Source organism: Streptomyces sp. NPDC043680 (assembly GCF_056436685.1).
In genome coordinates this window covers 1-47,935 of record NZ_JBWKCE010000030.1, presented here as the reverse complement: position 1 = coordinate 47,935, position 47,935 = coordinate 1, and the positions used below count along the sequence as shown (strand labels likewise).

Here is a 47,935-nt window from a genome sequence, read left to right as displayed (position 1 = left end):
CCCTTCGGGCCGGAGTCCTTCGCTTCGCTCCGGACTAGTTCGAGGTTCCGCTTCGCTTCACCCCGAAGGGCCTGCTCCGCAGGCCTGGGTGATCCTGTTTCACGGGGTCCGGTCCTGCGGACCGTTGGGCGGGTCCGCTCCGCTCCCCCACCCGGGTCCTTCCGGCTCCGCCTCCAGGACCAGCCCGCTCCGCGGGCAGCTAGCAGCAACAGCTGGCCGGCCGGGCCGTAACCACCCCCCGAAGTAGACCGGAAGGACTGCCGCGTGGCCAGCCGCGTTGCTCGGCTGGTCCTCCTCCTACGATGGGCACCTCGACAAAGGAGCGCAGTGGATCTCGGAGCACCAGTACCCCCGCGGAGGCTTGGGCCGTATGCGTTGACAGATAAAGGGATCGCGGCGCTGCTGGCACGCTACGAGTTCCATGATTCCGGCGTCCGCCGGGTGATCATTGACCAGCACTTCGGACGCAGACCGCGGGAACGGGCCGTAAGACTGGTCATCGATGCCCGGGTGGTGGACGAAGCCATGCGATGGGAGCCTGTATGCCTGGACCTGTTCGACGTGAAGCGATTTCGGATCGACGAGATCCAAGGGCCCGCCGGAGTGCTCTTCGATCCCCCGCAATTCACCCGGTTCGACGGGCTGATACAGGTCGACCTGTGCGCTGAGCGGTTCGGCAGCCTTCGTCCCAGCAACCGGCAAGAGGTCTTCGAGGGCTCGGAATGGGTCTTCGAAGCGGCCGAGGGCACGTGGAGCATCCTTGAACCATGGAACGTGTGACATCACACTCGCCTTCATCGAGGCGCCCAGCACCCCGGGCACCGCATTCACCACCTCCCAGCTTCGGCGCCTGCCTCCCGACCCGAAAGCCATGTGCTTCATTCTGATATGCGGATTGCTTCCGGAACCCAGACGCTGCCCCATTCGGGTGATGTCGATGGTGTGATGTCGGCGATCGGTGAAACTGCGCACTGCTCAACCAACCTGCGCAAACAGGCACCGCGTTCAAGACTCCGCAGGTCAGACGGTCGGCATACCCGGACACTGCGCACATTCAGTGAGCCAACACAGCCATCAGGCCGCTCAGTCAACCTGCACAACCCCAGGTCAGCCCATGGCCATTGCGCAGATTCACTGATCGCCGACAGCGTCGATCGGTGAAACCACGCAGCACCCAAACCGCACCTGACTGTCCCTCATACCCCTGGTGAGCTGCATTTTTACAGTTGAGGGTCACTGACAACCAGATGACGCCGACTGGTGAAGACACGTGACCGATTCCCCCTCACGCTGTCATGTTCCTTTAACACCCTCGCGGCCCGTCCCACGCCCGGCACCCTCGCGGCTCAGCGCGCAAGCCGGCCGGCTCCTCCGTCACCGACAGCAGGGCTGAATCACGGCACGCCGCCCAGACCCAGACCTGGCCACCGTCCCGCGCGAGCGTTCGGCCGGGGCCGGTGTGGCAGCCGCAACCGGGGCACGTCCTCAAGGCTGAGGACCGCGGGGTCCTGGCGGTCACCCGCCGGGCGAGCTCCTCGGCCGCTCCGCCCCCAGGCGGCGGCCGCGCCGCCATCCGGGCGGTGAGCGGCAAGAAGGCCGCACGGGCGCGCATGGCGCAGTACCTCACGCGGGAGGGCCGGCTGCCGGGGCGCGGCGTCGGCGAGGTGGGCGGAGCCGAGATGGCGGCCGGCCGGGTCACGACCTCGATCTCGTGGTCGTGGTGGGGCATGTGCCGGATCCGGACGTGGCGGCCTGCCTGGCCGGCCATCCACGCGCCGAGGTAGCCCCGGCCGCGCCAGCGCACCCCCGTGACTGCTCAGCTTCCGGCACCCGGCCGTCGTCCTCCAGCATCAGCCCCCACAAGGCAGCCTCGGGGACGTCCGAGAGGGGCGTGGGGGGTCGGCCTGCCAGGCCTCGAAGGGGGGTCCGGCCGGTCAGGCCGGCGGGGCGGTGCTCGGTGTTCCACCACCGCGCCCAGTCCAGGGCCTCGGCGGTGAACTGCGTGAAGGTCAGCGGCACAGGCTCGTCAAAGGCGGACTTCTTCTTGGCACGCCTTGGCGCAGGAGTGAGGGTGTAGCCAGCCAGGACCGTGAAGAGCATGCGGTCGGCACACCGGTTGAGGTTCTCCACCGTCCCCTTCAGATGCGGGCTGTAGGCAGGCAGATCCTCGCACTTGGTATCCAGGTCGGTGAAGGCGCCCAGGACCGTCTTCGACGGGAAGTCCCGGCCTCGGTCGACGCGCACATGCTCAGGGATGCCGCCCGCCGGCCCGTACGGGCCGTGCGCAGCACCGCGGCACGCAGGGCCGCCAGGATCGAGGCACGGGACGGATGCCCGGGGGTGACCGGTGATGTCTTCGTCGCGACGTCGATGAACCACGTCACCCACGGGCGCACCAGCTCTCCGTCCGCGTCGACCACAAGCGGCGCCTGGACGTGGTCGGCCTCCCAGGTGTGGTTGCGCCACTGGGCCGGGCGGCGTCCGAACACGTCGTGGCCCGGGCCGCCTCCGGTCCCCGGGCCAGACCCGCACGCAGGCCCGCGGTCAGGTCACGGCGTACCGCACGCAGGAACGCGGGCTACCAACTGCCGGTGGGCCGCCAACGCGTTGCCCCGCCTGTACGCGAGCAGTACCCGTACGTCCGGCGTCACCTCGAACCGGCCCACCGGACGGTCCGCCATGCGGGGCTCGGCCTCGGGCCGGGCGAGCCACCGCCACACCGTCCGCTCCGACACCCCCAAACACTCCCCCGCAAGACGCACACGCCCCCGCGACAGTCGCGCCTGGCCGCGTAGCCGCAGCAGCCGCTCAACAGCGGGACCGCACAACGCAGCCAAAGCCGGACCACGGAGCATCCGCGCTGGTGCGTCAAGTGATGGAGGCACTTCCGCCCGGGGGGAATTGATCACGAAGCCGGCTCCCTGCCGCCTGGTCTTGGTCACCCTTTGCGTTCACCCACTGCTGGCCGTCACGGGTAGGCGCCCAGCCGGGCGCAGGCCTGCTCGATCAGCCGACGATCGACGCGAACGTCCCGCCCGCGCTTGGACAGGGCTTAGACGTGAGAGGTGATCTTCGCCCAGGTGCGGTAGTTGCCCTGCGCCACCGTCGCATCCGCCCACACCACGTCCGCCGGATCCACGCCCTCCCACACGTCATGGAACAACGCCAGCGTCTCCGCCAGCCGCTCCTGCCCCAGGCCGGGTATCGACAAACGGCAGCCCCGTAGTCACCCCAGGACAGCCACCACGAACTACTACCGCGCTGGTCAAGCCTGATTCCCCCCGTCATACACCAATACACCCAAACCCCACCACTACACCCCAAACTCACATGGAGGCGGCTCCACCGCGGGGATCGGTGGAGCCGCCTTGTTGCTGCCGGACGCGCCGCGTCCCTAGCGCCAGCGTTTCCCGGTCCGCCGGGGATCCCGACGATCCGGCACGCTTCCGTGTTGCTTACGCCGTGCTGCATGAGCCGGAAGTATGCCGCCCACTCAGCGGTGAGCCTCTACGCGCGGCGGTCGTGCGTGGGCGCTCGGTGCGGCCTGAGCACACCTACTTCAGAGAGGTGAATTCGTGCTTCTCCTCGCTCGTCTCCCGCCACAGAACGGTGGCCCCGTCGATCGTGCCGGTCCAGAGCGATCCGAAGCATCCGGGGCCGAACTTCAGCTGGATGGTCGTCGCCCCCTGCCCCCCGTCGAATGACCTCCAGCTACCGGCCCCCGGGTCCGGGACCCCCGCGCTGCAGTCGACCTTGCCGAAGTCAACACCCTTGGATTCGAAGGAACCGTCCTCCTTCAGGGTGACTTCGGCCCCATTGCCGCTCCACGTGCGGGCCAGTGAACCCTGGTCCACCAGAACTCCCTTCGGGTACCCCATCCCACCGGCCTCAAGGGTCGCGCACGAGGCGACGGCAGGCACGGAGAGGGCCAGGAACAGTGCGGCCAGTCGGATCCGTTTGGTCATGGTCATTATTTCGCCGACGCTCCGTAGTTGTAGTTCCGTGGGACGACGACCCTGAAGACGATCTTCTGCGCCTGTCCCTGCCCAAAGCCCAACACTCCTCCACGGTCGAGATTCCTCTCCACCCAATGCTGGGACGGAGTCTCGTAGCCCGTCGCGTAGTGCGAGAAGGACGAGATGGTCATGGGGTTGGTGATGGTGATGCGCGCCTGGACACCGTTCAAGCCTTCACGGAGTATCTCGTACTTGGTGGTGTAGGAACCGAGGACGGCCGTGGCCAGTTTGGCGTCGTCTTGCGTGGAGATCGCGGCGAGATCGTCCCGGAGCTGACTCGCCTGACCCGACCCGTCCTTGTCTCCGATGTAGTTCTTCTGCAATTCACCGGACCGCTGCCCCGCTCCGTAGAACCGGTTCCCGATCTGGTACCGGTGCGCAGCGGTGAGGTCGGACTTCAGCACGTCCTGGACCACCGGGCTGTTTTCCCCGTAGGTCATTTCGGGCGACAGCATTCCCAGGGCCCAGCGGGCCGCCACGCCGAGGATCGGTCCCTGGTCCTCACCTCCGAGCACGGCGTCCTCGGGATTGCACGCCAGGATCGGGTCGAACTGGCAGGAACGCTCCTTCGAGTACTCGGGGGCGGCGATGGTGGGAGGGATGTAGGGGAGTGGCGTGATGACGCTGACGAAGGGTCCGGGCTTGCCGGAACCGCCGTTGCCCCCCTTGCCGCCACCGCCACCACCGCCGCCTCCGCCACCGCCGCCGCCGCCACCGCCACCGCCACCGCCGCCGTCGTCCACGTCCTCGATGTAATCGCCGTTGGTCCAGCCGCCGCCACCGCAGTAGCCGTAGCCGCCGCAGCTCTCGAGGCCCGTCGGGTCGCTGAAAGTGAGCGGGCTGTTGTTCGCGTAGCTGTAGCCGTTGAGGGATTGGTGCTGGTCGAGGCTCAGTGCGGGGTCGACGCTGATGAACTGGCCGAGGGCCGCGTCGTACTCGCGTGCGCCGACGTGGGTCAGGTTCGTGCCGGTGTCCTCCGGCTTGTCGAGGAACCGCTTGTCGTCCGGCCAGTTGGCGGCCGCCGGTCCGCGCGCCGAGCCGAACGGGGTGGTGTAGCGCTTGGACACCGCCTGGGTGTCGTCGGCGGAGATGGTCAGGGACGAGGTGCCGTGGGCGTCGGCCGCGACGAAGGACAGTTTGGCGGTGCCGGATTCGTTGGTCAGTACCCCGACCTTAACGGCCGCGATGCTGTAGGAGCGGACTGCCCACTTCTTGGCACCCTTGAGGTGCACCTCGTTGGATCCCGCGTAGAGGACGGTCTCGCCCACCGGGTCGCGGCGGATAAGGAGCTCGCCCTCGGCGTCGTAGACGTAGTCGGTGGCGGTGGCGCCCTCCGTGGTCTTGGTGAGCTTGCCCTCCGGACCCCAGTTCAGTGTCTGGGAGGTGGCGCTGCCCGGCGTCTCGGCACGCTTGGTGGTGTTGCCGGTCGCGTCGTAGGTGTACTGGGGGGTGATGCCGGTGCAGGTGGCGCCGGTGGTGGTGGCCGCCACCGCGTGCGGGCGGGCCGGGTCGTAGCAGTAGGTGCGGGTCTGCGGGGCGCCGGTGTTGGTCTTCTCCGTGGCCCGCTGGCCCGACGCCGTGTAGGTGTAGCTGTTCCAGTACGGGGCGGCGCCGTCGAGGTTGGCGGCGGTACGGCCCGAGACGGCGCAGTCCGCGGTCTTCGGGGTCCAGGCCTCGGTCAGACGGCGCTGGGCGTCATAGGTGAAGCACTGGTTGTCGGCCTTGGTGAAGCCGCTGAGCGGGGCCGAGTCGAAGATCGACAGGACGTTGCCGGCCTGGTCGTAGTTATAGGTCAGCTCCTGCAGCATGCCGTTGTGGGTCTGGTCGTTGACCGTGGACTTCAGCAGACGGCGGGTGCCGTCCTCGTAGGTGTTGCCGATGAACGTCTTGCGTACCCCGGCGGCCGCGGAACGGGCCAGCGTCAGCTGCTCGATCTCACCGACCGGGGAGTACGCCACGTCCTGCACGTAGTCCGTGGTGCCGGAAAGCCCCTTCGGCAGGCCGAAGTTGTTGTAGTTGACCTGAAGGGTCTCGGCGGGCAGACCTGCGACCGCCGGCGCTGCCACCGTGTTCGCAGTCCCGTCGAGCCGGTAGGTCATCGTGTGGTCGGTGGTAGCGGCGATGGCGCCCGATGTGACGAGCGGGTCGTCGGAGGGCAAGGTCAGCCGGGTCGTCGTCGGACGGCCCAGGGTGTCGTAGGCGGTGACGGACTTGGTGTACGCCTTGCCCGTCAGGCCGCCCTCGTAACGGGTGGAGGCCGTGGGAGCCCCCTTGCGGACGCTGTCGTAGGTCCATGCCGCGAGCTGGCTGGCGTCGGACTTCGGCGACTTCCACAGACCGGTCTTGCGACCGACCTCGTCGTAGGCGTACTCAAGGACCGTGTTGCGCGAGTCCTTCGTGGTCGCGATCTGGTCGAGCGCGGTGTAGGTGGTGGTACCGGTGCCCTTGTCGGGGTCCGTAGCGGTGGTGGCCCTGCCGAAGAGGTCGTAGCCGTACGTCCACTTGGCGTTGTCCGGGCCGGTGGTCGTGGCCTGCTTGCCGTCGACCGTGTACGTCTGCTTCACGCTGGTGTACGGGGTACCGGGCGCGGTGCCGCCATAGGCGAGGTCGTTCGGCGTCGTCCCCGAGTAGGTCCGGGTCTCGACGGTCCGTCCCAGTGCGTCGGTGATCGTACGGGTCGCGGTGCCGCCCTGGACGGCCGTGGTGGCGGTCGAGTCACCGGTGTAGCTGGTGGTGGTGGACTGCTTCTGCACTCCGTAGACGAGGAGCGAGGAAGTGACCGGTCGGCCGAGGCCGTCGAACACGGTCGCCGTCTGCGACGGCGTGCTGCCGTACTCGGCGCGGGCGTAGACGCCCTCCGGCCCCTTGTCCTTGTCCCAGATGTCGGCGTACGACTCGTAGGCCAAGCCGCGGGAGTCGTAGCGGGTGTCCGTCAGGATCCGGCCGCCGTTCGGCGACGGGGTCTGCGTCTGCAGCGGGCGGAGCAGTGCGTCGGCGATCGTGTAGACCGTCTTGTAGGTCGTACCGTCGGCCGTCAGCGTGCTGACCGAGGTCCACGGCTGCTTGCCGCGTTCCAAGAGGTAGTCGTACGTGGCGTTCGGGGACTGCGACTGGCCGCGGTTGGGCAGCCACGTGGCGGTCACGCGGCCGAGGCCGTCGTAGGTGTTGAAGGTCGAGGCCATGTTGGCGTCGATGGATCGCACGGTCGAGCCGCGCAGGTCCGTGTAGCTGTAGCTCTTGTGCTGCTGCCCGTTCGAGGCGAGCTTCGGCTCCGTGACCACCGTGACTTGCAGCGGGCCCGCGGCTGCGGGTGTGTAGCTGGTCGTCGTCGTGTTCCCGGCCGCGTCACTGACGCTCAGCGGACGGCCGAGCTTTGCGGCGGCCGTGTCGTAGGTGGTCTTGGTGACGGTCTGCCAGCCGACGCCGCCGGCCGGGTTGCGGTCGGCGGTTCCGGCTGCCGCCGGGTAGGCCTGGGCGCGGCCGGTCCAGGTGGGCAGGCCCAGGGTCGGGGTCTGGTTCGCCGTCCAGCCGGTTGCGGCGTTGTCGTCGTACACGGTGGCCAGGTCCGACAGGACGTCGCCACGGGTCGCCGAGTTGGCGGGCAGGCCCAGCTTGTCGTCCGTGACCGAGCACTCCGCACCGACAGTGCGGTTGCGGGAAGGCAGGCCGGAGATGCCCTTGGCATCGTTGCGGGCGTACCAGGTACGGGTGCAGGTCTCGTCGCCGGTCTTGGCGGTGTCACCGGCCGACGAGATCGACGTCGGCAGGCCGTAGGCGTCGTAGGCGGTATCGGTACGGGTGGTCCGCCAGGTGTTGGAGCCCGTCAGGAAAGTGTGCTTGTACGCGGTCTGCGAGCGGACGAAGAAGGCCTTGATGTTGGCGTACGACTTCTGCTGGCTCGCGGTCTCCTTGCTCCACGGGTCCGTGACGGACACCGAGAGCGGCGTGTTCCCGTCATACGTGATCTGCTGGCGCTGGAAGCCCGCGTACTGGTCGTCGTCGTTGACGTCGGGGATGGTCAGGCCCGGCACGGGTACGGCCGCGACCGTGGTGGTGCGGGTGGCCGTCGTGCCCTTCCGGGTGTCGCCGCGCATGCCCTGCATGAAGACCTTGACCGTCTTCGAGCGGGTCTTGCCGACGGCTCCGGTGTAGGCGGTGACCTTGCCGTAGCCCCGCCAGTCGGACCAGGTGCGCTCGTCCTCGGGAGTCAGCGGGTCGTCGTTGTGGTGCCAGCCCGGGTTCGCGTACTCGTAGGCGTTCTCGACGAGGTCGTTCTGGCCGGCCGGGTCGGCGATGGTGACTGCCGTGACGTTGTACTTGTGGAACCAGTCGAGCTTGGGGTCACCGCCGTTGATCGGCCAGTACACCGGGTAGCAGGACAGCGAGTTGTCGTCCTCCGCCACCGGCATCCTGGAGCCGCGCACGCACTCCGGGTTGGAGAGGGTGACCGTGGTGATGGCGCCCGTCTCGGAAGTGATCGTGTTGATGCGGGGGCGGTTGAGCGGGACGATGTTGTCCCCATCGATGTCCACCCGGTTCGGCTTCATGTGGTAGGTGAAGTCCACCGGCGGGACCTCGACCGTACCGCCGTTCTTGCCCGTGCGCTTGATGGACTTCAAAACCAGGGACTGGTCGCTGGTGTCACCGAGGTCGCCCGGGTCCAGGTACTCCTGTGCCAGGTCGAAGGTGTCCACCGGGGCGTAGTTGTCCGGCTCCAGGGCCGTGGACCACGCGAAGGTGTTGATCGCCGTCATCCGCTTGCGGGTGAAGAAGGCCGGCCCGGACGCCCGGCAGTCGGTTTCGCTTGCCGAGCAGATCGAGTCGAAGGGGACGTCGGGCCAGTTGTCCGAAGTGTCCTTCGTCAGGTCGGTGCAGCTCGCCGCGAAGCACCGCTCCTTGTAGTCGAAAGTGACCTTGTGGGAGGGCGTGCCGGTGAAGAGCGAGTCCGCGCGCTGGCCGTAGCGGATCTCGGAGAGAGCGCCGCCGCGCGTGTAGGGCAGCAGCTTGGTCTTGTCGCCGTTCTTCGCGTAGTTGTTCGTCTCCGCGGCGTACCAGTAGGTGGCGGCGTTGCCGTGAACGTCCTGCACCATGTCCACGTTCCAGCGCCAGGCCTGGGTCTCGTAGCGGCTGGCGAAGGCCGAGCCCTTGCTGTAGCCGGGCTCGCCGGAATCGTCACCGAAGACCGGGACGCTCCAAGTGGAGTTCGTGCGCTCGGAGCCCGCACCTGGGAGCTTGTTCAGGCCGAAGGTGTAGGTCGTACCGTCACCGGTGACCACCTTCCAGTACTCGCCGTCGTTGTCGCCGTTGTCCGCGCCCGTCCCCCAGGTCACCTGGGAGGCGTCGTCGTCCTTCAGGCGCCACTTGCCCGTCGCATCGTCCTTGACCAGCTCGCTGGACTTGCCGTTCAGGACGAGCGAGGCATTCTCGTACTTCCAGCACAGGTCGAACTTGTCGTCCTGTCCGTCATCGTCGCACGAGCCGTACTTGCGCTCAATGTAGGAGGAGGTCAGGTCAAAGCCCTCGCCCACCTGCGAGCCCTGGTTGTTGGAGTTCGCGGTCCGGCCGTCGACGTTCCCGGAACTGTACGAGAGCGAGAGCGAAGGTGTAGGACCCGCCACGGCGCCCGGAACCGTCAGCGGATAGGACCAGGCGAACGCCCCGGCCGCGGCTCCCGACTCCCAGCTGGAGGAGGCCGCGAGCGGGGTCGCCGCGAAGTCGCCCGCGCCCTGGGGCGAGGCCGTTTCCGTCGCCATCACGGCGAAAACCGCCGGAGCCTCGGCCGCCGGGGCCTTGGCCTTGGTGGTGGTCGTGGTTCCGGCGGGGAGCGAGGTGACGTCGGCCGTCACCGTGCGGTTCTTGATGTCGTTGGCCGAGGGCAGCGGGGTGGTCTTTCGGCACTCCGCCTTCTCGGGCGTCGTCAGCGCACAGGCGGGCAGGCTGACCAGCCCCAAGCGGGTGGACCAGTTGCCACCGACCGCCGAGGCGAAGGAGCCGTAATCGACGGTCAGCTGCGCCGGCCCGTTGGTGGGACCGGTGGCCGAGAAGAGCACGCCGGTGATCCCGGCCTTCTCGGCCGCCTTCTGGTCGAGGACCTTGACGGTCGACTTCCCGACCGCTCCCTCCGGAGCCGCGGCGGGCGCCGCCGGCCCCTTGGGCACGGACGGATTGAGCAGCGGGCTCTTGACCCGAGCCGTGGACCGTACGTCGACCAGCAGGCGCGAGCCCGACCGTACGGCCGAACCCTCCAGCGTGGCCGCCTTCGGCCAGTCGGCCTTGGCCTCGGCGCGGGCCCGGTCCGCCTGGACCTTGTTCTCGGCCTGGTTCCTGGCCACCAACTCCCGGGCTTCCTTGGCGCCCTGCGCGTTGACGGCCCGGACCTTGGCGTCCTTGTGCTTCGCGATCTTCGGGGCACCCGGCAGGTCCGCGGCCTCCGCTATCGGGGTGATGACGCCCGGCACCGCGAGGGCCAGGGCCAGTGCGGCCGCCAGCGGCAGCCGGCGGCGGATTGTTCCGCCTGGTGGTCGGATGGACACGAATGCTCCATGTGGATAGGGGTTGTGGGTACGGGTGAGGCCGTGGCCGCCCCTGTGCGGGGCGGCCACGGCAAATCGGTGGTGGAGTCGGAGGGTCAGCTACCGGAGCCGAAGACGGTGTCCGTGACCTGCTGGGCGTCCTTCATTGCGCCGGACCACAGGCGCATGTTTTTGATCTGGCCGGGCAGGAAGTTGCCCCAGGCGCTGTTGGTGAAGCCCTTGCCCACGGCGAGCTCGCCGCTGCCGATGCTGGCCGTGTAGGCCTTGGGCTGGGCCTGGCCGGCCGCGCCCACGTAGAGGGTGATGGTGCCGTCCTGAGCGTTGTGGACACCGGTCACCTGGACGCCCGCGTTGAGCGCGGCCGGGCTGTCGCTGGCCACCGAGGTCCCAGTGCCGTCGGCCGTCAGGCGGCCGAAGTGCCAGCTGCCCTCGACGAAGTCCAGCATCTTGGTCGGGTCCCGCTCGTCCGGCTCCTGGCGGATGCCGGTCTTCTCGAACCACAGGCTCCAGGAGGAACCGGTGGCCGTACGCTGGCCGATGACCTGGGCCTTGTAGCCGTTCGGCTTGGCGAGGAGGGCGGTGTTGTCGAGCTTCGCCTCGGCCGTCACCGTGAACGAACCCGTGTCGTCGACGACCGGACCCGCGACGGTGGCCGCCTGGGTGGAGCCGTTCAGGACCAGGGCGCCGCCCGTGACGGGCGTACCGGTGGTCGCGGTCAGGGCGCGGCCATTACCGGACGTGTCGGCGAAGGCGGGGCCGGCCGTGGTGAGGTCCCAGGCTCCGGCCAGGTCGACGGCGGGCTTGCCGGTCGCCGGGTCGAAGAGCGAGGAGTCCTGCTTTACCTCGTCGGCGCTCTTCTCGTCCTGCCAGACCTTGACCTCGTCGATCCGACCCGGGAGGTGCTCCGTCCAAGCGGCGGACTGCTTGGCGGCGCCGATTCCCATGACTCCGGTGGAGGCGATGGGGTTGGTGACGGTCATCTGGCCCTGGAGCTGCCCGTTGACGTACAGCTTCGCGAGGTCGGTGGACTCGTTGTATGTGGCGGCGATGTGTGTCCACACCCCGGCCTGCGCCGGGTTCGGACCGCTCAGCCTCTTGATCGCGCCGGTACCGCCCGCCGTGTCGTCCGTGGCCATCTGCATCGACCACGGCTGGCCGGCGGCGGCGGTGATGGCGACACCGCTGAAGTTCTTGCCGCCCTGGGCCAGCATGGAGAAGGTGCCGTCCGTGCGGTCCAGGCGGACCCAGCCGGCCACGGTGAAGGAGCTACGGGTGTCGAACACCGGCTTGTCGCTGTTCGCGTACTGGCCGTTCGTCAGCTGGAGCGCGCGGTCCTCGTGCGGGGTGGGCGTCTGCACCCAGCCCCGTCGGCCGGTTGCGGGGCGCTGGGCTCCGGCGGCGAGGTACATGTTGTTCCTGAGCGCCGGGTCGGTGGTCGAGGTGTCGATGGCCTGTCCGGAGGCCTCGTCGAAGGTCCAGTAGCCGATCGGGTTGGGGCCCTCCTTGACGACAAAGTCGACGATCTTCGTCGCGCCCCAGCGGCCCACGGAGTCCTTGGCCTTCAAGCTCAGCTTCATCGTCCCCGACAGCGGCGGAGTGATCGAGACGGTCGGGTTCGAGCCGGCGATCTCGGTCCACGTGGTGTCCGTGGACAGCTTGTACTGGAATGCCGTGACGGTGTCGCCGGTCGCCGGAGCGAAGGTGAACTGACCCGCCTGGCCGGGCTTGCCAGCTGCCGTGCACGAGGTGCTGGTGCACGGGCTGTACGGAGCTCCGAAGGTGACCGTCGGGGCCTTGGGGGCACTGGAGTCGACCTTGAAGTAGCAGTCCGTACTGGGAGCGCTGGTTCGTTCGTTGCCGTCCGCGTACGACCGGGTCCAGGTCCGGAAGCGGTACTGGGCGCCGTCCGTCAGCGTGGCGGGCGGGTCACTGGTGACCTTGACGTTGTCCCCCACAAATCCCGAGGATGGCCGACTGACGTAGTCGGCGTCGGCCGCGTTGGCCTTGACCGGGGTCCAAGTGCCGTTGGTCTCCTTCTTCTCGGTCTGCATCAGGATCCGCAGCTGGGCGCCCGCTTCGCCGCCCCACACGGTCTCGGTGATCGCGGTCATGGCTGGCGTCGGGTCGGAGACGATCGACGGCTTGGCCGGGTCGTTCGAGCAGATCTCCCCGGTGCCCGTGACCAGGCCGACGTAGATCGGGGTGTTGGGTTTGCCGATGTAGTCGACGGACAGGACCGCGTCGTTGCGGAAGCGCTTCCACGCGGCCGTGTCCGACTCGTCCTCCGCGCGCAGCTCCAGGTTCAGGCGGTTGTAGCGGCCGTTGGCGAAGTCGCGGACGGTGGGGGTGAGGTTCTCGTCCGGCTCGTCAGGAAGGTTGTCGGAAAATTCGACCGGCGCCGCCGGCGAATTTGGGTCGCAGGCCGATCCGCGGCCGGCCGACAGCCAGCGGTCTCCCATGAGGTCGGCGTAGTTGGGTTTGTTGCCCCAGTTCGTCGACGGGCCGATCTCCCCGTCCATCCGGACCAGCCACACGTTGCGCAGGTCGCACTGGAAGGCCCACGGCTCGGTGACGCGGAAGCGGGCGTTCAGGACTTCCTTGCCGACGAGCTTGCTCGGCGAGAACTCGAAGTACAGGCGCTGTACGTAGCCCGGGCCGCAGTAGTAACCACTCCAGGAGCCGCACTTGCCCATGCCCTTGCCCAGGCCGTCGTCGCCGTTGTCCCAGTTCCAGAAGGACACTCCGTCGTTGCGGAGCGCGGTGTGCTCGGTCCCGTCGTCGAGGGCGACGGAGGGGTCGATGTAGAGCGGGAAGGCCGCGGGATCGCTCTGCTTGAGGATGGCCGTGTCCGGTACGACGGCCAGCGAGTCGGCATCGACGTGGATGGCCATTTTCGCGACCTGCGAGCCAAGAGCCGGCCCGTCCGCGGGGTCTCCTGACGGCTCGGCGCCCGCGGGCGCCTGCGGCAGGGTGCCGCCTTCAGCCTTGGCAGCGGCGACCTTCTCCTTCGGGGACAGCGCGAGTGGGGCGGGCACGCCCTTGGAGTCCCACATCAGGGCCGGGGGTGCTTTGAAGACTCGGTTTCCGTTGGCGTCGGTGGCGGCAAGGCCGCCGTCGTTGCCGGTGTTGAGCTGGACGTCCTTCGCCTGGAGGTCGAACTCGACGCGCTGGAGCTTCGGGTTCTTCGCAGCCTCAGGTGTCTTCACCACGAGCACCTCGCGGAAGCCCTTGAGCGTGGCCGTCATCCTCAAATCCACGCCAGGCAGGACTTCCGGGTACACGGCGCTGTCCCCGTCCAGAACCGGATTGGGCAGGGCCCCGCCCTGCCAGCCCCACGACATCGAGCGCCCACCGCGTTCGATGGTGACAAGACTGCTCTGCCCACCCCCGCCGGAAAATTTGATGTCGGCGACAGCGGCCTTCGGCCCCACCGATCCATCGGCGCGGACCTCGAGCGTCGCGTCCGGGGTGACCCAGCCCGACCCGTTCTTGGCCTTGACGCGGACAGGAACGGCTGAGGTATCCAGGCGGAAGGACTTCCCGTCAGGGTTCGCGAAGGTGGTCGATGAATCAGTTCGCTCGCCCACCACCTCGACGGGCTTGCCCGATGCGACTGCCGCTTTGAGCGCCTTCTCGCCCTCATTCACCGGCAGCGCATCTGCAACGGCGGCTACCGGCGCGTACACCGAAGCGACACTCATCACCATGGCCAAGCCGAGCGTGGTCGCCACGGCATGGCAAAGCCGCCGACCAAGGGTTGCAGACATCTTCTCCCATTTCATATGGCGCGGAGATCTCCCCGGGCGCCGGGCCATGCCCTCACCAGCTATGGCGGTTGAACGTGAAAACGCATGGTGCTCGATCCGAACCTGGCCGCTTGATTTCGACAGGCGATCGACCGGGGTTTTCCTGACGGAATACCGGAGTGCTCAGCGAATGCCGGGCCCGTCGCCAGCAGCGCCGTCCGACAGACGCCAGGCGATGAGCTCGGGTGCGCGATCAAGGGCGCGCAGACACGCTGCACGAGCAGTGAGCATGGCCTCGGCTTCCGAGTTGGCGAGGGAGAAGAGAACCAGATCGATGCGATCGTCCCCCGCAGCCCCCGTTGCGGTCACGTGCTCGATGCCGTCCGCAGGAGCAAAGTGGGCCGTAAGAAGGTCCCTGACATCGTTCGGGGCTGTGACTGATCCACAGGATCCGATCAACTTGAATGTGATCATATACATGGCGACTTCCGGCGGGTTTGCCTTTCTCGCTCTGCATCGAAAAGCGAAGCTACGGGTGGGCGATACCGTCTCGCGGCGCGCTCCATCCGTAGCCATCGCCGGCCAGCACTTGGTGCGTGCTGCTCCACCCGAAATCATCGCCCGCAGTCGTGTGCCGCGTTTCCGAGAGGCCGAGAACGAATACACCAGATCCGATGGCGGCGAAGAGTGCGGCGGGCACGAGCAGGCGTGCGGTGACGTAGGACATGAAGAACTCAACCCCAATAGGCGTGCCGGTCGACGGACTCATCTCATCTCCCCCATTCAGGGAGGTGCCGTGTGCGATGGAGCAAGCTTGTCCGCGCCGTGAGCCGGTGTCACTAGCATGCGAGTGGCGGCAAGGCGCCTGGCGCCATGACGCCACCTGGGTCCCAGTCTGCAAGCAGAACCACGCCAGGCTCGAGCGTCAGGAGCGGAAGCAGTCGCTGGACGAAGCGGCAGGCGGCGGGGAGATACGTAGGCGGGTCAAGCAGTTCGCGGTACGGCGTCGGTGCGGCAGCACGCAGCCACCCGTACTCATACGCCCCGCTCCCCCCAACAGCGGGTATCTATCGCAAATCGGTAGATCCGCCATCCCGTGATTTTCTCCACCCACACCGCCTCAGCCCGCAACACTCCACCTTTTTAGGAAAAACTGCCTCCGGAAATTGCCTGCAACATCCTTTAGGATCAAGTCTTCGTATCCGGGGGGGATCTCATGTTGCAGTGGCTGGGCTTGTCTGCCCACGCAGAAGCTGTTTATCGGGCGATGCTCGAGCGACCTGACCACGGGGTGGCCGCCCTCGTCACGGACACCGGACTGGACGAGCAGGCGACACGGAGCGCCCTCGACGAACTCGCCCGCCTCGCCCTACTCAAACCGTCGGGCCAGACGGCGGCCGGCCTCCGCCCGGTCAGCCCCGAAGTCGGACTCGCCACCCTGCTGGCCTCCGCCGAGGCGGAGATCGCTGAACGCCAGGCCCAGGTGGAAAGCGCCCGAGCGGAGATAGCAGCCATCGCCGCCGCCCACCTCGGCACGAGACTGTCCGACAGCTCCACCCGGCTCGAAGGCCTCGACGCGATCCGCACAAGACTGGAACAACTCCAGCGGACCACCCACTTCGAATGCCTGTCACTGAACCCCGGCGGTGCCCACCGCCCGGACGCCCGCAGCGCCGCCACTCCGCTCAACGAAGAGGCCCTGCGCCGCGGAGTCGTCATCCGAGCCGTGTGCCGCGACAGCTTCCGCAACGACCCCGACACCCTCGCGTACGCCCGATGGCTGACGGAGCGCGGTGGTCAGATGCGCACCATACCCACCGTGCCCATACAAATGATCATCATTGACCGCCGTGTCTCCATCATCCCCGTCGATCCCGAGAACCCCCGCGCGGGCGCACTCGAAATCCTCAGCCCGGGCATCGTCACCGCCCTCCGTGCGCTGTTCGAGCAGTGCTGGTCCGCAGGTACACCCTTTGGGGCGGCTCCTCGCCCCGACTCCAACGGCTGCACCCCCACAGAACGAGCGCTCCTGGCCCTCGCCGCCGCGGGCGACACGGACGAAGCCGCGGCCCGCACGCTCTCCGTCTCCCCCCGCACCGTCAGCCGCATGATGTCCAACCTGATGGAGAGACTCGGGGCGGTCAGCAGATTCCAGGCAGGGGTGAACGCCACAAGGCGCGGATGGCTGTAGCGCCGATACAAGGCTGATAGCACGGCGCGGCGGCAGGGGCGGTCGATGACCTGGCGTTGGCGGGGCACCTCGAAGAGTTCGTCGGAGCCGGGCATCAGGTTGGCCGGATGCAAGTCATGCGGCGGCGAGTTCGAGCAGGACGCGGACGGGCAGGTCGGGGAGTTCTTCGAGGTCCATCATCACGACCGGGCCCGCCTCTCCCGCATCACCGGCACCGTCGCCTCATCCACTCGCAGCACCGCCGCACGGGCGTCGGCCTGGACCCCCTCCAGCCCCACCGCGGTCGTGCCGTTGGCATCGAGAGCGTCGAGGCGGACCGCGATCTCCCGCAAACTGGCACGCGCCCGCAGTAGCTCGCGCAGGACGTCCCCGCGGTCCGCGGAGACCGTCGCCAGGACGTGCTGCGCGACCGCCATCACCGACGCAACTGTGCCACAGCACGTACCGGTGATCTCACTCGGCAGCGTGGCCATGGAACGGGGCACCAGAAACTCCGTATGCCGGCGGGGCTGCTGCTCCTAAGGGCTGTCGCGGAATCCGTACCGGGCTGGTTGGCCCTACCCCGAGGGTGGGAGGTGTCGGCTACTGGCCTCGGCGCTTGCGTTCGACGCCCGCACCGGGAAGGGTTCCGTCCTGCGGACGCCGTTCGGGGCGAGGGCGTGGGAGCGGGGGCATGGAGATGTGTGTGATGGATGCGGCGGTCAAGGAGGCTGCCGTCGCGCGGTTCCTCCGCGAACATCCGCAGATGGAGCAAGCTGTACGCGACCACCCCGCGCTGTTGGGCTGCGCCGATGTCAACTGGTCACAGATTCCTGGGTGCCCTGCCGGGATCCCGGTCCTGTTCCATGGTCTCCTGGACGAGGTAGCCGGCCCCGAGGCCTTGCGGGTGCTGGGCAATGTGTTGATGAACAGCGTCTTCCACGTGAGCGCCGCGATGTCGGCTGCCCTGCCGTTCCTGATCCGCCTGGCAGCCGTCCCTGAAATTGCGGTGCGGCCCGGCCTGATTGACCTCTTGGTCGTTGCCGCAGAGCTGTCTCCGCCCGTCGACGCCGACGATGAACGTCAGGTGCTGCTGTTCGGGGAGGACTGGGATCACCCGGAACGCGAGTGGTGCAGGGCCGCCTTCGCCGCACACGCTTCCGCCCTGCGCGCGTTGTTGGAGGACGAGACTCTTCCGGATGGACTGATCAGCGCAGACGACCGTGAGTGCCTGCTCAAGGCTGTGGAACCGCAGCGATTCCCCTCCTGACCACCCGCAGGCCAGCACTGCGGCCCGTGAAAAGATCTTGTGGTGTCTGGTGTGATTACGGCGTCGGAGCCGTCATGGATAGCCCCGTTCGCCGGGCTGAGCCGGCGACAGTTCGGGAAGCTGGTGACGGTTCTGCGGCGCGAGGGTGCGGATGCGGGCCGCAGGGGCCGACCGTGGAGCCTGCCGCTGGAGGACCGGGCACTGTTGGTAGCGGCCTACTGGCGCACGAACCTCACCATGCGCCAGCTGGCCCCACTGTTCGGAGTTTCCAAGTCGGCGGCGGACCGGATCATCGATCACCTCGGGCCGATGCTCGCTCTCCAGCCCCGCAAGCGGTTCGCGAAGGACACCGTGCTGATCGTGGACGGCACCCTGGTGCCCACCCGCGATCACACTGTCGCCGCGCAGTCGAAAAACTACCGCTACTCCACCAACCACCAGGTCGTCATTGATGCCGAGACCCGCCTTGTCGTGGTGGTCGGCCGGCCCCTACCCGGCAACCGCAACGACTGCAAGGCGTGGGAGGAGTCAGGCGCGAAGGCCGTGGTCGGCACGACCATGACGATCGCCGACGGCGGCTATCCGGGCACCGGGCTCGTGATGCCCCACCGGCGCCGCAAGGGCGAGGAACTGCCCGGCTGGAAGCAGGCCCACAACAAGTCCCACAAGCAGGTCCGCGCCCGCATCGAGCACGCCTTCGCCCGCATGAAGACCTGGAAGATCCTCCGCGACTGCCGCCTCAAAGGCGACGGTGTCCACCACGCCATGCTCGGCATCGCACGGATGCACAACCTCGCCCTCGCCGGATAGCCAGCCAGCCGTACAGCACCCCACCAAGCCCGAGGCCACCCAGAGATCATTTACGGGACAGCCCTTAACGGCGCCGTGAAGAGACAAGTCTCGAAAACGTCAGGCTAACGCGCTCGCGGCCCGCCCTGGTGAGCATCAAACGCAACTTCCCTCAGCGGTATGCGCGCGCTCAGGTCGGGGCGCGGCACAGGTGGCGCTTCGCCTGCCCCTGCCGCCGGCAGGGGCACCTCGTGCGGTCAGGTGATCGCCAGAGCGCCTGGGGCACCTGCCCTCGTCCGCACACTCCTGTCGGCACGGCGTGATCTTGAGCGTAGCGGCCAGGCCGTGCGCCAACGGGCTCAATGCGGGAATCGTCCCGACTCCCAGCGCGTACCACCCCAATCCTGGGAGCGTGGCCCCATGGACAGCATTCACAGCAGCCGCGCGTCCGCGGTCCCGCCCTCACCGGCCCGCCCATGGTGAGCGCCGGGCGGTCTCGGGTCTGGCTACGCGTCGGCGAGATGCGTATCCGCAGCGACCGGATCACCGCGATCACGTCCGGACGCGAGCATCTGCTCCTGCGGGTCACCGGTGACCGCGAACTCCTGGCCCTGGCTCTGCCCAGCACAGGGCAGGCCGTCCCCGGCCATGCCGGCATCAGCTGGGCAGACGAACTCCTCGCCGTCATCGAAAAGGCCGCCAACCAGCCCGTGGGAAGCCTGATCAGCTTCCAGCCCGCCACCAACGCCTACGTCGCGGGCTTCACCGCACGATCCCTCACCGACGACAGGCCTCTCGTCCAACCCCGGCTCCAACCCCTCCCCGACAACTTCATCCCCCACCGGCCCGCCCCCGCCACCTGGGCAGCCCCGCCAGCCCCACCAGCCGCTGACACACAGCCCCCAAGGCCACAACCCAGCGGGCGTGGCGCCGCAGCTGATATGAGGTCCAGAAAGGCCCACCGGCTACCGGCTCTGCCTCCCAGAGTCGTCGTGGCCGCTCAACCTGCGGGCGGCCGGGCCCCCGCCGAACCGGGGCACCTCGTCGACGGTCGCGTCCAGGCGCAGGCGCACGTACCGGATCGGGTGCCGGTAGACGCCGCCGCGATCGATGGAGGTGTCAGCGCTGGCTTTGTACGCGTCGAAGGGTTCTGGCTCAACTTCTGTGGACACGCACGCTGCGCGACAGATGACTGTCGTCCGGCCCCACCCGAAACTGGTTGGCTAGCTGCTGCCGGACTGCGATGATGCCTCTGTTTCCCAGGCGGAGGGCATTTGTTCGTTTTCGTGTGTGCGGGGTGCGGTGCTGAGCTCACCACCCCGCTGTCCCAGGTCGCCCTGCCGGTCCACGCCCACCAGAAGTACGGGAATGGGGCCCAGCTCCCGGTGCTCATGGAGTCGGGCACGTTCGCCGTGGACTCGGAGCCCTGGGGACCACCGTGGCGCAAGTGGGAGGAGATCCATCCGGACGAAGCAGCCGCCCGCGGTGTCTACGCGCCGGTCTACGCCCTGTCCGACGGAGCGCCTGGCGCGACCGTCATCGCACCCGGCGACGCCCACGGCACCGTACTGATCCCGGAAAATCGCGGAGACGGCTACTGCTGTGGGCTGGACGGCGCTGCTGGCCCCAACGTGGCCTGTGCGGCGTGTGGTCTGCCCGTGGCGAGCCGGATCGACGACTGCTCGCTCTGGCAGGCCATGTGGCTCGCCCCCAACGCCGTACGTCGCCGCTCCGTCGACGGCGCCGACGCCGCACCGCTTTCCTGGGCGGATCTGATTGCGGAGGGCAAGGGCACACCCCCGTTCGAGCCGATCTCCAGGTGGGGGTCGCGGCTGGGAGCGGGCCACTGGTCGAATCACTGGTGGTCGTGGAGCCCGCAGTGGGAGGCGGCGGCTGGCCAAGCACTCGCCCACCTGCTGGCCGCCTCGGAGGGGCGGCCCGTGATGGTCCCGGACGGCTTGGCCACGGAGGTGTTCCGGCGCGCGCTCGACGCCATGCTGCCCGCAGGTCCGCCGCCGCGGCGCGCCGTCCTGGCCGGACCGGGACGACCTGCTCCCGACGGCGAGGCCGACGTCCTCCTCGTGCCGACCCATCCGCAGACGGGGGAGGTCTGGGCGCCGGCCGACCCAGCGGCGTACCCGGTGCCGCTGCCGTTCGGGGTGTGGCTGTGGCTGGCTTTCCCTGAACCGGACCCGCCCGTCCCTACGTCGGGCGTCCTCCCCGAAGGCGTCCTCCGCGACGACTTCGACCCACCCGCGCCGCGCCCCCGCCACCTGTTTCGAGCAGACCCGGAAACCTTCCGGCACGCCCTGGTCCGGCTGCCGAACATCCGCAGCAGCCCGTGGCTGCGTGAGATCCTCGACAACCTCACGCAGCACATGCGCGCCGGCTACTTCTAGACCGCGCCCCGGCCACGTGGTCGGTCGAGTGGCCGGGTAACCGGTGCCCGCAATCACAGACCACAGAAGTTGAGTCAGAACCCGAGAACGAGCAGCAGATGTTCACCACTTCGGGAGGCACTCGGCTGCCGTGGAAATCGAACGATTTGCACGTCGGAACGGAGGGGCCGTCTCGAACCCTGTTGTCTTGCGGCTGGCCGAAGCTCTCCAGAGCCTCGGCCAGTGCAGCAGACAGGTCACGCAGCAGGGTCAGTCGATCAGCCGATCAGCTTCGTGTAGGCGGCAGCGTCGAGCAGGTTGTCGTCGCCGGTGCCGTTCGCCAGCGTGATCTTGAGCAGCCAGACGCCATAGGCGTCGCTGTTCACTTCCTCGGGCGAGTCGGCGGCCTCCTCGTTGATTGCGACGACCTCGCCGGAGACCGGGCTGTAGATGTCGGATGCGGCCTTCACCGACTCAACGACGCCGATGGCATCCCCGACCTTGACCTGTTTTCCCACCGGGGGCAGATCAAAGAACACGATGTTCCCAAGCGCGTGCTGGGCGTGGTCGGTGATGCCGACCGTCAGCGTTCCGTCAGCTTCGGTGCGCACCCACTCGTGATTATCCGTGTACTTGAGGTCAGCAGGGACATTCGACATGACAAGGCTCCTCTGAAGCGTGATCGACAGATGACCCAGTGTCACATCATCGGCAACCTTCGTGATGGCTTCCGGAGAGAGGTGTTGACGACGTGCGGTGCCAGCCGACCCGGCGACATGGTCAGCGAATACACCTCGGGGCTCTCAAGCCGGCAAGAGAAATCGAACAGCTACCAGCCTCACTGCCTCCCGAAGTGGTGAACATCTGCTGCTCGTTCTCGGGTTCTGGCTCAACTTCTGTGCACTAGTCACGGAGCGTCACTAGACTGCCAAGTGACGCCCCTTCGGCTGCACACCCGAGCCGCCGACATCGCTGCTGACGCCCCCCAACAGCTGACAAGCGGTTCCCTCCGCAGCCGGTAGGAAACAGGGCTCCCCATAGGGCCCGGCCGCAGCAACAACGGCCGCATCCAGCTTCAACCCCCGCCACGCCGACCCACGAAGCCGTCGATCGGGGCGAATCCAGTCATCGCCTTAGAGCTTGTCCAGCACCGCTGTTGGTCCTTCTCCGGTTGCTCCACCGGTAGCGCGTTCCGTACGCCATAGTGGGAGCAACGGAGCTGGATGGGGGGATCTTTCATGATCGAGCAGGCGTACCTTCAGCAAGCGGACGTGACCAACCCGGCGGTCGCGTCGTTGCGGACCCGGATCGGGGCCGCGATCGACAACAATCCCGCGCCGAGCACGGGAACCGTCCTCGACCGCGTCACCTTCTGGTTGCAGCTGCCGACCACCACGATGTTCACCGGCATGCGGGACAAGCTCTGCGAGGGCCGCGGCAAGCGCGTAGGGACCGCCCTCAGCTCGCCCGGAGCAGGGGGGCTGTACGACCCCGCGGACCTGTCAGCGGCCGGGGACATCACGGCCAAGTGGACCGCGATCAGCGAGCGCCTGCACGCCGGCCGCGCCGTGACCGTCAAGGGCCCGACCGACCACGTCGGCGGACCCAAGAGCCTGTTCATCCAATCCAACGGGGCCGGATTTCACGTGATCGCGCTCCTCGCCACCGGCAACGACGGCGGCCCCGGCGGACGCCCCTTCTTCCTGGCCTTCGACCCCGACGTCAGTGCCGCGACAGAGGCCCGACAGACGTGGACGACCAAGAAAACCATCGGCGACACCGCCACGAAGGTATCCGCGCTCACTCACACGGACGCCATCGCGCAAATCAAGCTCATGCTCCTCGGCAACGACCCGAACAGCTTCGGCCCGCTGATCCGCAAGTACTACGTCGACACGGCCGTGGACTTCCCCGCGATCTCCCGCGCCGGGACCGGTCAGTAGCCATTGCGGCGAGATCGCGCAACCCGTAGTCCTGAATCGCCTAGAGCTTCGCGCCGTCGCCGGCACGGGCCGCGCCAAGTACCACCCTGTGAAGGCTGGGCAGCTCCGTGGGCAGGCGCAGGTCGTGGGTCACGACCGTTCCTGATCGCGGGGCTGGTTACCCTCCGTGGCTCTGGCACCAAAAGTGATCCAGAACCCGAGTTTTGACGGCATCGACTGTCGCTGACGTGGGATGCCCAGCCGGCACGCGTCAGCGCGGTATGGATGCGCGCCGGAGGCCCACTGGGAGAGGTGGCCGCACGTGAGACGGGAGGCTACGACCAGAACGCGTCGAACGCCCTCTGGTCGGCCCACAGCTCCCAGCCCTCGGTGATCCTTCCGTCGCTGATGTGGAAAACGATGACGTAGTCCATGTCGAGCTCCCTTCCGTCACGGGACGCCGTGGCGTGCAGCAGGGCGACGGTGTGCGCGTCATTGGCGAGCACGTCGTGCAGTTCCGGGTGGTAGGTGCCGCCCGACAGTCGGAAGTCGAGCTCGAATGTGGCGAAGGTGGCCTCACGACCCTGGAAGTCGCCAGCCAGCGGGGAGTGGCCGGGGACGTGCCACCGCACGTCGGGGTGGAACACCTCGGCCAGGGCGTCCATGTCGCCTGCCGAGAAAGCGTTCATGGCGCGTCTGAACACGGCGATGTTCGGATGGTCTGTCATGGAGGCCTCCTTGAGCCCAGAGGATGCACGGGGAAGCGGGGCGGAGTGCAACGACCACGCCACGTCGCCCTTCCCTGCCACCTGCTTGGGCGCGGTCATCTGGCTGAGTGCGGACGGCCGCTGCCGCCCGCTGTCCCTGATCGTCACACCGGGACAGCGGGCGGACTGCACGCAGTTCGAGCCGGTGTTGGAGAAGATCCGTGTCCCGAGGATCGGGCCGGGCAGGCCGCGGAAGAAGCCTGACAGCCTCGCGGCGGACAGGGCCTACAGCAACGGGCCGTGCCGTGAGTACCTGCGGCGCCGGGGCATCCGGCACACCATCCCGGAGAAGATCGACAGCCAGGCCGCCCGCCTGCGCAAAGGCTCACGCGGCGGACGGCCACCGGGCTTCGACGAGGAGCGGTACAAGAAGCGCAACACCGTCGAACGGGCCATCAACAAGCTCAAGCACGCCCGAGCTGTGGCCACCCGCTACGACAAGCGCGGCTACATCTTCCTCGGGACCGCTACTGCCGCAGCCCTCGTCATCTGGCTCCGCGCATGATCGGCCGGACAAAACCTAGTCGGCCAGATCCGCCGCCAGTTCGTCTCGCCAGTGCACAGATACGCGCAGGCTCAGGACTGTCTCTACCGCTGCGGGCAGGGGCAGGAGAAGGAACCGGCGCAGGGCCTCTGTTGCCGCGTCCCGTCCGTGCCACGTCGCGAGGTCGGCCGCGGTGACGGGCGCCGGGTCGGGCTGGTGGCGGGCCGCGTCGAGCAGTCCGCGGACGGCCCGGGTCTCCGCCCGGATGGTCCGCATCCGTAGGTCCAGGGCCCCGTCGGCCGTCAGGTCCACCGGCTCGCCCCGGCCGGCCTGCTCCAGCGCGCGGGCGATCTCCGGGTAGCCGTCGATTCCGGTCTCCGACGCCAGCCGGGCGAGCTGTGCCGCCGCCGCGGAGCGCAACAGCTCCGGTGGAGTTCGCTCTATGAGGGCGCCGAGGTCGACGTCGCGTACGACGGTGACCGGGTGCCGTGCCTCCGGCACCTTGTCGAGGACCGGCAGCAGTAGCGCGCTGGCCAGTGGCGCCGCCGCGTCGGCCTCCGGATCGAAGGCGATGCCGTGCTCTGCGGTCAGGCCTGCCAGCAGGCGGGTGTAGGCGGCCGTCGAGCCGGGCCAGGGATCGACGCCAATCCGCTGCCACTGCTGTCCACCGGGGCCGAGCGCGGGCTGTCCGTCGGGGCCGGTCACGTAGTCCTCTCGCGGCGATTCGACCCGGCGGCTCGCTTCCGGCCGCTGCGTTCCGTCCTCCACGACGGTCACGCGCACCTCGGGTCCCTGCTTCACCAGCCGCACCACCCGGGTTCCGCGGGACAGTCGTTCCAGCACCTCGGGACGGTCGAACTGGGCATCGCCGCCCTCCTGTGTTGCGTACGACCACCCGTCACCGCAGGACCCGGCCCGAACCATCGGACGGTACGCGGCCCAGGGCGCACCGGCGGACAGCCGCACTTGTTCCCGGGTCCGCGGCCTGGCGGTCGCGGGCAGGGAGCCCAACCGGTTCAGCAGTTCCCCAGGGTCGATGCCCGCCACGAACACGACGTCCGGCTGCACGGGCAGTGCGGGTTCGGCTCCGAAGAATCCGCTGCCCCCAAAGGTGATGACGGCGTAGGCCCCGTCGGGCTGCGAGGCGGGCGGGGCCGGCTCGGCTGCGGGTGGGGCCTGCGGCTCTGGGGCTCCGGCGGCAATGTCCAGGGCGGAGGTCGGGTCGGTGAGGAACGTCCCGCCGCCGTCCCAGATCAGCCGGCCCTCGTAGGCCAGGGGTGTCCGCCCGTCGAAGGGCAGGCCGTCCTCCAAGGCCGTGGCGAAGTCGGAGAGGACGTGCCGCAGTCCCACCCGGGGAGTGAAGGTCGAGCCCGACTCGTCGAAGTACCGGCCGACTCGCCCGTGGTGCGGGCCGGGGCAGGTGACCAGGAAGAGGCCGTCGGAGGACTGCCAGCCGATGCCCAGGGTGATCAGCAGTCGTTCGTGCGGCCAGTACGCGTACTCGTCGCGTTCCTCCTCATCGAGCTGGGCCTCCTCCTCGGCGAGATCCTTCCCGACCCCGCGCAGGAACTCGGTGCTCCGGACGATCTCCCCGACTCCGGACAGTGGTCCGTAGTAGTCGAGCTGGAGCGTTCCATCCTGGAGCTCCACACCGTCGTGCCGCAGCAGCGACTCCCGCAGGTCGGGCGGGAAGGCCACCCCCAGCCGCCGTTCGGCCGCCGTAATGTCCGCCAGGACGGCCGGCGGCCGCAGCAGCCCGTGGGTGATGGGGGCGTACCGCGCGAGCCAGCTCTCGATGCGGTCCCAGGACTCTTGGACGGTGAACGTGATCATGCCCGGCACCCTAGGCGCGGGCACTGACACCCGCGGCCGAGGTTGTCCGTCGTCCCCATCAGGACCGGCCATCCTTAAGACCTTTGGCGAGCACGGCCCGCAGATCCTCGGCCCACCGGCCGTGGCGCCGGGTCTCAACTCCCCCTCGATCTGCTCGACGAACGTCCACCGCCCGCACAACCGGTTGCCGCACACGAAGCGCCGTACCCGCATACTCAATCGGACGCACCTGCACCCGACCGGGCTGCCGGCGGAAAACCGCAGGTAGAACTGCGCACCCGGGTCGACCAGCCTCGGCAGGCAGGGCAGCTGTGACCCGCCGCCGAGACTCTGACGCTCACGTGAACTGGCGGTCGACGAAGCAGAGAACGACGCGCTGCACACCATCGCCGACCAGTGCGGCGACACGGTGGTGACGTACACCCCAGCACCGTAGCGGGCAGTCGACAGCCACGGCCTCTCACGTGCGAGGCCTCAGGGCTCTCCAGCCCGAGGCCTCGCTCGCGGCGCGGACACCGCCCAGGACACGTGCCCGTTCGGCCAAGTAGGACGCTCTGCCCGTGCCCCACGGGTGTGGCACCTGGGCTGCGAGGTCGTTTCCGGCCAACTGCGGTGATTGTTTCTGACCGCAGGTGCTCAGTGGCTGTGCCTGACCGGCTCTCCGAGCAGCTCGGTCAACTCCGCCTCGACAGCAGCGAGGAGCGTCGCGCCCCAGACGGTCAGTGTCTGTTCCCAGGGGTGTCCGAAGGTGCCCAGGCGCAGGTCATCGGTGAGGTGGAGGTAGTAGTCGCCGTTGGGGTACGTGCCCTCGCCGGGGCGGGGCGGCCGTCCGGGGAGGTCGGTGCGGCGTGGGTCGTAGCGGTAGCCGTTGTGCTGCCAGTCCAGCCAGTACACGAACTCCCCGGGCCTGGTGGCGGCGAGGAGTCCGCGGCGGACGATCGCGTCGAGTTCCGCGGGGAGGTCCGGGACGAGGCGATGATGGGAGTGCAGGTCCCAGACGGCTGAAGGGGAAGGATCTGTGATCGCGGGCCGGTATGTGGTGCTCGGCTTGAAGTCGAAGTCCGCGTAGAAGCGATCCCACAGCGGGCCGTCGTCATGGAGCCAGTCGAGGAATTGTGCGGGACGGGTCGTCTCGGGGGAGTCCGGCGGGCTCCAATGGTACGAGCGGACGGTGGCGGCCTCGCTGAACCCTGCCTCCAGAAGCCGAGCGCGCAGAGGCCCGTCGGCCTCCGCGAGGAGGGCTGTGCCCCGCCACAGCCTGCGCCATCCGTCGGTGCACGCCTTGACGAAGTCCGCGTCGTCGCGGGTCAGACCGCCCACGACGGCGAAGGGGCAGCCTTCTTCGGCGTGCATCCATGCGACGGCGCCGACGAGGCCGGCCTCCAACAGGACCTCGATGAACACGTCACCGTCATCCGAGGCACCGTCCGCGATCATCTCCGCGTAGGGCATCGCGTGGGGTCCCGGAGACCCGACGGCGACCTTCCATGCCCGCTCGGCCTGATCCCGCACGCCGTACAGGTTGTGCACCCCCTGCCGGGGCAGCTCCGCCGGACGGTCGGCCACCTCGGCAGGCGGGGCGCCGCGCTCCTCATCGCACAGGGGGCCGGCGATCAGCACGGAACGCGCCCAGCCCGCGGTGAATCCCGCAGCCGCCAACGCTGGCTCCAGGTCCAGTGAGTCGTGCCCGTACACCTTCCACTCCACCGGCTCACCGCGTTCCGCGAACGCCTCCTGCTGGACGCGCACCAGCCCGGCAATGTCCGCCCCGGGCACGAGGGGGGCGTGCTCGACGGTGCCATGAGTCCCGTAGTGTCGGCGCACGACCGGCCCGTCGGCGTCGACCACCACCCCGACCGGATGCCACACAGGCACCTGCCCCCGCAGCCTCTTCCACTCCGCCCACCGCTCCCACAAATCCATGATCGAAGCTTAGGCAGGCCGAAAGACACTGCAGCGAGCAGGCTCATGATGGCTGTCTCGGGGCACGTTTTGAACTCCTGGACGTGCTTCTCGATGGTGTGAGTGAACCGTGACTGAAGCTGATCAGCGGCGACGAAGCGCGGGCTGTGATCGTGCTCCTAGGGCTGCTCGAGCATCCCGACCAGCCTTACGACGTGCGCCGGGCGACAGCCGGTATGCGGTTCCGCTGGGGATCGCCTTGAACCCGCGGCCGACCCCGCTCTTGCCTTGCCTCGGCCCCTCCGCCGTGTTGGCGTGCGACAGCCGATCCGGCGGAGGAAATCCCATGAGCCTCACCCTCACCGAGCCGCACGCCGCAGCCTCCCTGGCCCCCCGCGAGGAGGAAGCCCTGCGCCACATCGCCGCCGGCCGCACCTACCTGCAGACCGCCCGCCACATGGGACTCTCCAAGCACACCGTCGACGCCTACCTCCGCCGCATCCGCACCAAGCTCAACGCCCACACCACCGCCGACCTCACTCGCCTCGCCATCACCATGGGGATCTGACACCCGGCACCCGACGATGCACCGCTTCACCCTGCCCACCGGCGAAAGCGCATGCCAGACGACTCCGAAGCCGGAGTCGCGAACGCGCCGGCGCCGGGATCAGAAACTGCCGTAACGGATCAACAGACTGCGGACCGCGGACGGACTCGTCCCCAGCGCGGCCGCCACCTCCTCCACCGATACCGCGCTGCCACGCACCGCAGAGGCCGCCTCCTGCCCCACCCGCGCGCTAACGCGCTCAAGGACGCTCAGGGCCCTGAGCGCGGCAAGCGGGCTGTCGGCAGCAGCGGTCTGCAGCTGGTCGGCGAGCTGGACCAGGAGCGCCGCGAGGGATTCGGGCAATGGCGCGGTGGTGTCGCGGATGACGGACAGGTGCGCGGTCCAGTCCGCGAGCGGGCTCGTCAGATCGATGTCCGCCTCGTGCAAGCGCTGCTCGCCGATCTTCTCCCAGTCCAGTGGGTACTCGGCCGGGGCGCGCCACCCGCACACACACGCGGCGCGCAGGGCTGCCGCCCGCGGGCGTCCGAGGTGCCCGTCGTAGAGGGACCAGTGCGTCGAGGAAGGGACGTGGGAGCCGCTGCCGGTATCGAAATACACCGGACCCGGCTCGCTGCCATCGGCCAGGAGTACGCCTACCACGCCTGCGTGTGCGTCACCGAACTCCGCCGTCGTCCAGTCCCACTCTGCCGCCACGACGCCGCCCCTCCCCTTGCCACCGCTGTGCCTTCTCGGAACCGGACCGAGGCCGCCCCTGGCAGACCGAGCCTGCCTCCTCGCCGTGGTGCATGCACCGTGGATCTGCGAACGGAACGCCAACAGCACCCGTTGTTGGGTCAGCGGCGCACCGTCGACAAGCACACGAAGGCTGCCTGCCGAGCCCGGGTCGGCGGTCTACCAGGGCTGCCGAGCGGTCGGCCCTCGCCTCCTGGGGCGGGGCGGGCTCCATCTCGGTGCTGGACCTGCATGTGCGGGGGCTTCGAACCGCGGGGTGCTCTGGCCTGGTGCCGGCAGAAACGAGAGCGGACCTGTGACGAGGTGGGCTGACGGGCGTTGGTCTCGGCATGGACGACGACATGCTGGACGTACTGCTCGACGGTGTGAACGAGACGCGACTGAAGCTGATCAGCGCAGATGAAGCCCGCGCCCTGATGGTGCTCCTGGCCGTGCTCGACGACGAAGCGCACAGCGAAGAGGTCCAACGGGCGGCACGCGAGATGCGCTTCCGTCTCGGCTCCCGCCTGGCTGCGCCCCAGGAGTACTCCGGCGTAGTCGCGTAGAAGACGGCCGTGTCGGGGGATCTCGGCGGCCATCCCTGGTGCAGGTTTGCGTGCTGGCCCGGGCGCAGGCAGGGAATCAGCAGGCAGGTCTTCGGCGGGCGCTTCTTCGGATGCGCCAAGAGCCGGTCCCCGTAGGGGGCCGGCTCTCTCGGCAGTCTCACGCGCCAAGCGGCGCCGGACCTCCCGGAGGGTTCGGCGCCGCTGAGGTTCCCGGTGAGACGCAGGCCGGAAACGGCGTCAGCGGGGCTGGCCAGGGCGCCGCAGAACCCACAGCACCACGGCGGCGGGGACACCCAGCCCCGGGACGTACGCTCCCACCGCTCCGGGGTCCTCCACGCTCAGATGCTGCCCACTGGCCCGTGCCAGCTCAGCGACGCACCACGTCAGCCCCAGAAAGACGGAGGTGAAAACGGCCAGCCACAACCCCCGCCGCGCCCACACCTCACGCCCCGCAGCGGCCGAGAGAATCATGACCAGCCCCAGCAGCGCGACCAGGGAGAAGGGCCAGTGCCGTGCGGACGCCAGGCCTGCCCCGATGATGAACTACAGCCCCGCAACGCCAAGAACGGTCCTCTTCATCACATGTCCCCTGGAGTCGAAGGCTGGGGAACCCGCAGGCTCCCCAGCACATATTGTGCGGCCTACATGCCCGTGGTGGAGTACTCGGTGCCGTCGGCGTGCTGGTAGAAGTGCAGCCACGGGTACCGGTGGAGCGACCCGATGTCGAGGTGGATCGGGTCGTACTTGAAGTTCGCCCTGCGCCACGTCTCGAGACCGCCGTGACCGTTGCCGCGCCACGAATAGTACGACGGGCCCTTCGACCCGCTCAGGTCGAGCCCCTCGAAGGACCAGCCCAGTACCTCTGCCCACGCGTAGACCTTGTGGTTGATGATCGGCTGTTCGTACGCGGTGACCGCCCGCCCGTTGTAGCTGTAGTTCTGCCGCATCTGGAAGTATGCGAATTTCCGCCCGTCGGCCGCCTTCAGCCAGTACGTCTGCGAGAGGTACCCGGACTGCGTCCGGGCCGCCAGCGGGACGGTCTCCGTCGACGTCTTCTCCGCAGCGACGGAGCTGGTCTCCTTCGTCACCGTCGTCTGCGTCCCCGCCTCGGGGTCCTGCGTCACCGTCTCCTCCGTCGCGCCGACGGGATAGGCGATCCAGCGGCCCGAGGACAGAAGGGCATCGGTGTCGTGCTCGCTGAGATGGTCGGCATCCGCCGCCGCGAGAAACGTCTTCGACGCCTCATGTTGCTGCGCCTGCTCACGGCTGAGGGAGATGGGCTGGTGGTTGTCCAGGAGTTCCTGGTAGCTCTGCACAGGAGGAACGGGAGCGTCCGCTGCGGAGGCCGGTACGGCGGCTGCGGTCATGAGCGCGGCCGAGGCCAACGCCACTGCCGATGTCAGAGCAGAACGAGCGCGTATGCGCATGAGAAAGTAAGTCCCCTCGTTTTATTGGCCGGTGGCGCGTTGTTGGTCGGTAGCGCGCCGGAGCCGACCATATGACCCGGAATGGATCTTGCGCCACAGATCTGAGGAAGACCTGAGAGTGGGGACCGCAGGGCAGACCTGCTCCCCCTGCCGCCGCGCTCCTGGTGACGTCGGCCGCTGCCCCGGCGGTATCTCCCCGAGTCGCACGGCGGCAGGTCCTCTAGGGAAAACGGTCCCGCATGTCCGGCACCCCGTACACGGGGCGGGCGAGAACCATCCGGGAAAAGCCGAAGCCCCCTCCGGACCCCTTCGCGAGGAGGGTTCTAGGCAGTGTCTGACAAATGGTCACGTGTGCGGGCGCGCGCCAGCGGATCGGGCCGGGAGACCACGGCCACCGCGTGTGCCGCGTCCCGGCCAGGTATGGCGTGCGAGGCCAGTTCGTCCACCAGGCGGGCCGTCGCCGCGTCGGCGATCCGGACGTAGCTGTGCCGGCCCTGCCGCTCGGTCGCGCAGATGCCCGCTTCGAGCAGGCGGCCCAGGTGGCCGCTGACGTGGACGGCGCTACCGAGGTGATCCGCGCCAGCTCGCCCGCGGTCCAGGCGCGTCCTTCGAGCAGGGTCATGCAGATGGCTGCGCGGGTCTCGTCGGCCAGCGCAGCGGCGAGGGCGGCCAGGCGCGCCGCAGGGGCGGGCGCGTCGGCATCGGTGTCGGCTGTGGTACCGGTCGGCCGTACGGCCCGCGTGTCGTTCATGCCCCAAGCAGGCCGCGATATTTCCCTGGACGCCGCATCCTGTTCGGCAGGATCCCTGGGAAGTCCACGGACCGGGCGGTCACAGGACGGCGATTGTGAAGGGGTTGTCGACGTAGCTGCCCCTCAGGTCGTACGTGTAGACCGTGACGGCGTTGGGACCGCACACGGGGTTGGGCGTGGTGCTGAAACTGCGGCGGTTGGAGTTGGGCAGTTCGACCTGGACCACGCTGAACGCCAGGTTCACCTGGTCGCTGACGTTCACGCAGTACCGGCCCGTGTTGATGTGGCGTACCCAGTCGATGTTCTTCGCCCGCTTCAGCACACCGGCGGCGGTGACGTCCGCGGCGGCCTGGACGTAGGGCGAGGTGATCGGCGTCGGGTCCGCCGCCGCAGCGGGAACCGCGAGTGACCCGGTGACGGCAACAGCGGCGAGCAGGACGGGCACAGAACGACGCATGAACTGACACTCCCGGCTACGGCGACCCCCAGCGAGCCGCGGACCACCTCAGCCTCGCCGACCCGCCTGTACGACGCGACGCAACGCCGACCCGACATCGGCCGACCGGGGGCGAACTCACCCGCCCGGCCCCGCCCCCTCGCTCTGCGCCCAGTGAGGTCGTCGGCCGCGTCCGCCTCCCCGGTGAGCAGGCCGGGGCACGCCCCGGAGCCTCGGCGGCACGCCCGGGCTCCGGGGCGTCGGTCACTTGAGGGCGCGTGCACCCGCATTCCGGGCGAGGGACGCGGGCAGGCCCGCCGCCGACGGCTCCAGCCGCCTGGCCCCGGCTGTGACAGCTCTCCTCACCACAGATGCAGGAAGCTCCGGGCGTCGTCAAAGCCATCAAGAGCCCGACCGTCCACATCCTTCGGATCCGCCTCGGCACGCGCCGCCAGCGACTCCGCGAGCGCAAGGGCCTCAGCACTGAGATATCCGAAGCGCCGGGCGGTGTGTCCAAGGCATAAACCAGCCAGGCCGAGCAAAGGGCTCCCCGACACAGCCCGCGTCCCGACCTGGACGCACCAGTGCTCGACGAACTCCCGATCCTCGTCGTTCAACGCACTCCCGACCAAGACACTTGCCGCCTCACCCTCGTGCGAGCGATCGCGAAGCGCCCGCTCCAACGTCTCGACCACCACCTCGTGAGGCAGCGCTGGCGGATTCTCGAAGCGCAGATGAGAGTGCATCCCACGAGGGTACGGGCCTGCGACCACGGCGAGACCAGGGCAAACTGCCTGATGCGGCACTAAGTACTGTCCGGCCGATCTTGGGCTGTGGGAGGATGCCGTCCATGACTTGCATCCGAAGGGGCCATGCCTCGTAGAACACCAGCTTCAATTCGGCCGCCGGAACGCGGCTGGGGTAGACCCTGGGTGCAGTATCGCGATGTCCCAGGTCTGTCGGGAGCGGCGAATGCCGCTGTCCGTGTGCTCGAACGGGAGCGATTGTCTCCGGGCATCGTGGCGGTGGCGCTGAGCGTGTGGTCGGTGCGCGTCCACGGCACGAGGCGCCGGTGGAGGCAATGGGAGGCGGAGTTCACCTGTCCCTGCTGCGGCGAGGGTTGGGCCCGGGACAAGCTGCAAGACGCTCTGTTCCTGCTTCCGCCAAGGGCCGCCAGCGAACTCCGGGTGCAGGTCGAGCTCCTGGACGCGGTGCTCCTCGGGCGAACGCATCACGAGCCGACGGAAGACCCGGGGTTGGCGTGGTGGCATCGCAGATGCTGACCGTACCCATGTCACCCACTGGTTCGTTGGCTCTTGCGTGACTGGTCGGGGGGATCTGACAGAGGCGGAGTGGCGACGTCTGGAGCCTCTTCGTCATCTCCGGAATGTACGGCCCGTTCAAGGACCCCGCGGCGTCGCGGAAGAAGATTATGGCCGGCGCGGCAAAGAGCGAGAGCGCAAAAGTGGCGGTTCCCGTCAGGGACGTCACGCCTCCCGGCTCCGACATCACACTGTCCTGCGAGGTGCTGACCACACGCCAGGGCGGAGCCGAGGCCACCCTGCCGATGTGCGCCTGGGCGGACGAGAACACAGCCGCCTCCATCGGGGTGGTCACCGCCGAAATCTCCCAGCAAGCCCCCGACTCCGTCGACCTCACCCGCATCGCGGAAACCGCACTGAAGGTACGGGCCGAGACCCGTCAGCCGATCGACTGACGGACAGCTCCGGCCCGCAGGGCCCAGCCGCTCGCCTTGCCGGAGCACCACACAGCGTGCGCGGGGAAAGGCTCAGGCGGCTGATTCGTAGACGGCGATGACGGTCAGGCAGTCGTCCGCAAGGCCAAGGAGCGCCTGCCACTCCGCCTCGCCGCAGCCAGGGCCAGGGCCAGGGCCAACGGAGCTTCATGGCCGCCCAGGTCGCGGCGTGAGGGCCTTAACGAGTCAAGTCCTCGTCGGTGAGGGCATGATTTCCCCAGCGGTTCCAGAGCGTGGGATGCCATTCGTCGGCATCGGGGCCGGGAGGCGTCACCAGTGGTACCGGCCCCGGGCCGGTCTCGATCAGGTGCAGCAGCGACCAGGCGACGCCGTAGCAGTCGTGAGCAGTCACGACATCAACCCTGCTCACAAGCGGGTGGCGCGGCGGGTGGGCAGCTCGCCCTGCAGGCTTCGGCAGGCCACGGCCCCTTGCACGGAGCCGCGTCGATGGGCGCCGCCCCTCGCCTGATGGTGCGGTCGCACCAGTCGCACAGCACTGTCGCGCGGGCGCCCGCGTCCTCAAGGACCCTGGCCGCCTCTTCTGCGACCTCGAGCCAGTTGGGTGCCGTGACCGCTACTGGCGCGCTGTCGAGGAGAAGTTTGCTGTTCCAGAGACTGAGACCGGTGACCGTACGCATCGCATGGACCGCCTCGACCTTCCGGTCACCTGCCTCTGTCAGCAGTAGACGGAAGCCTGGCTCTTCCACACACCCTCCCCGCGCCGGCACCCCAAGCTATCCCTGGCAAGTGAACCATTCACCGCCGCAGCTGCTTGTCATGGTCGTCTCACAGACAGGTACTCACGCGTGCGGGTAGCCGGGGCCCGGCGGCGGTTACTCCGGTGGGGTGCGGCAACGCCATCGAGGACGACGGGGACCGCCACGCCGAGCGCGACGGCCGCACGCCGGCACCCTCCCCGCACGGCGACAAGCTCCGCCCGTACGTCCACCCCCGGCCGGTCCCCGGCGGCCCTCGGCCGCCCGGGCGGCCGCCGCGCGGAGCTCCGTCCGCGCCCGGCCCGCCTGCGGGAAGGACCGTGAGCTCGGCGGCGTCCGCCACCGCGCCCACCAGGTACGCCGCCTCCGCCGGACCCGGCAGCGACCGGTGAACGTGCACGCCCAGCAGCCGGGGCGCCCACTCCGCGAGGGCGTCCCGGACCTGCTCGCACAGCCTGCCGATACCCGTGTACGGGCCGACAGGCGCCCTACCGGCGCTCATCTCTCCATGCTCTCCCCCATTACCGACAGCCCCGTCGGGGACGGGCATGGCCGGCTTCGCCGCTGCGCCTGGCCGGGCGCAGCGCGGCCGGGGCCTCCCACCCCGAGCCAGCCGGGCTCGGGGCGGGGCGGTGATGGCCGGGTGGTCAGCCGGGCTCGTTGCCCGCGGCCGGCTGAAGGTTTGCCCGCAGGGCGTCGCGGGCGGTTAACAGGACGCAGTTCAGATCATGGGCCGGGAGGGCCAGGATCGCCTCGCACTCCTGCGCCCAGGTGGGCACCGGCCCCGTGCGCAGCAGTTCCAGCGGGCGGCCGTCGTCCGGGGCGGCAATCCACGCGAGGATCGTCTCCACGCCCGAGCCGTCGACCGCGGCGGCCATAAGAGCGGCGGAGAGCAGGACTTGGGCGTGGGCGGCCCAGTAGTCGTTGTGTGGTGGCTGCGGGGGGTGCTCCAGCAGCCCGGTGGCCGCGGCCAGGGCCTCATCAGGGCCGGGAGCAGGCGGCAAGGTCGAGCGTGAAGGCCATCGCTCCTCCTCTCGGTAGACCGGGCCGACGCAGCCCGGGTGCTTGCGAAGTACCGGTGCTGTGGCGGGTGGACCTGAGCGTACTGCGGCCGCTTGCCGGACGCCGCGTCCTCTACCCACGAGACAAACGAGCCCCAGCCCCACCCGGGGCGATGGGCATCGGATCTGTGTACGGTCCCCGGGCCGCGGCAGGCCCGCCCCTGCCCGCAACGGCGCAGGCATCGAGGGCTGTTCCGGAAAACTGGAACGGCCGGCGCCCCCTGCAGGTCCGGAAGTGGCCCCGCCCGGCGGCGGGTACTGGCGGCCGGGGAGTCCGGCGCCGTCATCGAGGACGACGGGGACCGGCACCCCGGGCGCGACGGCCGCACGGCGACACCCACCCCCGTACCGCGACAAGCTCCACCCGCACATCCACGCTCAGCTGCGCCTTTATGCATCGGCCTTCGAGAGCCGGGCTCGTCGCTGGACGGCAGCCGCGCGGGCCCGTCGGCTGTCGTGTTCGGACACACCGTGGTCGGCCGAGAGACTGGCCAGCAGGAGAACTGCACAACCGGCTCATCCACACGTCTCTCGATTCAGCCACTGAGCCTCGTCCACGACCAGCGTACGCGGCTGCGCAGTCAGCGAGTCCAGCGGCAGGCGGCGACCGGGAAGGCCACAACTATGCTGATCACCTCTCGGACCTCGTGAACAACGAGTACGGCCGCCAGATGGGCGAGAAGATCGCCGCAGCCAACCCCGGGGCCTCGGAGTCCCAGCTCAGGGACGCGATCACCAGGCAGGCAAAGAACTACATGACAGGCGGGAACTATGCCCGACCCAGTGACTTCGAGTAACCCGCTCCAGAAGGGAAATGTGGGATGAGGAGTGGCGTCCGTTTCCTGATCGGCTCACTGGTGGCCGTCCTACCGATGGCGGTGTCCTGCACCGTGCAGACGGACGAGGACAGGGCGCGGCATGTCGTCGGGTCCTGGAAGTCGCCGACCCTGGGCACGATCCAGTTCCTCAAGGACGGTGCGCTCGGAGAGGTGAGCCTGCCTCCCAGCGTGTGTCACAAGGGATCGTGGTCAGCCGACACGAAGTTCACCGGTACCTGGCGACCCTGGCATCTGGACTCCGTCGGGCCGGCTACGGAGGTCACGTTGACGGCCGCAGCCGGTGGCCCGACGTGCGACCTGTTCTTCCTGTACTCCACGGATCAAGGTCAGGCAGAGCTGGATCTGGCCTATGCCCCGGAGGGTAGCGAGCCCTTCGTCCGGCAGTAGACCAGCAGACCGGTCATCGCGGAGAACCTGAGCCTCCGCACGAGGGGTCGTGCTCATCCCACCGAGGATGAGCACGACCCCTCTTCGCACCCTGGCGCCGGTGGCCGCACGCGGTTCCCCGGCGCCCCGGCCGATGGCGGACCCCACTCTCCGCCGAGTCACTCCTGGACCGGCTGATCAACACCAGCCACCAGGTCATCATGAACGGCCCCAGCTACCGCCGAACAAGCGCCCCAAGCATCCGACGGACAAGCCGCCGACCAGCTAGGACGACCGTCTCAGACTGTGTGAGAGGGTCATGCGCATGGTCGAGTCCTGGGTCTTCACTGACAGCGCCGTGCCCGCTTCGGCCGCCACGGCGCTGGACGTGCTTCAAGAACGGATCGCAGCCGGGCACCTCGAGACCTGGCTGACCGGCTCGCGCGGCCGTTCCCTGGCCGTCATCAGCAACACCGACCGCGCAATGGTCATGCTCCTCGATGACGAGGCCGATCCCGGCAAGCACGCCCTCAGCCCCGGCGCCAGCAGCTCGAGCAGCGGCTTCGTCCTGGCGAACGGACAGCACGACGAGTATCCCGACGAGGACACCGTCCCTCTGGCAGAAGCGATGCGGATCGTCAGTCACATCCTCACAACAGGTGCCCCACCCACAGACGCTCCTTGGGCGATCGACCGCTGACGAGGCCAGCACCTGGGGAATTACGTGAAGTTAGCCCTGGGGAAATGAGTGACCGTCCACACAACCAGCTACCGGCTGAAGAACCGCCTCAAGGCCATCGAGCGCGAGACGGAAGTCGCCTGATCCAAAGTCTCAGGCCTGCCCCAGTTCCTCGCCCGGCGGGATGAAGGCATCGGCGCTGTCGGCATCGTCAACATGCCCGTGAGCGTCCATCGTGATGGCTGTTGCCCGGCCCTGCGAGGTGATCAGCCACGCGAGCACCTGTTCAGTCAGAGGGGTCTTCCCGGGGCCCTCGTCCCTCCAGTGCGCCCGCCACCCGCCTCCAGGCACTGCGGCTACGACCTGGTCGGCCTTCTCAAGGTGGGAGAAGTCCTCGTAGTCCGTGACGGGGCGCATGGCGCCTCGCTTGGGATCGACGACAAGGGCCGTTCCGGTCGCCGGGTCCCACGCTTCCACCCGCACCATGCGGCCGATCTCAGTCTCGGTGCCATTGAAGATGGCGGTCCAGCCGGTCTGATTGAAGTAACGAAGATCCACCGACCCATCATCTCGCACCGCAGTTACTGCGAATTGATGACTGCTCGCTCTGCACGTTCATCCGTACCTACCTCTGCACATAGGTGAGTACGCCGACACGCTTCCCGTCGGCCGTCCTGCGATCGTGAGGACGTGCCGGCCGTGCCGGTCACGAAGTGGTCGGCCGGGTCGATCCGGATCACGAGCCGCAGGCTCACCGCCGACGAGATCTCGGGCCGCCTGAGGATCGCCGCGGACCAGTAGTTCCAGCGAGACAGCCTCATGAGTCCCCGCAATCCGACCAGTGCTCGACGGGAGACCAGCGTCTGGCTCAAGCGAAGCGGACTGCCTGATGACACCCTCACGGACCATGTGCGTGCACTGGTCGCACTCGTCGACGGGCACCGCGAGGAGCTGGCGAGCCTGTCGACCGACTGTGACCTGGAGCTGCATCTCGGCTTCGGCAGCGAGAACGGTCAGCGAGGCTGTGTCCTGCCCGCTTGCCTGCTCTCCGAGGCCGGTGCACTCGGGTTGGACATCGTGCTCGACCTCTACCCACCCGAACCAGCGGCGGCCGTCGTTTCCCCGTGAAGACGGGAAGGCCGTCTCGGATGGTTAAGCCAGGGCGAGCCCGGTTCCGGTGAGGCACCCGTTAACGAGCTCCGGGCGGTACTGGATCTTCTTGAGCCGGCGCTTCACGGCTCGGGTGATCTGGCTGAGGTCGGCCGCGGCGAGGTTGCCGATGTCGCGCTTGACCAGCGACCAGACACCCTCCTGCGGGTTGAGGTCCGGGGCGTACGTGGGCAGCTGGAACACGGTGAGTCACTCTGCGTTCGCGGGGATGAACTCCCGCATGCCGGCCGTCAGATGGAGGCGGACGTTGTCCCAGACCAGCACGATCGGGCCGCCGACCTGGATGCGGGCACGGACGATCCGCGCAGCTCGGCGGCGGGCGCAGCGACCACCCGGCCCACCATCCGACGCCCGCCGCGCCGACGTCCCCCTCCACCTCTTCCGGCGGGCTCGCCCGGCCACGAGGCCGACGCGCCTCGGGCGGAGTTCGCCGCGGCACGCCGCGGTTCGAGATCCGGGTAACTGCATCATCCTGGGACAATGCTCGGCACGCCGCCGCCGAGGCTGTCAGGGCCCGGGGCCCGCGAGCCGGGACAGCTGGTGCAGGACCGTTCCCAGAGGAAGAGAGTCGAAGTTGGCTGCCATCGACGACCTCGTTGACGAGGCGCTGAAGCTGATTTTCGAGATGCGGTTCCGTATCTCCTACGAGGCGGAGCTCCTCATTGAAAATGGAGACGACCAGGAGAGGCGACGGGAGAAGGTGGCCGCCGCGGGTGCAGCGCTGAGCGATCTGGCCGACGAGTTCACCGGTCTCGGCAAGGAGTTTCACGCAGCAGGCTCGGATGAGGTGCGGCGGACCGAGGTGATGGACAGAGCAACGCAGGCACGTGCCCGGCTGCCCCAGCGCCTGAGTGATGTCAAAGCTGTCGCCCTCGCCGCCTGAGTCGGCCCGACCGTCCGCCACGGGAGGTCGTGGCTGTCCGGATCGGCCCGTGACGAACGCTGAGGAAAGACCGTGACCGCCTCGTACGAGACCATCGATACAGCGTCTCGGGTGCCACGAGGCTGATGCACCGGCTCGGCTTCAGCCCACAGGTCCCCGCGCGGCGCGTCGCCGAGCGCGACGAGCAGGCCGTCACCGCATGGAAGGAGGCGACCTGGGCGGAGGTAAACGGGCCCGGGCGGCTTGCGGATCCGAATGTCCGCCAGGGTGGGGAGAAAGGAGGATCTGGGGATGATCAAGTGGGACTGCTTCCCGGCCGAGGTGACCGCAGCCCTCGTCGCATACGTCATCATCTGCGTGATCGTGTGCATCTTCCCCGCGCTGCGACGACTGACTGTGTGCTCTTCTGCTTACCAGGGCCGAGATCCACAGCAGCCGCCGTCGCGCCGCTCAGTAACTGGGCAAGGGAGACACTGGGCGAGCCGAGCTCGCCACGACACGGAGAGCGTATCGCGGAGGAGGCGGTATAGCTCGGGGCGGTACGGCTACGGCCTACCGCCCCTTTCCTTGATCCCCTTCCGGCGGCCGACGCGCCACTGTACGCGGGTCACCGTCGCTGCCGCCGCCGGGACCCGCCGTACTGCTGGGGAGGCCACAAGGCGTTGATCCGCTCATGGAAGAGATGCTCGACGTACTGCTCGACGGAGTCACCGACCGCGCCTGAAGCTGCTCAGCGGGGACTGAAGCCCTGGACGACGCCTTCGACCATCTCTGTCGAGTGTGCGCTGCGGCCCCACTTCCGGGGGAAGAGGACGTGGGCGCGGTGCGTGAGGTTCTTCGCCAGTCGAGCCTCCAGGCCATGGGGTACCTCCTGTGGGTGTGTGTTCGCTGCACCGGCTGCCAGAACAAGCGGCCCACCGGCACCGACTGGCAGGCCCGGATGGACACCATCACCGCCATGCAGCCCGACATCACGAAGTGGTTCAACCGGGAGGTCTGGACGGCCGCCCTCAACGACACCGGCTACGGCGTCACCCGCCGCTGACCCCGGCCATGCTCATCCAGCGGCCGCGGAGCAGGGGCCGCTCCGAGGGCCCGGCGGTCGCGCCGTTCCGAAATCAGCCCCGCGACCGGTTCGGACGGTGGGGGCGGCGACGGCCAGGTGAAGGGTCGGGAGCAGCTTCCGGTGAGGAGAACCCGCCGGGTACCGCGGTGCGCGGCGCCGGCTGCTCCACGGAAGGGGCCACCGGGGTGGGGACGGCCGGCTTGGCCGTGGCCAGGATGGTGATGTGCGGGATGCTGCGGGCGCAGGTCTGGCAGACCTCGGCCAGGGTCCAGACCTGTCCGACGGCCGGGTTGTGGACGAGGACCAGCAGGCTGCTGCCGGAGCAGCGGACGCGGGATTCGTGGAGGGCGCAGTGGGCGCTGCCGCAGCTGCAGGCCGCGTTGGGGCGGGCGCCAGCGAGGCGGGCGTGGGCCTTGATGTGCTCGGCGGCGAAGCGGCGCATGCTCGCGGCGTCCTTCGAGCGGGGCGGCATGCGGCACGCGGCGGTGCTGCAGGTGACGGACACGGTGTGATCGGGGTGGCCGGTGAGGCGGACTGTCCAGGTCCGTCCCGGCACGCGCGCTCCGGGCATCAGGGTCAAGTCGGGATCCCGTCGTTGGGCTGGTACGTGCCGGCGTTGCGCCGGGCTCGTGCAGGGGGACGCCGTGCCGGGGGGGACGTCCCCCTGGGCGGCGCGGGGCGTTCTGGATCAGGCGCGCGCAGGACGGCGACTACCTTGCCGAGGATAACGGCGTCGTCGCCGGGGATCGGCTGATGGGCCGCGTTGTGCGGCACGAGCCAGACCCTGCCGTTCTCGCGGCGCAGGCGCTTGACGGTGGCTTCGCCGTCCAGCATGGCGGCGACGATATCGCCGTGGTCCGCACTGTCGGCCTTCCTGACGGTGACGATGTCGCCGTCGCAGATGGCAGCGTCGATCATGCTGTCGCCGACCACCGGAAACCGACGAGTTCGCTGAATCTCGGAGGGCTCTGCCTGGGAACTTGTGGCGATACTGCCTCTACGGCGTGGAGCCTGACGTGGGTTCGCTCGCTACGCATGGGCCTGTTCACGAGTTGGTCTGAACTGGGTGAATCGCCAGCTTTGAAGATCACTTCCTGTTCGATTGAAGATCGTTTCTCAGTGGTGTGACACCTCCGCTCCGTATTGCGTTGGAGTTCGTACTGGTGAGCACGGCAGAGTGGCATGGTGAGCGAACTGTGGGCACGCACCCTGACCTGGGCAGAAGTCGATCCGTCGCGACACCCGTTCGAGCTGGATGAGGATGCGGCGGAGGCATTGGCCGATCTTGTCGCACCCTTGCTGCCCAGCCCTGCGGCAGTCGAAGAGCACTGGTGGCGCTCGCTGGACCCCGTCACCGAGTTTTTGGTGAGCCGGTACGGCCGGTGGGCCTGCGGTTGGAACTGGTCGGTGGGTGAGGGCGACACCGACGGCGGGGTCGTCGACGTGTGGTGCTGCGCCCGCCACTCCGTGACGACGGCGGACACGACAGCGCCGATGGCCGTCGCAGCCCTGGTTGAGTGGCGTGACTGGATCGAGGATTTGGCGGAGCGCTTCTCCGCCTTGGCGCCGCCATCGCACTCAGCGATGTCCCCGTCCTCTGTGGATCCCTGGTACTGGGAGCGCGCGTGCACGCGGCTGGTGACCGTGGTGGCCGACAGGACGCGGGCCGAGAGCGGCTGGTACGGGCACTGCAAGCAGGTCCTCGGATGGTTCCTCGCCTTCAACGGCATCGACGACGAACGAGCCCAGAAGATCGTGGAAAGCGCAGTCGGCGGCCGATTCGGCAGCTGGATCGCACCGGACGTCGTAGTGGTCGACACGGTGAGTTCGCGGTTCGCCCGGACCGTGGACGGAATCCGATGACGTCCGGCCCGGGCCACGATAGGGATGCGCTCGCCGACTGGCTGCGCATTCGCCCACAGATCTCTTGGCCGTGCTGGAGTGGCGCTCGCCCCGGCTCGGGAGCACCGGCATACGACGGCTTCCGGGACTTCTTCACCACTACACGCGGCAGCCGCGACGCCGAAGGGACCAGGCAGATCCTCACCGCCCTCGACCTGGCCCTCGCCGACGCGGCACAGGGCAGACGGCTGAGCTTCGACCTCCTGGAGAACTGGCAGCGGACAGTCCTGCACCAACCTTCCGCCCCTTTCCGCACAGTGCCGGCCTTCGCGAAGGACGGGCGGGAACGCTATGGCCTGCCACCCAACACTCCGGCGTGGTTCGAGAGCTGTTTGTCCGAGAGCACTCAACCGGACCTGCCCCTCCCCTCGCGTGCCGCCCGGACCTACCTCGACGTCCTGTTCTTCCATCCGTTCGAAGACGGCAACGCCCGCGCGGCCATGCTGGCACTGGCCTTCGTCCTTGCCCGCGAAGGCGCCCCACTCGACCAGGTACACCCACTGCAAGCCACCCGCTGGGCCGACGACGCCGACGGCGCAGCCGATCTTGCGGTGCTGCTCGGGATCCTGGTCACCGCGGCGGAGCGCCGCCTGTCCAGCGGAAGGCAGTCATGACCGAACGAGACGTCATTCTCAACGAACTCGCCCAGGGGCTGCGCCCGATGTCACAGGGCATCGAATGGTTCGACGGTCTCGGCCCGGAGGAGCAGTCCGAGACGTTGCTGTTTCTCCGCCATCACTGCGTCCAGGCTCGCGCCGTCATCGAGGATGGACCGGAGAGCATCCGCCGTGCCGGACTGCGCCTCACACATACGCCTGCCGTTCTGATCACACGCGGCAGGATCGACCAGCAGCTGGGGAAGATCGCCAGCCTTGCCCCTCTCGACGAGCGCCGCAAGGCGTTCCGGCTGCTGATCGCGGTACTCGCGATCTCCGATGCACGGCGCCGCGAGCGCTACTGCTCCGACGGATGCGGTCACTGGTGGCACAGGCTGTCCGCCGTGAATCCCACCTGACCGATCAGACCGGGCGGGCCTCACGGGGCGATGGGGTCATTCCTCTTGTCCGGGTGCGCCGACAGGACGTAACGGGTGGCGGAGAGGTTGGACAGGCCAAAGAGCTCCATCCGAGACCGCCGAGCGGAAGTTCCGCGGGTTCATCGGCCGCTACGGCAGCCGGGCGGACGTACGGATCGAGCAGCTCCGTGAGCAGGGTGTCACTGACTTGCATCGCTGCCCTGACCGCTGGTGTGTGACGCCGCTTGTCCGGGGAGCAGCGAGGTCCCACGGGCCGCGAAGCTGATGCGTTCCATGGCCAGGAAGAGGTAGGAGGCGGTGCCCAGGCGGCGCAGGACCTGCTCGTCCAGAGGGACATCGTCCGCGATCTTCGCTTCGGACCGGATGCGGGCGTCCAGGTCGACCTGGGCGATGTGGGACGCGAGGCGCTGTGCGAAGCGGCCCTTGCCGAGTTCGCCGATCCGCTTGAGCATCTTCTTCCGTACGTCGAGGTCGATTGTCGCGTTGAGCTCGTTGTCGACCCCGCGGCTTACCTCTTCTACTGCGGCCTCCTTGCTGTTCAGCTCCTTGAAGGCCTGGATGATCTCCTTGCCGAACATGGAGCACAGGTCGTCTCCAGGGTCTGGGCGCCCACGTAGATGCCGAGTTCCTGGAGCTCGGAGGCGAGGGGATCGCGGGTCGTTCGGTAGTCGGCTGCACCGGTTTCCGGCAGACGGGCAATCTGGTCCAGTAGTGCCTTCCCACGGGCCGCATCCATGTGGAGTTTCGCGCCTCGCTTGAGGCCTGCTTCCCGCACACCGCGCTTGTCGCGGGCGGCGTCTCCGTCGGTGATGACCACGTGGGGGGTGTCAAGGCCGTTCGGCCCGAGGAGCGCCCGATAGGGCTTGAAGTCAGTGCCGTGGACGCTGGCCACCACGGTGCCGTAGGCGTCAAGGTCGAACCCGGCGGCTTCGGCCAGGGCGGGGAGGATGTACAGCTCGGCCAGTCCTTCGACCAGCACCACGGCGGAGGCGAAGAGGACCTCGGCGCGGCTGACGTCGAGGTAGCGCTCCAGGTCCTCGGCTTCCTCGCTGGTGACGGGGAGGGCGGCCGTGACGGCTCCGGTCGTGCCGTCCTCCGCGGCGCGCAGCACGATGAAGGAGCGGACCGGGGCAACGGCGGCGATGTGCGGGCTGTGAGTGGTGAGGATGAGCGACGGCCCGGTGCGCAGCAAATACCGGAAGAGGTGCCGCTGGAGGGTGACGTGGAGGTGGGCCTCGGGCTCTTCCACGGCGACGAGAGTGGCGACGAATTCCTCGTCCAATCGCTGCTGGCTGAGGGCTTCCAGCAGCAGGCCGAGGTAGATGACGTTGGCGCTGCCGAGGCTGGTGTCGGAGATGCTCCTGCGGCGAGCCGTGTCGAAGAACAGGCGCACGGCGCGGATCAGTTCGTCCGGCTTCGAGGAGGCGAAGCCGAGGGTTGGTTGAACGGTCAGGCGCGGCCCGAACATGGCCTGCAGCCGGTCGGTGAGGTGTTCCTCCAGCTTGCCGACGTTGCCGTCCTTGGTGAGCTGGTCAACGGCGGTGGCGATCGCGGAGGCGGTGGCTTCCAGGTTCTCCGGGTCCAGCGGGAGCCGTTCGAGGAGGTCCCGCATGGGACTGCGTCGCCAGTTGTTCAGGTCTGACTCGGCGTCGCGCAAGGCCGGCAGTACACGCAGGGCTACCTCGCGGCGGATGGCGCGAACATCGTTGGTCTCGCGGTCGCCGGCGAAGACGACGACGTCGTAGTCCTTCGCAGTCAGCGGCCGGCCGGTGGGCTGTACCTGGGAGCCGTCGCCGGTTGCCACCTCCGTTCGAGGGGCGAACCGGTAGGTCAGCCGGGCTACGTAGGGGTCGGAATCCACCGCGGCGCTGGACAGGATGCTCTTGGCGTCAGCGTCGTCGTCGAAGCCACTCAGCTCGACCACGATGGTCACTTCGGCTCCGCCGGCGAGGCCTGTGGGGTGTCCTTCCCAGATGTCCTCTTCGCGCAACATACGCCGCGCGTCGGAGATGGACGGGTCGAGGACCAGGCGGATCGCTTCCAGCAGGTTCGACTTGCCAACGCCGTTCTCACCGACGATCACGGCATGAGCGGGGAAGTCGTCGATGACCAAGTGCCGGAAGTTGCGGAAGTTGCGTATCTCGATCCGCGAAATGTGCAGGCCCATTCGTCCCCTTGCCGATCTGGCGCGATGTGGTGATTCATCATTCCAGTGCGGTCCCACATGGGTGGTTTCCCGCTGTCCGATGGCCTTCCAGATCGCCCGGTAGATGATCTTCGCCGGGTATCGGCCATGCCTTTGGCCGGAGGTGCCCGGTAAGCCGCGGTTCACCGGGTGTGAGGCGATCCCCACGCCCGTGGTGGAGACGGTTCCGGGCGTCGGTTCTTCCCGGCTCCGGATGCTGACAGTGCACGGCCAGATCCGCCGCTGACCTGCCCTTTCCTGGCGATGTGCACGTGATGTGCGCACCAACGCATCCGAATGCTAGTCGGCGGTATCAGCATCTAGCTATGGTGGTCGGTATGGGAAAGCAGACGAACATCCGGCTGGACGAAGAGGTCAAAGCAGCCGCCGAGGAGCGAGCCAAGCGCCGCGGCTTGAGCTTGCAGGGGTACGTGGCCGACCTGATCCAGGCCGATGTGAACGAGTCGCGCGCCGCCTTCATGGCCGGCGCCGCATCGTTCCTGGCCGCGTACACGGACGAGTTCGAGGCGGAGCTCGGTGAGGACCGGTACCCCAGGCTTCCGCAAGGGCTCGAGGAGCGCGCCCCGAGGGACGCCGCGTGAATCTCCGCATCGATCTCGCCTGGATCTTGGCAGTGGCCCAGCAGATTCCGGGCGATCCCCTGGTCGTGGACTACGGCGTCCCGGTCGCGGCGGAAGCGCGTCACCGGGCGGAAGTCCTGGACCACGAGGTCTACCCCGAACCTCATCACAAGGCGGCAGCACTGCTGTGCGAGCTGGCGAGGAACCCCAGCCTGGAGGTGAGGAACCTCCTCTTCGCGGCCACGGTGACCGCGGCCTACCTGTCGGCGTGCGGGCTTCCGGTAAGTCCTGGCCTGGACAGCGTCCTGCCCTTGGCCCGCGCCGCCCGGGACGGGCTCCCGGTGCGTGAGGTCGCCGCGCAGATCAAGACCTGGACGAGCTGATCGGCAGGGCCGTAGGCGGGCGTCGACCGGCCAGCGACACCTGGTCATAGACCGGAGTGCCTGCGCCGTTCGACGCACCGGGCCCGGTCACACGCCCCGGGGCTCGTGGCTCGTCCGGGATCTGCCGACGAAGTTGGTAACCAGCGCGCGGATCCGGGAGCGGAGCTCGGACCACTCCTCGGTGGACCGGTGATCCGCCTCCATCTGGTCCATCACCTTCTCGAAGGACAGCAAGGCCACGCGGCCGCGGCGACGGCCCAGCGCAGTCCGGGCCTCCTGCAAGGAGAGCTCCCGTGTCGTCAAGGCCGTAGGCGGCGAACTCCTCGTCGTCGTACCAGTCCGAGCCGGTGAGACGGTCATGGAGGTCATCGAACCGGAACTCGTCACGGCCGTGCCGCCGGCCGAGATGATCCAGCTCGGCGGTCGTACGCAGCCGAGAGGCCGCGTGGACGTCGATGAGGTCCCGGACGGCACCGCGGTCGGCCAGGGCGCGCACCTTGGTACCGATGACGTCGTCGAGGGCGAGGACAGGACCGTACTCGGTATCGGTGGGCGCGCTCCAGAGGTTCTCTTTGAGGATGTCTACTTCGCACTCGGCGCCGTCGGCGGGGTCGGCGACCATCAGGCGGGCCGAGAGGGGGTCGACGGCGATGACGGCGACCTGCCATCCGCGTTTGGTGAGCTCGTGGGCCAGATCGGTGGCGATGTCGGCCATGGGGGCGGGGTTCTCTGTGGCGACATCGAGGTCCTGGCTGAGGCGGTCGACCAGGCCGTGGGCCTGGACGGCGTAGCCGCCGGTGATCACGAGGGGGTACGGGGAGCCGATGGTGATCACGTCGGCCAGGAGCTGGCGGTGGAGGGCGCTGAGCTTGACGTTTATGGTCCGGCATCGAACACGGCTCGTACTTGATCGGCTTTTTCGCAGTTCAGCGGACGTGAAGGCGGCCCTCGGCTGATCCTGTGCTCCGTCACAGAGGCATGGGTTCAGCACGAAGGCCGTGGTCGTGAGTTTGGTACGTCAGAGTGTCCTGCGGGAAGCGTTC

48 protein-coding genes and 6 pseudogenes are annotated in these 47,935 nt (G+C 68.5%); 23 read left to right on the top strand and 31 right to left on the bottom strand.

The genetic code is table 11. The features are described from left to right. Positions 1-327: 327 nt before the first annotated feature. Positions 328-780: a hypothetical protein gene (locus AC0666_RS32965; RefSeq protein WP_478709002.1), complete on the top strand. Its 453-nt coding sequence runs from the start codon at positions 328-330 to the stop codon at positions 778-780. A gap of 523 nt (positions 781-1,303) precedes the next feature. Here AC0666_RS32965 and AC0666_RS32960 read toward each other — a convergent pair. From AC0666_RS32960 to AC0666_RS32915, 10 genes and pseudogenes are all read right to left on the bottom strand, one after another. Beyond that, positions 1,304-1,768, bottom strand: coding sequence for a hypothetical protein (locus AC0666_RS32960; RefSeq protein ID WP_478709003.1), 465 nt, complete (start codon positions 1,766-1,768; stop codon positions 1,304-1,306). 370 nt (positions 1,769-2,138) lie between these two features. Then, positions 2,139-2,489, bottom strand: a complete 351-nt coding sequence (locus AC0666_RS32955; RefSeq protein WP_478709001.1) for a hypothetical protein — start codon at positions 2,487-2,489, stop codon at positions 2,139-2,141. Positions 2,490-2,549: 60 nt separating this feature from the next. Continuing rightward, positions 2,550-2,735: a hypothetical protein gene (locus AC0666_RS32950; RefSeq protein WP_478709000.1), complete on the bottom strand. Its 186-nt coding sequence runs from the start codon at positions 2,733-2,735 to the stop codon at positions 2,550-2,552. A gap of 317 nt (positions 2,736-3,052) precedes the next feature. Continuing rightward, positions 3,053-3,211 (bottom strand): hypothetical protein, encoded by a 159-nt coding sequence (locus tag AC0666_RS32945; RefSeq protein ID WP_478708999.1) that lies wholly within the window; start codon positions 3,209-3,211, stop codon positions 3,053-3,055. Positions 3,212-3,334: 123 nt separating this feature from the next. Next, positions 3,335-3,507: pseudogene (locus tag AC0666_RS32940) on the bottom strand (IS30 family transposase); the annotation flags it as partial. 47 nt (positions 3,508-3,554) lie between these two features. Further along, complete coding sequence (locus tag AC0666_RS32935) at positions 3,555-3,965, bottom strand: hypothetical protein (protein WP_468974499.1); 411 nt, start codon at positions 3,963-3,965, stop codon at positions 3,555-3,557. A gap of 5 nt (positions 3,966-3,970) precedes the next feature. Next, positions 3,971-10,549, bottom strand: coding sequence for an RHS repeat domain-containing protein (locus tag AC0666_RS32930; protein ID WP_478708998.1), 6,579 nt, complete (start codon positions 10,547-10,549; stop codon positions 3,971-3,973). 95 nt (positions 10,550-10,644) lie between these two features. Continuing rightward, the gene (locus AC0666_RS32925) at positions 10,645-13,794 is read right to left on the bottom strand and encodes a laminin G domain-containing protein (protein ID WP_478708997.1); all 3,150 of its coding nucleotides are present in this window, start codon (positions 13,792-13,794) and stop codon (positions 10,645-10,647) included. Between the two features lie 684 nt (positions 13,795-14,478). Next, on the bottom strand, positions 14,479-14,769 hold the full coding sequence (locus AC0666_RS32920; RefSeq protein ID WP_478708996.1) for a hypothetical protein: 291 nt from the start codon (positions 14,767-14,769) through the stop codon (positions 14,479-14,481). Positions 14,770-14,824: 55 nt separating this feature from the next. Further along, complete coding sequence (locus tag AC0666_RS32915) at positions 14,825-15,064, bottom strand: hypothetical protein (protein ID WP_478708995.1); 240 nt, start codon at positions 15,062-15,064, stop codon at positions 14,825-14,827. Positions 15,065-15,562: 498 nt separating this feature from the next. Here AC0666_RS32915 and AC0666_RS32910 point away from each other — a divergent pair, with 498 nt between their 5' ends. After that, on the top strand, positions 15,563-16,486 hold the full coding sequence (locus AC0666_RS32910) for a LuxR C-terminal-related transcriptional regulator (RefSeq protein ID WP_478708994.1): 924 nt from the start codon (positions 15,563-15,565) through the stop codon (positions 16,484-16,486). Positions 16,487-16,665: 179 nt separating this feature from the next. Here AC0666_RS32910 and AC0666_RS32905 read toward each other — a convergent pair whose 3' ends face one another. After that, the gene (locus AC0666_RS32905; RefSeq protein WP_468974483.1) at positions 16,666-16,902 is read right to left on the bottom strand and encodes a hypothetical protein; all 237 of its coding nucleotides are present in this window, start codon (positions 16,900-16,902) and stop codon (positions 16,666-16,668) included. Between the two features lie 272 nt (positions 16,903-17,174). On the opposite strand from AC0666_RS32905, the gene AC0666_RS32900 reads away from it, so the two are divergent. Beyond that, positions 17,175-17,735: a hypothetical protein gene (locus AC0666_RS32900; protein WP_468974481.1), complete on the top strand. Its 561-nt coding sequence runs from the start codon at positions 17,175-17,177 to the stop codon at positions 17,733-17,735. Between the two features lie 42 nt (positions 17,736-17,777). Continuing rightward, complete coding sequence (locus AC0666_RS32895; RefSeq protein ID WP_468974478.1) at positions 17,778-18,545, top strand: transposase; 768 nt, start codon at positions 17,778-17,780, stop codon at positions 18,543-18,545. A 485-nt stretch (positions 18,546-19,030) separates the two neighbouring features. On the opposite strand, the gene AC0666_RS32890 is transcribed toward AC0666_RS32895, so the two are convergent. Beyond that, a complete protein-coding gene (locus tag AC0666_RS32890) occupies positions 19,031-19,327 on the bottom strand; it encodes a hypothetical protein (RefSeq protein WP_478708993.1) in 297 nt (98 codons plus the stop codon). Between the two features lie 471 nt (positions 19,328-19,798). Between AC0666_RS32890 and AC0666_RS32885 the strand changes: the two genes are divergently transcribed. Further along, positions 19,799-20,923: a hypothetical protein gene (locus tag AC0666_RS32885; RefSeq protein WP_468974473.1), complete on the top strand. Its 1,125-nt coding sequence runs from the start codon at positions 19,799-19,801 to the stop codon at positions 20,921-20,923. 257 nt (positions 20,924-21,180) lie between these two features. On the opposite strand, the gene gcvH is transcribed toward AC0666_RS32885, so the two are convergent. After that, complete coding sequence (gcvH, locus tag AC0666_RS32880) at positions 21,181-21,561, bottom strand: glycine cleavage system protein GcvH (protein ID WP_468974471.1); 381 nt, start codon at positions 21,559-21,561, stop codon at positions 21,181-21,183. Positions 21,562-22,140: 579 nt separating this feature from the next. Between gcvH and AC0666_RS32875 the strand changes: the two genes are divergently transcribed. Continuing rightward, positions 22,141-22,845, top strand: coding sequence for a hypothetical protein (locus AC0666_RS32875; protein WP_468974469.1), 705 nt, complete (start codon positions 22,141-22,143; stop codon positions 22,843-22,845). 314 nt (positions 22,846-23,159) lie between these two features. On the opposite strand, the gene AC0666_RS32870 is transcribed toward AC0666_RS32875, so the two are convergent. After that, entirely contained in the window at positions 23,160-23,552 is a 393-nt protein-coding gene (locus AC0666_RS32870) for a nuclear transport factor 2 family protein (RefSeq protein ID WP_468974467.1), read from the bottom strand. A 10-nt stretch (positions 23,553-23,562) separates the two neighbouring features. Here AC0666_RS32870 and AC0666_RS32865 point away from each other — a divergent pair, with 10 nt between their 5' ends. Continuing rightward, on the top strand, positions 23,563-24,096 hold the full coding sequence (locus tag AC0666_RS32865) for an IS5 family transposase (RefSeq protein ID WP_478708992.1): 534 nt from the start codon (positions 23,563-23,565) through the stop codon (positions 24,094-24,096). Between the two features lie 15 nt (positions 24,097-24,111). On the opposite strand, the gene AC0666_RS32860 is transcribed toward AC0666_RS32865, so the two are convergent. Both AC0666_RS32860 and AC0666_RS32855 read right to left on the bottom strand, forming a co-directional pair. Beyond that, positions 24,112-25,908: an SMI1/KNR4 family protein gene (locus AC0666_RS32860; protein ID WP_478708991.1), complete on the bottom strand. Its 1,797-nt coding sequence runs from the start codon at positions 25,906-25,908 to the stop codon at positions 24,112-24,114. Positions 25,909-26,544: 636 nt separating this feature from the next. Then, positions 26,545-27,831 (bottom strand): DUF2716 domain-containing protein, encoded by a 1,287-nt coding sequence (locus AC0666_RS32855; RefSeq protein ID WP_468974461.1) that lies wholly within the window; start codon positions 27,829-27,831, stop codon positions 26,545-26,547. 325 nt (positions 27,832-28,156) lie between these two features. Between AC0666_RS32855 and AC0666_RS32850 the strand changes: the two genes are divergently transcribed. Continuing rightward, positions 28,157-28,378: a response regulator transcription factor gene (locus AC0666_RS32850; protein ID WP_468974459.1), complete on the top strand. Its 222-nt coding sequence runs from the start codon at positions 28,157-28,159 to the stop codon at positions 28,376-28,378. A gap of 99 nt (positions 28,379-28,477) precedes the next feature. On the opposite strand, the gene AC0666_RS32845 is transcribed toward AC0666_RS32850, so the two are convergent. Next, positions 28,478-29,071 (bottom strand): hypothetical protein, encoded by a 594-nt coding sequence (locus AC0666_RS32845; RefSeq protein ID WP_478708990.1) that lies wholly within the window; start codon positions 29,069-29,071, stop codon positions 28,478-28,480. A gap of 368 nt (positions 29,072-29,439) precedes the next feature. Between AC0666_RS32845 and AC0666_RS32840 the strand changes: the two genes are divergently transcribed. Continuing rightward, positions 29,440-29,655: a hypothetical protein gene (locus AC0666_RS32840; protein ID WP_468974455.1), complete on the top strand. Its 216-nt coding sequence runs from the start codon at positions 29,440-29,442 to the stop codon at positions 29,653-29,655. A 641-nt stretch (positions 29,656-30,296) separates the two neighbouring features. Here the strand turns inward: AC0666_RS32840 and AC0666_RS32835 are convergent. From AC0666_RS32835 to AC0666_RS32825, 3 genes are all read right to left on the bottom strand, one after another. Then, on the bottom strand, positions 30,297-30,971 hold the full coding sequence (locus tag AC0666_RS32835) for a hypothetical protein (RefSeq protein ID WP_478708989.1): 675 nt from the start codon (positions 30,969-30,971) through the stop codon (positions 30,297-30,299). A 941-nt stretch (positions 30,972-31,912) separates the two neighbouring features. Further along, a complete protein-coding gene (locus AC0666_RS32830) occupies positions 31,913-32,290 on the bottom strand; it encodes a hypothetical protein (RefSeq protein ID WP_471234439.1) in 378 nt (125 codons plus the stop codon). A gap of 341 nt (positions 32,291-32,631) precedes the next feature. Next, positions 32,632-33,015, bottom strand: coding sequence for a hypothetical protein (locus AC0666_RS32825; protein WP_478708988.1), 384 nt, complete (start codon positions 33,013-33,015; stop codon positions 32,632-32,634). 779 nt (positions 33,016-33,794) lie between these two features. Here AC0666_RS32825 and AC0666_RS32820 point away from each other — a divergent pair. After that, a complete protein-coding gene (locus tag AC0666_RS32820; RefSeq protein WP_478708987.1) occupies positions 33,795-33,986 on the top strand; it encodes a hypothetical protein in 192 nt (63 codons plus the stop codon). 217 nt (positions 33,987-34,203) lie between these two features. On the opposite strand, the gene AC0666_RS32815 is transcribed toward AC0666_RS32820, so the two are convergent. From AC0666_RS32815 to AC0666_RS32805, 3 genes are all read right to left on the bottom strand, one after another. Beyond that, entirely contained in the window at positions 34,204-34,377 is a 174-nt protein-coding gene (locus tag AC0666_RS32815; RefSeq protein ID WP_468587643.1) for a hypothetical protein, read from the bottom strand. Positions 34,378-34,381: 4 nt separating this feature from the next. Beyond that, entirely contained in the window at positions 34,382-34,732 is a 351-nt protein-coding gene (locus AC0666_RS32810; protein WP_478708986.1) for a ribosomal protein L7/L12, read from the bottom strand. 656 nt (positions 34,733-35,388) lie between these two features. After that, complete coding sequence (locus tag AC0666_RS32805; protein WP_478708985.1) at positions 35,389-35,619, bottom strand: hypothetical protein; 231 nt, start codon at positions 35,617-35,619, stop codon at positions 35,389-35,391. Positions 35,620-36,449: 830 nt separating this feature from the next. On the opposite strand from AC0666_RS32805, the gene AC0666_RS32800 reads away from it, so the two are divergent. The 4 genes and pseudogenes from AC0666_RS32800 to AC0666_RS32785 all read left to right on the top strand — a co-directional run bounded on the left by AC0666_RS32800 (position 36,450) and on the right by AC0666_RS32785 (position 37,707). Further along, entirely contained in the window at positions 36,450-36,599 is a 150-nt protein-coding gene (locus AC0666_RS32800) for a hypothetical protein (protein WP_468974210.1), read from the top strand. A 24-nt stretch (positions 36,600-36,623) separates the two neighbouring features. Further along, entirely contained in the window at positions 36,624-37,028 is a 405-nt protein-coding gene (locus AC0666_RS32795; protein WP_478708984.1) for a hypothetical protein, read from the top strand. 143 nt (positions 37,029-37,171) lie between these two features. Next, positions 37,172-37,296: pseudogene (locus tag AC0666_RS32790) on the top strand (ATP-binding protein); the annotation flags it as partial. Between the two features lie 30 nt (positions 37,297-37,326). Beyond that, complete coding sequence (locus AC0666_RS32785) at positions 37,327-37,707, top strand: Imm1 family immunity protein (protein WP_478708983.1); 381 nt, start codon at positions 37,327-37,329, stop codon at positions 37,705-37,707. A gap of 132 nt (positions 37,708-37,839) precedes the next feature. Here the strand turns inward: AC0666_RS32785 and AC0666_RS32780 are convergent, their stop codons facing one another. Next, positions 37,840-38,244, bottom strand: a complete 405-nt coding sequence (locus tag AC0666_RS32780) for a hypothetical protein (protein WP_478708982.1) — start codon at positions 38,242-38,244, stop codon at positions 37,840-37,842. A gap of 351 nt (positions 38,245-38,595) precedes the next feature. Here AC0666_RS32780 and AC0666_RS32775 point away from each other — a divergent pair, with 351 nt between their 5' ends. Then, the gene (locus AC0666_RS32775; protein WP_478708981.1) at positions 38,596-38,814 is read left to right on the top strand and encodes a hypothetical protein; all 219 of its coding nucleotides are present in this window, start codon (positions 38,596-38,598) and stop codon (positions 38,812-38,814) included. A gap of 24 nt (positions 38,815-38,838) precedes the next feature. On the opposite strand, the pseudogene AC0666_RS32770 reads toward AC0666_RS32775, so the two are convergent. After that, positions 38,839-39,156, bottom strand: a pseudogene (locus tag AC0666_RS32770) (transposase); the annotation flags it as partial. Positions 39,157-39,430: 274 nt separating this feature from the next. Here AC0666_RS32770 and AC0666_RS32765 point away from each other — a divergent pair. The 3 genes and pseudogenes from AC0666_RS32765 (at position 39,431) to AC0666_RS32755 (ending at position 40,784) form a co-directional block, all read left to right on the top strand. Then, complete coding sequence (locus AC0666_RS32765) at positions 39,431-39,739, top strand: hypothetical protein (protein WP_478708980.1); 309 nt, start codon at positions 39,431-39,433, stop codon at positions 39,737-39,739. Between the two features lie 98 nt (positions 39,740-39,837). Continuing rightward, positions 39,838-39,988: pseudogene (locus AC0666_RS32760) on the top strand (helix-turn-helix domain-containing protein); the annotation flags it as partial. A gap of 574 nt (positions 39,989-40,562) precedes the next feature. Next, on the top strand, positions 40,563-40,784 hold the full coding sequence (locus AC0666_RS32755; RefSeq protein ID WP_478708979.1) for a hypothetical protein: 222 nt from the start codon (positions 40,563-40,565) through the stop codon (positions 40,782-40,784). A 73-nt stretch (positions 40,785-40,857) separates the two neighbouring features. Here AC0666_RS32755 and AC0666_RS32750 read toward each other — a convergent pair whose 3' ends face one another. Both AC0666_RS32750 and AC0666_RS32745 read right to left on the bottom strand, forming a co-directional pair. Then, positions 40,858-41,310: a hypothetical protein gene (locus AC0666_RS32750; RefSeq protein WP_478708978.1), complete on the bottom strand. Its 453-nt coding sequence runs from the start codon at positions 41,308-41,310 to the stop codon at positions 40,858-40,860. 191 nt (positions 41,311-41,501) lie between these two features. Continuing rightward, positions 41,502-41,738, bottom strand: a pseudogene (locus tag AC0666_RS32745) (LexA family protein); the annotation flags it as partial. 249 nt (positions 41,739-41,987) lie between these two features. Between AC0666_RS32745 and AC0666_RS32740 the strand changes: the two are divergent. The 3 genes from AC0666_RS32740 to AC0666_RS32730 are packed head-to-tail and all read left to right on the top strand — an operon-like array spanning position 41,988 to position 43,722. Continuing rightward, positions 41,988-42,668: a hypothetical protein gene (locus AC0666_RS32740; RefSeq protein ID WP_478708977.1), complete on the top strand. Its 681-nt coding sequence runs from the start codon at positions 41,988-41,990 to the stop codon at positions 42,666-42,668. After that, positions 42,665-43,321 carry a Fic family protein gene (locus AC0666_RS32735; RefSeq protein WP_478708976.1) on the top strand — a complete coding sequence of 219 codons (657 nt, stop codon included), beginning with the start codon at positions 42,665-42,667 and terminating at the stop codon, positions 43,319-43,321. The genes AC0666_RS32740 and AC0666_RS32735 overlap by 4 nt, the downstream gene beginning before the upstream one ends. Then, entirely contained in the window at positions 43,318-43,722 is a 405-nt protein-coding gene (locus AC0666_RS32730) for a DUF5958 family protein (protein WP_478708975.1), read from the top strand. Before AC0666_RS32735 ends, AC0666_RS32730 begins: the two co-directional genes overlap by 4 nt. Positions 43,723-43,922: 200 nt before the next feature. Here AC0666_RS32730 and AC0666_RS32725 read toward each other — a convergent pair whose 3' ends face one another. Next, a complete protein-coding gene (locus AC0666_RS32725; protein WP_478708974.1) occupies positions 43,923-44,321 on the bottom strand; it encodes a hypothetical protein in 399 nt (132 codons plus the stop codon). Continuing rightward, complete coding sequence (locus AC0666_RS32720) at positions 44,282-46,096, bottom strand: ATP-dependent nuclease (RefSeq protein WP_478708973.1); 1,815 nt, start codon at positions 46,094-46,096, stop codon at positions 44,282-44,284. The genes AC0666_RS32725 and AC0666_RS32720 overlap by 40 nt, the downstream gene beginning before the upstream one ends. 170 nt (positions 46,097-46,266) lie before the next feature. Between AC0666_RS32720 and AC0666_RS32715 the strand changes: the two genes are divergently transcribed. Beyond that, complete coding sequence (locus AC0666_RS32715; RefSeq protein WP_478708972.1) at positions 46,267-46,530, top strand: hypothetical protein; 264 nt, start codon at positions 46,267-46,269, stop codon at positions 46,528-46,530. Continuing rightward, the gene (locus AC0666_RS32710; RefSeq protein ID WP_478708971.1) at positions 46,527-46,892 is read left to right on the top strand and encodes a hypothetical protein; all 366 of its coding nucleotides are present in this window, start codon (positions 46,527-46,529) and stop codon (positions 46,890-46,892) included. Before AC0666_RS32715 ends, AC0666_RS32710 begins: the two co-directional genes overlap by 4 nt. An 87-nt stretch (positions 46,893-46,979) precedes the next feature. Here the strand turns inward: AC0666_RS32710 and AC0666_RS32705 are convergent, their stop codons facing one another. Together AC0666_RS32705 and AC0666_RS32700 are read right to left on the bottom strand one after the other, a co-directional pair. Further along, on the bottom strand, positions 46,980-47,195 hold the full coding sequence (locus AC0666_RS32705) for a hypothetical protein (protein WP_478709004.1): 216 nt from the start codon (positions 47,193-47,195) through the stop codon (positions 46,980-46,982). Continuing rightward, a pseudogene (locus tag AC0666_RS32700) lies at positions 47,188-47,772 on the bottom strand (nucleotidyl transferase AbiEii/AbiGii toxin family protein); the annotation flags it as partial. The gene AC0666_RS32705 and the pseudogene AC0666_RS32700, both read right to left, overlap by 8 nt. Positions 47,773-47,935: the final 163 nt, after the last annotated feature.

Coding starts and splice junctions, on each gene's coding strand:
- AC0666_RS32960 (WP_478709003.1), bottom strand. CDS start 1,768: ATGGCCGGCCAGGCAGGCCGCCACGTCCGGATCCGGCACATGCCCCAC.
- AC0666_RS32935 (WP_468974499.1), bottom strand. CDS start 3,965: ATGACCAAACGGATCCGACTGGCCGCACTGTTCCTGGCCCTCTCCGTG.
- AC0666_RS32925 (WP_478708997.1), bottom strand. CDS start 13,794: ATGACGGCCACGCTCAAGGGCTTCCGCGAGGTGCTCGTGGTGAAGACA.
- AC0666_RS32920 (WP_478708996.1), bottom strand. CDS start 14,769: ATGATCACATTCAAGTTGATCGGATCCTGTGGATCAGTCACAGCCCCG.
- AC0666_RS32915 (WP_478708995.1), bottom strand. CDS start 15,064: ATGAGTCCGTCGACCGGCACGCCTATTGGGGTTGAGTTCTTCATGTCC.
- AC0666_RS32910 (WP_478708994.1), top strand. CDS start 15,563: ATGCTCGAGCGACCTGACCACGGGGTGGCCGCCCTCGTCACGGACACC.
- AC0666_RS32905 (WP_468974483.1), bottom strand. CDS start 16,902: ATGGCGGTCGCGCAGCACGTCCTGGCGACGGTCTCCGCGGACCGCGGG.
- AC0666_RS32900 (WP_468974481.1), top strand. CDS start 17,175: ATGGATGCGGCGGTCAAGGAGGCTGCCGTCGCGCGGTTCCTCCGCGAA.
- gcvH (WP_468974471.1), bottom strand. CDS start 21,561: ATGTCGAATGTCCCTGCTGACCTCAAGTACACGGATAATCACGAGTGG.
- AC0666_RS32875 (WP_468974469.1), top strand. CDS start 22,141: ATGATCGAGCAGGCGTACCTTCAGCAAGCGGACGTGACCAACCCGGCG.
- AC0666_RS32870 (WP_468974467.1), bottom strand. CDS start 23,552: ATGACAGACCATCCGAACATCGCCGTGTTCAGACGCGCCATGAACGCT.
- AC0666_RS32860 (WP_478708991.1), bottom strand. CDS start 25,908: ATGATCACGTTCACCGTCCAAGAGTCCTGGGACCGCATCGAGAGCTGG.
- AC0666_RS32855 (WP_468974461.1), bottom strand. CDS start 27,831: ATGGATTTGTGGGAGCGGTGGGCGGAGTGGAAGAGGCTGCGGGGGCAG.
- AC0666_RS32850 (WP_468974459.1), top strand. CDS start 28,157: ATGAGCCTCACCCTCACCGAGCCGCACGCCGCAGCCTCCCTGGCCCCC.
- AC0666_RS32840 (WP_468974455.1), top strand. CDS start 29,440: ATGGACGACGACATGCTGGACGTACTGCTCGACGGTGTGAACGAGACG.
- AC0666_RS32830 (WP_471234439.1), bottom strand. CDS start 32,290: ATGCGTCGTTCTGTGCCCGTCCTGCTCGCCGCTGTTGCCGTCACCGGG.
- AC0666_RS32825 (WP_478708988.1), bottom strand. CDS start 33,015: ATGCACTCTCATCTGCGCTTCGAGAATCCGCCAGCGCTGCCTCACGAG.
- AC0666_RS32805 (WP_478708985.1), bottom strand. CDS start 35,619: ATGGCCGCCGCGGTCGACGGCTCGGGCGTGGAGACGATCCTCGCGTGG.
- AC0666_RS32795 (WP_478708984.1), top strand. CDS start 36,624: ATGAGGAGTGGCGTCCGTTTCCTGATCGGCTCACTGGTGGCCGTCCTA.
- AC0666_RS32785 (WP_478708983.1), top strand. CDS start 37,327: ATGCGCATGGTCGAGTCCTGGGTCTTCACTGACAGCGCCGTGCCCGCT.
- AC0666_RS32740 (WP_478708977.1), top strand. CDS start 41,988: ATGGTGAGCGAACTGTGGGCACGCACCCTGACCTGGGCAGAAGTCGAT.
- AC0666_RS32735 (WP_478708976.1), top strand. CDS start 42,665: ATGACGTCCGGCCCGGGCCACGATAGGGATGCGCTCGCCGACTGGCTG.
- AC0666_RS32730 (WP_478708975.1), top strand. CDS start 43,318: ATGACCGAACGAGACGTCATTCTCAACGAACTCGCCCAGGGGCTGCGC.
- AC0666_RS32725 (WP_478708974.1), bottom strand. CDS start 44,321: ATGTTCGGCAAGGAGATCATCCAGGCCTTCAAGGAGCTGAACAGCAAG.
- AC0666_RS32715 (WP_478708972.1), top strand. CDS start 46,267: ATGGGAAAGCAGACGAACATCCGGCTGGACGAAGAGGTCAAAGCAGCC.